53 protein-coding genes and 2 tRNA genes (1 of these 55 running past the window's edge) are annotated in these 57671 nt (G+C 61.7%); 27 read left to right on the top strand and 28 right to left on the bottom strand.

All coding sequences use genetic code 11. From position 1 onward, the window contains the following. The 5 genes from bamA to VIL88_RS08080 form a co-directional block, all read left to right on the top strand. On the top strand, positions 1-1425 hold the 3' portion of the coding sequence (bamA, locus tag VIL88_RS08100) for an outer membrane protein assembly factor BamA (protein ID WP_331987612.1). 696 nt of this gene lie to the left of the window's left edge; 1425 of the gene's 2121 nt are visible here — the last part of the coding sequence; its start codon lies beyond the left edge, outside the window; it ends in the stop codon at positions 1423-1425. A gap of 75 nt (positions 1426-1500) precedes the next feature. Further along, on the top strand, positions 1501-2529 hold the full coding sequence (lpxD, locus tag VIL88_RS08095; protein ID WP_331987610.1) for a UDP-3-O-(3-hydroxymyristoyl)glucosamine N-acyltransferase: 1029 nt from the start codon (positions 1501-1503) through the stop codon (positions 2527-2529). Continuing rightward, positions 2526-3002 (top strand): 3-hydroxyacyl-ACP dehydratase FabZ, encoded by a 477-nt coding sequence (fabZ, locus tag VIL88_RS08090; RefSeq protein ID WP_331987608.1) that lies wholly within the window; start codon positions 2526-2528, stop codon positions 3000-3002. The genes lpxD and fabZ overlap by 4 nt, the downstream gene beginning before the upstream one ends. Continuing rightward, positions 2999-3805: an acyl-ACP--UDP-N-acetylglucosamine O-acyltransferase gene (lpxA, locus tag VIL88_RS08085; protein WP_331987606.1), complete on the top strand. Its 807-nt coding sequence runs from the start codon at positions 2999-3001 to the stop codon at positions 3803-3805. Before fabZ ends, lpxA begins: the two co-directional genes overlap by 4 nt. Further along, a complete protein-coding gene (locus VIL88_RS08080; protein WP_331987605.1) occupies positions 3806-4948 on the top strand; it encodes a lipid-A-disaccharide synthase in 1143 nt (380 codons plus the stop codon). It abuts the gene before it with no gap. On the opposite strand, the gene gltA is transcribed toward VIL88_RS08080, so the two are convergent. Together gltA and gltX are read right to left on the bottom strand one after the other, a co-directional pair. Next, a complete protein-coding gene (gene gltA / locus VIL88_RS08075) occupies positions 4935-6224 on the bottom strand; it encodes a citrate synthase (RefSeq protein ID WP_331987603.1) in 1290 nt (429 codons plus the stop codon). The genes VIL88_RS08080 and gltA overlap by 14 nt on opposite strands. Before the next feature lie 145 nt (positions 6225-6369). After that, complete coding sequence (gene gltX / locus VIL88_RS08070; RefSeq protein WP_414650119.1) at positions 6370-7788, bottom strand: glutamate--tRNA ligase; 1419 nt, start codon at positions 7786-7788, stop codon at positions 6370-6372. 77 nt (positions 7789-7865) lie between these two features. Here gltX and VIL88_RS08065 point away from each other — a divergent pair, with 77 nt between their 5' ends. Next, entirely contained in the window at positions 7866-9998 is a 2133-nt protein-coding gene (locus VIL88_RS08065; protein ID WP_331987600.1) for a ComEC/Rec2 family competence protein, read from the top strand. Here VIL88_RS08065 and VIL88_RS08060 read toward each other — a convergent pair. The 4 genes from VIL88_RS08060 to VIL88_RS08045 are packed head-to-tail and all read right to left on the bottom strand — an operon-like array spanning position 9967 to position 14355. Beyond that, complete coding sequence (locus VIL88_RS08060) at positions 9967-11925, bottom strand: beta-galactosidase (protein WP_331987598.1); 1959 nt, start codon at positions 11923-11925, stop codon at positions 9967-9969. The two genes, VIL88_RS08065 and VIL88_RS08060, sit on opposite strands and share 32 nt — an antisense overlap. An 8-nt stretch (positions 11926-11933) precedes the next feature. Continuing rightward, the gene (locus VIL88_RS08055; protein WP_331987596.1) at positions 11934-12812 is read right to left on the bottom strand and encodes an SMP-30/gluconolactonase/LRE family protein; all 879 of its coding nucleotides are present in this window, start codon (positions 12810-12812) and stop codon (positions 11934-11936) included. Next, complete coding sequence (locus VIL88_RS08050) at positions 12809-13420, bottom strand: 2-dehydro-3-deoxy-6-phosphogalactonate aldolase (protein ID WP_331987595.1); 612 nt, start codon at positions 13418-13420, stop codon at positions 12809-12811. Before VIL88_RS08050 ends, VIL88_RS08055 begins: the two co-directional genes overlap by 4 nt. Positions 13421-13434: 14 nt before the next feature. Further along, positions 13435-14355 (bottom strand): 2-dehydro-3-deoxygalactonokinase, encoded by a 921-nt coding sequence (locus VIL88_RS08045; RefSeq protein ID WP_331987593.1) that lies wholly within the window; start codon positions 14353-14355, stop codon positions 13435-13437. A 262-nt stretch (positions 14356-14617) separates the two neighbouring features. On the opposite strand from VIL88_RS08045, the gene VIL88_RS08040 reads away from it, so the two are divergent. Both VIL88_RS08040 and VIL88_RS08035 read left to right on the top strand, forming a co-directional pair. Further along, positions 14618-16426 (top strand): IlvD/Edd family dehydratase, encoded by a 1809-nt coding sequence (locus VIL88_RS08040; protein WP_331987591.1) that lies wholly within the window; start codon positions 14618-14620, stop codon positions 16424-16426. A gap of 110 nt (positions 16427-16536) precedes the next feature. Further along, the gene (locus tag VIL88_RS08035) at positions 16537-16851 is read left to right on the top strand and encodes a GFA family protein (protein ID WP_331987590.1); all 315 of its coding nucleotides are present in this window, start codon (positions 16537-16539) and stop codon (positions 16849-16851) included. Between the two features lie 78 nt (positions 16852-16929). Here VIL88_RS08035 and VIL88_RS08030 read toward each other — a convergent pair whose 3' ends face one another. The 9 genes from VIL88_RS08030 to VIL88_RS07990 form a co-directional block, all read right to left on the bottom strand. Then, complete coding sequence (locus VIL88_RS08030) at positions 16930-17136, bottom strand: cold-shock protein (protein ID WP_092185213.1); 207 nt, start codon at positions 17134-17136, stop codon at positions 16930-16932. Between the two features lie 340 nt (positions 17137-17476). Beyond that, positions 17477-18190, bottom strand: coding sequence for a transcriptional repressor LexA (lexA, locus tag VIL88_RS08025; RefSeq protein WP_331987588.1), 714 nt, complete (start codon positions 18188-18190; stop codon positions 17477-17479). Between the two features lie 106 nt (positions 18191-18296). Beyond that, positions 18297-19499 (bottom strand): gephyrin-like molybdotransferase Glp, encoded by a 1203-nt coding sequence (gene glp / locus VIL88_RS08020; RefSeq protein WP_331987587.1) that lies wholly within the window; start codon positions 19497-19499, stop codon positions 18297-18299. Further along, complete coding sequence (gene moaC / locus VIL88_RS08015) at positions 19496-19972, bottom strand: cyclic pyranopterin monophosphate synthase MoaC (RefSeq protein ID WP_331987586.1); 477 nt, start codon at positions 19970-19972, stop codon at positions 19496-19498. The genes glp and moaC overlap by 4 nt, the downstream gene beginning before the upstream one ends. Continuing rightward, the gene (trpC, locus tag VIL88_RS08010) at positions 19972-20784 is read right to left on the bottom strand and encodes an indole-3-glycerol phosphate synthase TrpC (RefSeq protein ID WP_331987584.1); all 813 of its coding nucleotides are present in this window, start codon (positions 20782-20784) and stop codon (positions 19972-19974) included. The genes moaC and trpC overlap by 1 nt, the downstream gene beginning before the upstream one ends. Beyond that, the gene (trpD, locus tag VIL88_RS08005) at positions 20784-21803 is read right to left on the bottom strand and encodes an anthranilate phosphoribosyltransferase (RefSeq protein ID WP_331987583.1); all 1020 of its coding nucleotides are present in this window, start codon (positions 21801-21803) and stop codon (positions 20784-20786) included. The genes trpC and trpD overlap by 1 nt, the downstream gene beginning before the upstream one ends. Next, a complete protein-coding gene (locus VIL88_RS08000) occupies positions 21800-22399 on the bottom strand; it encodes an aminodeoxychorismate/anthranilate synthase component II (RefSeq protein WP_331987581.1) in 600 nt (199 codons plus the stop codon). Before VIL88_RS08000 ends, trpD begins: the two co-directional genes overlap by 4 nt. Positions 22400-22480: 81 nt before the next feature. Beyond that, positions 22481-23986 carry an anthranilate synthase component I gene (gene trpE / locus VIL88_RS07995; RefSeq protein WP_331987580.1) on the bottom strand — a complete coding sequence of 502 codons (1506 nt, stop codon included), beginning with the start codon at positions 23984-23986 and terminating at the stop codon, positions 22481-22483. Positions 23987-24021: 35 nt separating this feature from the next. Further along, complete coding sequence (locus tag VIL88_RS07990; RefSeq protein ID WP_331987578.1) at positions 24022-25893, bottom strand: peptidylprolyl isomerase; 1872 nt, start codon at positions 25891-25893, stop codon at positions 24022-24024. A 123-nt stretch (positions 25894-26016) separates the two neighbouring features. Between VIL88_RS07990 and tpiA the strand changes: the two genes are divergently transcribed. From tpiA to VIL88_RS07965, 5 genes are all read left to right on the top strand, one after another. Next, positions 26017-26772, top strand: coding sequence for a triose-phosphate isomerase (gene tpiA / locus VIL88_RS07985; protein WP_331987577.1), 756 nt, complete (start codon positions 26017-26019; stop codon positions 26770-26772). 110 nt (positions 26773-26882) lie between these two features. After that, positions 26883-27383: a preprotein translocase subunit SecG gene (secG, locus tag VIL88_RS07980; RefSeq protein WP_331987576.1), complete on the top strand. Its 501-nt coding sequence runs from the start codon at positions 26883-26885 to the stop codon at positions 27381-27383. Positions 27384-27494: 111 nt separating this feature from the next. Beyond that, positions 27495-29123 (top strand): CTP synthase, encoded by a 1629-nt coding sequence (locus tag VIL88_RS07975; protein WP_331987574.1) that lies wholly within the window; start codon positions 27495-27497, stop codon positions 29121-29123. A 2-nt stretch (positions 29124-29125) separates the two neighbouring features. Next, the gene (locus tag VIL88_RS07970; protein WP_331987572.1) at positions 29126-29302 is read left to right on the top strand and encodes a DUF4169 family protein; all 177 of its coding nucleotides are present in this window, start codon (positions 29126-29128) and stop codon (positions 29300-29302) included. Positions 29303-29324: 22 nt separating this feature from the next. Next, positions 29325-30395 carry a Gfo/Idh/MocA family oxidoreductase gene (locus tag VIL88_RS07965; protein ID WP_331987570.1) on the top strand — a complete coding sequence of 357 codons (1071 nt, stop codon included), beginning with the start codon at positions 29325-29327 and terminating at the stop codon, positions 30393-30395. Between the two features lie 24 nt (positions 30396-30419). Here the strand turns inward: VIL88_RS07965 and VIL88_RS07960 are convergent, their stop codons facing one another. Together VIL88_RS07960 and VIL88_RS07955 are read right to left on the bottom strand one after the other, a co-directional pair. Then, positions 30420-31424, bottom strand: coding sequence for a serine hydrolase (locus VIL88_RS07960; protein ID WP_331987568.1), 1005 nt, complete (start codon positions 31422-31424; stop codon positions 30420-30422). Positions 31425-31496: 72 nt separating this feature from the next. Continuing rightward, positions 31497-31928, bottom strand: coding sequence for a VOC family protein (locus VIL88_RS07955; RefSeq protein ID WP_331987566.1), 432 nt, complete (start codon positions 31926-31928; stop codon positions 31497-31499). A gap of 172 nt (positions 31929-32100) precedes the next feature. Between VIL88_RS07955 and eno the strand changes: the two genes are divergently transcribed. Together eno and VIL88_RS07945 are read left to right on the top strand one after the other, a co-directional pair. Next, positions 32101-33378 (top strand): phosphopyruvate hydratase, encoded by a 1278-nt coding sequence (gene eno / locus VIL88_RS07950; RefSeq protein WP_331987564.1) that lies wholly within the window; start codon positions 32101-32103, stop codon positions 33376-33378. A gap of 5 nt (positions 33379-33383) precedes the next feature. Then, complete coding sequence (locus VIL88_RS07945; RefSeq protein ID WP_331987562.1) at positions 33384-34361, top strand: NAD(P)-dependent alcohol dehydrogenase; 978 nt, start codon at positions 33384-33386, stop codon at positions 34359-34361. Here the strand turns inward: VIL88_RS07945 and VIL88_RS07940 are convergent. Next, positions 34358-35614, bottom strand: a complete 1257-nt coding sequence (locus VIL88_RS07940; RefSeq protein WP_331987560.1) for a cytochrome P450 — start codon at positions 35612-35614, stop codon at positions 34358-34360. The two genes, VIL88_RS07945 and VIL88_RS07940, sit on opposite strands and share 4 nt — an antisense overlap. A 149-nt stretch (positions 35615-35763) precedes the next feature. On the opposite strand from VIL88_RS07940, the gene VIL88_RS07935 reads away from it, so the two are divergent. From VIL88_RS07935 to clpX, 4 genes are all read left to right on the top strand, one after another. Continuing rightward, a complete protein-coding gene (locus tag VIL88_RS07935) occupies positions 35764-36165 on the top strand; it encodes a YciI family protein (RefSeq protein ID WP_331987558.1) in 402 nt (133 codons plus the stop codon). A gap of 110 nt (positions 36166-36275) precedes the next feature. Continuing rightward, a complete protein-coding gene (locus VIL88_RS07930; RefSeq protein WP_331987556.1) occupies positions 36276-36506 on the top strand; it encodes a hypothetical protein in 231 nt (76 codons plus the stop codon). 233 nt (positions 36507-36739) lie between these two features. Next, positions 36740-37369 carry an ATP-dependent Clp protease proteolytic subunit gene (locus VIL88_RS07925; RefSeq protein WP_300281960.1) on the top strand — a complete coding sequence of 210 codons (630 nt, stop codon included), beginning with the start codon at positions 36740-36742 and terminating at the stop codon, positions 37367-37369. A 171-nt stretch (positions 37370-37540) separates the two neighbouring features. Further along, positions 37541-38818 (top strand): ATP-dependent Clp protease ATP-binding subunit ClpX, encoded by a 1278-nt coding sequence (clpX, locus tag VIL88_RS07920; RefSeq protein WP_331987552.1) that lies wholly within the window; start codon positions 37541-37543, stop codon positions 38816-38818. 250 nt (positions 38819-39068) lie between these two features. On the opposite strand, the gene VIL88_RS07915 is transcribed toward clpX, so the two are convergent. Continuing rightward, on the bottom strand, positions 39069-40151 hold the full coding sequence (locus VIL88_RS07915; protein ID WP_331987550.1) for a citrate synthase/methylcitrate synthase: 1083 nt from the start codon (positions 40149-40151) through the stop codon (positions 39069-39071). Between the two features lie 78 nt (positions 40152-40229). Between VIL88_RS07915 and VIL88_RS07910 the strand changes: the two genes are divergently transcribed. The 6 genes from VIL88_RS07910 to VIL88_RS07885 all read left to right on the top strand — a co-directional run bounded on the left by VIL88_RS07910 (position 40230) and on the right by VIL88_RS07885 (position 45557). Next, positions 40230-41336: a citrate synthase gene (locus VIL88_RS07910; protein WP_331987632.1), complete on the top strand. Its 1107-nt coding sequence runs from the start codon at positions 40230-40232 to the stop codon at positions 41334-41336. A 239-nt stretch (positions 41337-41575) separates the two neighbouring features. Beyond that, positions 41576-44008 (top strand): endopeptidase La, encoded by a 2433-nt coding sequence (gene lon, locus VIL88_RS07905; protein ID WP_331987548.1) that lies wholly within the window; start codon positions 41576-41578, stop codon positions 44006-44008. 66 nt (positions 44009-44074) lie between these two features. Then, entirely contained in the window at positions 44075-44530 is a 456-nt protein-coding gene (locus VIL88_RS07900) for a hypothetical protein (protein WP_331987546.1), read from the top strand. Positions 44531-44744: 214 nt separating this feature from the next. After that, the gene (locus VIL88_RS07895) at positions 44745-45029 is read left to right on the top strand and encodes an HU family DNA-binding protein (RefSeq protein ID WP_331987544.1); all 285 of its coding nucleotides are present in this window, start codon (positions 44745-44747) and stop codon (positions 45027-45029) included. Between the two features lie 123 nt (positions 45030-45152). After that, positions 45153-45228 (top strand) — tRNA-Val (locus VIL88_RS07890). A gap of 252 nt (positions 45229-45480) precedes the next feature. Continuing rightward, positions 45481-45557 (top strand) — tRNA-Asp (locus VIL88_RS07885). 39 nt (positions 45558-45596) lie between these two features. Here the strand turns inward: VIL88_RS07885 and VIL88_RS07880 are convergent. The 4 genes from VIL88_RS07880 to VIL88_RS07865 all read right to left on the bottom strand — a co-directional run bounded on the left by VIL88_RS07880 (position 45597) and on the right by VIL88_RS07865 (position 51006). After that, a complete protein-coding gene (locus VIL88_RS07880) occupies positions 45597-46790 on the bottom strand; it encodes a hypothetical protein (protein WP_331987542.1) in 1194 nt (397 codons plus the stop codon). Between the two features lie 1022 nt (positions 46791-47812). Further along, positions 47813-49207, bottom strand: coding sequence for a DUF6035 family protein (locus VIL88_RS07875; protein ID WP_331987540.1), 1395 nt, complete (start codon positions 49205-49207; stop codon positions 47813-47815). A gap of 289 nt (positions 49208-49496) precedes the next feature. Then, entirely contained in the window at positions 49497-50762 is a 1266-nt protein-coding gene (locus VIL88_RS07870) for an AAA family ATPase (RefSeq protein WP_331987538.1), read from the bottom strand. Between the two features lie 106 nt (positions 50763-50868). Beyond that, positions 50869-51006 (bottom strand): hypothetical protein, encoded by a 138-nt coding sequence (locus VIL88_RS07865; protein WP_331987536.1) that lies wholly within the window; start codon positions 51004-51006, stop codon positions 50869-50871. Between the two features lie 201 nt (positions 51007-51207). Here VIL88_RS07865 and VIL88_RS07860 point away from each other — a divergent pair, with 201 nt between their 5' ends. Then, on the top strand, positions 51208-51522 hold the full coding sequence (locus VIL88_RS07860; protein ID WP_331987534.1) for a winged helix-turn-helix domain-containing protein: 315 nt from the start codon (positions 51208-51210) through the stop codon (positions 51520-51522). A gap of 1439 nt (positions 51523-52961) precedes the next feature. Continuing rightward, positions 52962-53696, top strand: coding sequence for a Crp/Fnr family transcriptional regulator (locus VIL88_RS07855; protein ID WP_331987532.1), 735 nt, complete (start codon positions 52962-52964; stop codon positions 53694-53696). A gap of 652 nt (positions 53697-54348) precedes the next feature. Here VIL88_RS07855 and rpoZ read toward each other — a convergent pair. The 5 genes from rpoZ to VIL88_RS07830 all read right to left on the bottom strand — a co-directional run. Continuing rightward, positions 54349-54663, bottom strand: a complete 315-nt coding sequence (rpoZ, locus tag VIL88_RS07850) for a DNA-directed RNA polymerase subunit omega (protein WP_331987530.1) — start codon at positions 54661-54663, stop codon at positions 54349-54351. Between the two features lie 4 nt (positions 54664-54667). Next, on the bottom strand, positions 54668-55399 hold the full coding sequence (locus VIL88_RS07845) for an NADH dehydrogenase ubiquinone Fe-S protein 4 (RefSeq protein WP_331987528.1): 732 nt from the start codon (positions 55397-55399) through the stop codon (positions 54668-54670). A 71-nt stretch (positions 55400-55470) separates the two neighbouring features. Next, positions 55471-55971, bottom strand: coding sequence for an Hsp20/alpha crystallin family protein (locus tag VIL88_RS07840; protein WP_331987526.1), 501 nt, complete (start codon positions 55969-55971; stop codon positions 55471-55473). A gap of 98 nt (positions 55972-56069) precedes the next feature. After that, on the bottom strand, positions 56070-56546 hold the full coding sequence (locus tag VIL88_RS07835; protein WP_331987525.1) for an Hsp20 family protein: 477 nt from the start codon (positions 56544-56546) through the stop codon (positions 56070-56072). An 844-nt stretch (positions 56547-57390) separates the two neighbouring features. Continuing rightward, positions 57391-57671: alpha/beta hydrolase (locus tag VIL88_RS07830; RefSeq protein WP_414650118.1), on the bottom strand; the 281-nt coding region annotated here is incomplete at its 5' end.

The raw sequence follows: 57671 nt of genomic DNA, 5'->3' as shown, positions 1-57671 counted from the left end.
ACCGTTCAGACCGGCAATGGCAGCAACTACTCTGCCAACGATCTGCAGCAGACCATTGAAGAGATGGCCTACGAAGCCACGGTTCAGGGTTACTCCTTTGCCGACGTTCGTGCCCGTCTTGATCGTGACGTTGCCAACGGCACTTTCAACGTGACCTACCTGGTTGACGAAGGTGCTCGCCTCTATGTCGAGCGCATCAACATCACCGGCAACACCAAGACCCGTGACTTCGTGATCCGTCGCGAACTGGAGTTCGCTGAAGGCGACCCCTTCAACCGTGCACTCGTCGTTCGTGGCCGCAAGAACATCGACGCTCTTGGCTTCTTCTCGGCAGTTAACGTCACCAGCGCTCCCGGCTCGTCCGCGGACAAGGTTGTCATCAACATCGCCGTCACGGAAACCTCGACTGGTGAATATGGTGCAACGGCTGGCTACTCGACCAAGGATGGTATCCTGGGCGAGGTGTCGCTGACGGAACGTAACTTCCTGGGTCGTGGTCAGTATCTGCGCGCCGCCATCGGTGCCTCGCAGGCTGGTCGTACCTTCGATTTCTCCTTCACCGAGCCTCGCTTCATGGGTCTCAAGGTGGCGGCCGGTGTCGACGTTTATCACCGCATCAGCGATGAGAACTCGGTCAGCATCTACGGCCAGCAGGCAACCGGTGGGCAGGTTCGCGCCAGCATCCCGTTGACCAGCGCACTGTCGACCACTGTTTTTGCCGGCCTCGAGCGCAAGGTCATCAAGGACGACAGCCCCGACGATTCGCTGCTGGTGGACAATGGCCAGGAATTCTACAAGTACTTCGGCGGCTACACGCTCACCTGGAACAGCGTTGACGACGTCAAGAACCCGACGGAAGGCCTGTTTGCCACCTTCACCCAGCAGTATATCGGTTGGGACCACAGCCTGATCAAATCGGAAGCTCGTGCCCGCTACTACATGCCCCTAATCGAAGACAGCGGCATCGTGGCTAGCGTTCGCGGCCAAGCCGGCGTGATCAACGACCTGAGCGGCAATGGTGTCAGCACTGTTGAGGCCTTCAGCCCCGGTTCGGGCCTGATCCGCGGCTTCGAAAGCGGTGGCCTTGGCCCACGCATCCAGAATGGTCAGTACCTCGGTGCCGTCGCCTATGCTGGTGCCTCTGCCGAAGTGCAGTTCCCGATCCCGGCCATTCCGGAAAGCTATGGCTTGTCGGGTGCTCTTTGGGCAGACGCTGCCTGGATCGACGGGACCAACGTGCCGCGTCTCAACGGCAACACGGTGGATCCGGGCAGCATCGACGTGCCAATCCGCACCTCGATCGGCGCCTCGATCATCTGGGACTCGCCGTTCGGCCCGTTGCGTGGGGACTTCGCCCACGTGCTGAACAAGTCGACCTCGGATCGTACGCAGGTCTTCCAGATCACCATGCAGAGCCTGTTCTAGGCACCTGACGATCGAATGACTTCTTGAGCCGCGGGGCGGTAGCGCCGCGGCTCAACTCTTTTCAAGTGGCGCCTCATGGTCGATACCCGCTTTCATCGCTTTGCCGGCACGCAGACCTTGGGCACTCTGCTGACCGAAATCGGTCAAAGCCAATTGCTCGCCGCCATCGGCAATCCAGATCTCCCCATCTCCGGCGTCGCTGAACTTCACCTGGCAAAGGCTGGCGAACTCGCCTTGGCGGCCCATTCGAGCTACGCCGATGACTTGCGCAGCACTTCTGCAGGCGCCGTGATTGTCTCTGCCGCTTTGGCTGATGCTGTGCCGGCTCACACGCTCGCCATCATCGCCGATAAGCCTCACTACCTTTTCGCCGATCTCCTCGATCGGCTCTATCCATCCGATACCCGCTCAGTCATAAGCGGTTCGCGCGATGACCTTGGAGCGCCGGTGTTTGAGCGGGACGTGGTGATCGGGTCTAATGTCGTGATCGGCGCGGGTGTGGAGATCGGCCGCGGCACGGTGATTGGCGCCAATACGGTGATCGGGCCAGGCGTCACCATCGGCCGCAACTGCATCATCGCTGCCAACTGCACCATCGATTGTGCACATATCGGCAACGAAGTGGTCATTCACTCCGGGGTGCGTATCGGCGCAGAAGGGTTCGGCTGGCTCGACTTCGCCCAATCGAACCGCAAGGTGCCGCAGCTGGGCCGCGTCCTTGTTCAGGACCGAGTCGAAATCGGCGCCAATTCCACGATCGACCGCGGTGCGCTCGGTGACACCATGATCGGTGAAGGCACCAAGATCGATAATCTGGTGCAGATCGGCCATAACTGCCGCATCGGCCGCAACTGCCTGATCGCTGCCATGAGCGGCCTGTCTGGCACCACCACCCTCGAGGACGGCGTGCTGCTGGGCGGCGGCGTCGGCACTTCCGGCCATCTTACCATCGGGGCCGGATCGGTGGTGCATGGCCGGGCCGCGGTCACCAAGGATTGGCCGGCCGGGAGCAAACTTGCCGGTGCTCCGGCGCAAGATATAAGAGATTTCTGGCGAGAGCTCGCCACTGTGCGAAAACTATCCAAAGGGGACAAGCGCGGATGACTGAGGGCGTATCAGCGAGCACCGAGCTCACGGCGATGAACATCGCTGAAATTCTCAAGAGCCTGCCGCACCGCTATCCATTCCTGATGATCGACAAGATCATCAAGATCGATGGCGACGAAACCGCAGTCGGCATCAAGAACGTCACCTTCAACGAGCCGATCTTCCAGGGCCACTTCCCGGAGAACCCGATCTTCCCCGGTGTTTTGATCATCGAAGGCATGGCGCAGACCGCCGGGGCCATCGTCATCAAGCATGATGCCGGCGGCGGCAAGAAGAACATCGTGCTGATGCTGGGCGTCGACAAGGCCAAGTTCCGCAAGCCGGCTGGCCCGGGCGACGTCATCGAGTTCCACATCGCCAAGATCCAGCGCCGGCGCAATGTCGGGCGCTACGAGGCCAAGGCGATGGTAGATGGCGCGATCATTGCGGAAGCCGAGATCACCGCGATGATCATCGAGGCCACAGCGTGAGTGCTAGTGTTCATCCGACAGCCATTGTTGCGGCTGGTGCGCGCCTCGGCGATGGCGTCAAGATCGGTCCCTACTGCATCGTCGGGGACAATGTCGTCCTCCATGGCAATGTCGAACTGATCTCGCATGTGACGGTGGACGGGCACACCGAGATCGGTGCCGGCACGCAGATCTATCCCTTCGCCTCAATTGGTCACAAGCCGCAGGACCTCAAGTACCACGGCGAGGCATCTCGTCTGGAGATCGGCGAACGTTGCACGATCCGGGAATCGGTCACGATCAACCCGGGAACCGAGAATGGCGGCATGCTGACCAGGATCGGCAATGACTGCCTGATCATGGCGAGCGCTCATGTGGCCCATGACGCCGTCATCGGCAACAATGTCATCATGGCCAACTATGTCGGGATCGCGGGGCACTGTCAGATCGGCGACAACGTGATCTTCGGTGGCACCTGTGTCATCCATCAGTTCACGCGCATTGGCGCACACGCCTTCATCGGCGCTCAGTCCATGGTCGACGGTGACGTCATTCCCTATGGCATGGCGGTCGGTAACCGCGCCACGCTAACCGGGCTGAACCTGGTGGGTCTCAAGCGGCGCGGTTTCGATCGCGAGGCCATCCACCAGCTGCGGGCTGCCTACCGACAGATCTTTGCCAGCGAAGGTACCCTGCGCGAGCGGGTCGAAGACGCAGCCGAACTCTTCAAGCAGGTGCCGCTGGTTCAGGACGTGGTGACTTTTATCTCGTCAGCCTCCGATCGTCCGATCATGCTGCCCCGCAATGGCAATCACGCCGAATAAATGAGCACGGCGCGCGCCCGGCTGAAGCTGTTCATCCTCGCCGGTGAACCGTCGGGCGATCGCATCGCTGCCGATCTCATGCGCCGGCTCAAGCAGCGAGTTGAGCTCGAGCTTTCGGGAGTCGGCGGGCACGAACTGGCAGAGCAGGGGCTCACCACGCTTTTTCCCATGACCGATCTTGCGGTCATGGGCGTCAGCGACGTGATCAAGCGCCTGCCGCTGCTGCTGTGGCGGGTTGAACAGACCGCGCGCTTCATCCGCCGGACCAACCCGGACATCGTGGTCCTCGTCGATGCCCAAGATTTTTCAAAGCTCGTCGGCAAGCGCCTGAAGCGCCTCGGCTACCGCGGACGCATCATCCTTTATGTAGCGCCCTCCGTCTGGGCGCGGGCACCGCAACGGGCCGCCAAGCTCAAGCCGATTTTCGATGAGGTCCTCTCGGTCCTTCCATTTGAGCCCGAGATATTGGCGCGCCTTAGTGGGCCGCCAACTACATATGTGGGTCATCCTGCCCTTGGCGAACGCCTGACGCGAAACCTCGTGCAGCGTGGGCCGGTGCTGCTGCTCCCGGGCAGCCGCGATGGTGAACTGCGCCGGCACCTGCCCCTGTTCCGCGCGGTCGCCGAGTCGCTCTCCAGCGATCCCTGTGTCGAGGGTTTCGTCATCCCAACGCTGCCCGCCCTGAAGCACAGGCTGGAGCGGGCAGTCGCCGATTGGAACATTCCCGTGAAGGTCGTGGCCGAACGTGCTAGCCGACCGGCCCTTTACCAGCGCGCCGTCCTGGCCTGCGTCGTTTCGGGAACAGCGACACTGGAACTGGCGCTTGCGCGGGTGCCCATGGTGGTCAGCTACGTCCTGGACGCCACCCAGGCACGGGCTTTCGAAAAGCTCGGCAGGCCAGTCGTATCCCTACCCAACATCGTGCTCGGCCGGTCCGTTGTGCCTGAGCTGGTGCAGGACAACGGCGACGATGCAGCCTTACGCCATGCAGTGGCGGCTTTGCTGGATGACGAAAAAGCCCGCCAGAAGCAAATCGATGCTTTTGGCGAGCTGTCGGACTTGATGGAGCAGGGCGCTTTGGAGCACCCCAGGCAGGACCCGGCGGACCGGGTCCTCGCGCACTGGACCCTTAGCGGGCGCTGAGCGGCTGGTAGTCGCGAGCCGGCGCTCCGTCATAGAGCTGGCGCGGACGGCCGATCTTCTTTTGCGGATCGGCAATCATTTCCTTCCACTGCGAAATCCAGCCCACGGTGCGGGCGACCGAGAACAGCACGGTGAACATGGAGGTCGGGAAGCCGATCGCCTCGAGGATAATGCCCGAGTAGAAGTCGACATTGGGATAAAGCTTGCGCTCGATGAAGTAGGGATCTTCGAGCGCGATATTTTCGAGCTCCTGCGCCACCTGCAGCGTCGGATTGTTGTGCACGCCCAGAAGGTCCAGCACTTCCTTGGCCGTTTTCTGCATCACCGTCGCGCGCGGATCGAAATTCTTGTAGACGCGGTGCCCGAAGCCCATGAGCTTGAAGCTGTCGGACTTGTCCTTCGCGCGGGCGATGAATTCAGGGATGCGGTCGACGGTGCCGATTTGCTTCAGCATGTTCAGCGCCGCTTCGTTGGCGCCGCCATGAGCCGGGCCCCAGAGGCAGGCCACGCCTGCCGCGATGCAGGCGAAGGGATTGGCGTCCGACGAGCCGGCCAGGCGAACAGTCGAGGTCGAGGCGTTCTGCTCGTGGTCGGCGTGAAGCGTAAAGATCAGGTCCATCGCCTTGGCGATGGTGGGGTTCACCACATACTGCTCGGCGGGAACCGAGAAACACATGTGGAGGAAATTGGACGCGTAATCGAGGTCGTTGCGCGGATAAACGAAAGGCTGGCCCACCGAATACTTGTAGGCCATGGCAGCGATCGTCGGCATCTTGGCGATCATGCGGATCGAGGCGATCTCGCGCTGCTGCGGATCGGTGATGTCGGTGGAGTCGTGGTAGAAGGCGGCCATGGCGCCGACCACGCCGGTCATGATGGCCATGGGATGCGCATCGCGACGGAAGCCGCGATAGAAATAATGCACCTGCTCATGCACCATGGTGTGGCGGGTCACCAGCTGCTCGAATTCGGCGAATTGGGGCTTGTTGGGCAGTTCGCCGTAAAGCAGCAAATAGCAGACTTCGAGATAGGTGCTCTTTTCCGAGAGTTGCTCAATGGGGTAGCCGCGGTAGAGCAGCTGGCCAGCGTCGCCGTCGATATAGGTGATGGCGCTGTCGCAGGCTGCCGTGGAGGTGAAACCCGGATCGTAGGTGAACATCCCGGTCTTGGCGTAGAGGGATCGAATATCGATCACATCCGGCCCCACGGAACCCGACAGCACTGGAAATTCGTGCGTCTGATCCCCGATGACGAGTTTGGCGACTTTATCGGTCATTGAGCTCTCCTCGAGGGCCCCGCGCGAGATCGCGAGCGCGGTCTGCGGGGCCAGAAACTGGGCAGTCATGGCTGCTGTGGACAGGTATCGCTTTTACCGCGCCCGTGCAACCGAAGGGTAAGCAAGGCTTACCCTCCCTTTAGCACTAGACAGCCTGGGTCTGGTCGTCCAACCGGGCCATGCTTTCCTCGCGGCCGATCAGCACCATCACCTCGAAAATGCCGGGAGAAACAGTGCGGCCGGTAAGGGCGGCGCGCAGCGGCTGCGCCAGCTTGCCGAGCTTGAGCCCCTTCTGCTCGGCCAGAGCACGCATGGCAGCGTCGATCGCGGGCACGGACCACTCGTTGAGCCCGCGGAGTGTCTCGGCCATGTCGCGCAACAGGCCGCGGGAATCGTCGGTCAGCAGCGCTGCCGCCGCGGCATCGATAGCCAGTGGACGCGAAGCATAGATAAACTGAGCCAGGTCGATCAGCTCCAGCACCGTCTTGGCGCGAGGCTGCAGCTCGGGGAGAGCGGCAAGCACCGTCTCACGATTGGATGTCAGGCCCTCGACATCGTCCTGCCGGCCGACTTCGGCAGCCGTGGCGATCATGACATCGTAAAGGTAGGCGGGCGCAGCTTCGCGAATATAGTGCCCGTTGATGTTCTCGAGCTTGACGAAGTCGAAGCGCGCAGCGCCCTTGTTGAGGCCTTCAAGGCTGAACCATTGGACCATCTGTTCGGTCGAGAAGATCTCGTCGTCGCCATGGCTCCAGCCCAGTCGCGCCAGGTAGTTGCGCACCGCTTCGGGCAGGTAGCCCATTTGGCGATAGGCTTCCACGCCGAGCGCGCCGTGACGCTTGCTGAGCTTGGCGCCGTCCGGCCCATGGATCAGCGGAATGTGGGCCATCTCGGGCACGGTCCAGCCCATGGCGTTGTAGATCACGATCTGGCGGGCGGCGTTGGTCAGGTGGTCGTCACCGCGAATGATGTGGGTCACGCCCATGTCGTGATCGTCGACCACGACGGCATGCATATAGGTCGGCGTGCCGTCCGAGCGCAGGATGATGAAGTCGTCGAGGTTCTCGGTCTTGAACACGACCTTGCCCTGCACATGATCGTCCACAACGATGTCGCCACTGAGTGGCGCCTTGATGCGAATGACCGGCGCAACACCCTCTGGTGCTTCCTCGGGGTCGCGATCGCGCCAATACCCGTTGTAGCGAGGCGGCTTGCCGGCGGCCCGAGCTTCCTCGCGCATCTGGTCGAGTTCGGCCGGCGAGCAGTAGCAGTAATAGGCGTGCCCCATCTTCACCAGTTCATGGGCCACTTCCGCATGGCGGGCAGCGCGGCCGAACTGCGAGATGGGCTCTCCGTCCCACGTCAGGCCCAGCCACTTGAGGCCGTCCACAAGTGCCGTGACAGCGGCTTCCGTCGAGCGCTCACGATCGGTGTCCTCGATGCGCAGGAGCATCTTGCCGCCCTGGTTCTGGGCATAGGCCCAACTGAACAGAGCCGTGCGAGCGCCACCGATATGAAGGTAGCCGGTGGGCGAGGGGGCGAAGCGGGTGACGACCTGGGACATGAGACCGGAATGCTTGGAGAATAAAGGCCCCGTGTGTAGCATAGGACTGCACGGACGCAAGGGCAGGGGCAAGGCGGGTGCAGGGGGCGGAGACAGCAACGCGCATTGCCGACGCCGGCTCGGTCCCGGCGCTTGCCCCACTGCGGCCGGTCTTGCCACAGGCGCTTCCCTCCAGCCGCCCAACAGTCCGCCGCCTGTCCCTGGCCGACGCGGAAACAGCGCGGCGTACCTTCGTGCTACTGCCCTTCGCGATGATTGCCGGGCTTGCGGCCTACGCCGCACTGCCTTTCGAGCCGCAGGGTTGGGCCCTTTCTGCTGTTGGTATTCTATTGGCAGTCGTGCTCGTTGCCCTGCGCCACTCCGCCATCTTGCCGCTGATCTGGCTCCCGGCGGCTGCCTGGCTGGGATTTTGCCTCTTGCCCATCCATGCCACTTGGTCGGGCACGGCAATGCTGGCGCGTTCCGCTTACGGTGAATATCAGGCGAAGGTCGTGGAAGTCATTTCAGCGACGCCGGAGAGCCGCCGCATCATCGTCTCGACGCTCACCCCGGTCGGCGACAGCCGCCCTGTCGCGATAAGGGGGGCGCGTCTGGTCGTGCCGGCGCAACCGGCGGTGGAACCCGGCGACACGATTGAAGCCAGCTTGCGACTGGCCCCGGTCCCCGGACCGATCTTGCCGGGCACTTTCGACAGCCAGTTTCACGCCTATTTCGCCGGGGTGGGGGCCTACGGCAATGTCACGGGCGCATTTGCGGTGGTTGCAGAGGGGGGCGGCTTCAATCTGGACCGCTCCATCGAAGGTATGCGTCGCATGATCGGCGGCAGGATCGCTGCCGTACTCCAAGGGCCCTCCGCCGCCATCGGCCAGGCCATGGTGGTGGGGGATCAAAGCGCCATCGACGACGCGACACGCGAGGTGATGGCCGCTTCGGGTCTGGCGCATATCTACTCAATATCCGGGCTGCATCTGTCGATTGTCGCGGGCGGCGTGTTCTTTCTGCTGCGCCTCGCCATGGCCTCCGTTCCGCTGCTGGCGCTGCGCTGGCCAGTCAAGAAAGTGGCCGCCCTCGGCGGTCTTGCTGCCGCACTAGGATATCTGCTGTTGGCGGGCGGGCTGGCTAACGTGCCGGCGCTCCGCTCCACAATCATGCTGGGCCTGATCTTTGGAGCGATACTGGCCGGCCGGCGCGCTCTGACCATTCGCAACGTTGCTCTCGCGGCCATCGTGATCATTCTGATCGATCCTGCCAGTGTGTTCCGTGCCAGTTTCCAGCTGTCGTTCGCAGCTGTCGTGGCGCTCATCGGCATATATGAGATGCCGCGTCGCGTGCCGGCTACGGATCGTAGCGGTGTCGGACGGCTCTGGAATGCACTCGTCACGACCGCCTCGACCAGCCTGATCGCCGGAACCGCTACGCTGCTATTTTCTGCCTACCACTTCCAGCAAACCGCGCCCCTGGGTGTCGTGGGCAATGTGCTCGTCTTGCCGGTCGTCAGCCTCGTCATCATGCCCTTTGCCGTTCTCTCGGTCCTCGCCATGCCCTTCGGCGCGGAAGCGCCACTTGTCCTTGCCATGGGGTGGGGCATCGACCGGATGCTGGAATGCGCCATCCTGGTCGCGAACTGGAGCGAAGGTTGGACCGGTAACCCATTGCTGACCGGTTCGGCGCTCCTTATCGGGCTTGTCGCGCTTGCCTGGTTTGCCTTTCTCAAGAGCTGGTGGCGGTTGGCCGGTCCGGCGATTGCGGTGCCCCTGATCATCCTTTTCGGCCTCGATGCCCGGCCGGATGTCCTGATTGCCGACAGCACCCAGGCTGTTGCCGTTCGCGCTGCTGGCGAATGGGGCCTGGTTACAGGCAAGCCTGGGAGCTTTGCCGTCGATGTCTGGGGTGAGCATTACCAGGAGGAGATAGCGCCACGCCTGTCGGCGGCGCGTTGCGACGAATTAGGCTGCATTGTCCGCACCGACAAATTTTCCATTGCCGTCGTCAACAATGCGGCAGCTTTCGCTGAGGACTGCGGCCAACACAATCTGATCGTAACCCGCGCCAGAGCGCCGTCAACTTGCCGCTCTGACCTGATCATCGATAGTGACGCGCTGGCCTCCGGCGGCGTGCACTGGTTGCGTTGGAATGAGAGTGCAGGACGGTTCGATATCCGCGCTGCCATTGCCCACCTCAACCGGCCGTGGCGAGTCGCACCACCGTGACGCCGGCCGCCGGCAATTCGGCTCCGCCCAGCACATATTCTTGCTCGTCCGCCGCTTGGGTCAACGCGGCCGGCACTGCCGAATAGTTCACATAGATGCGGAAACCTGCCCGCGTCCGGCAGCGCACACCTGCTGGCAGCATGAGCGTTGGTAAGTCGGACTCCGCGATCAGGTGGTCAACGACGCGCTGCGTCAGGGCCTTGCTGCCAATCGCAGCCAGGTAGAAGATCTTGCCCTGGTTGACGAGTACCGGCCAACCCTCGACATCCTCGATGACGATATTCGCCCGCGTCTCGAGCCGCTCGCGCCAGTGGTGAACCGCGCCGCTGCCCTTAACTTCGATCTCGATCGCCGGGTCTGCGCTGTCCACGCGCATGACCTTCACGTCGAGCAGGTTCTTCGGGAGATCCGGTGCAAGGGAAGCGGGGATAGCAAAATCTTGGGTCTTGGAACCGGTGCGAGGCCCGATTAGCAGATGTCCCTCATAGTCGGCGACGGCGGTGCGGAGCGTGTCGTTCCAGGCGAAGAGCGCCGGAATAGCCACAACATCGTAGCCGGTGAAGCTCGCCGTTGCGGGCGGTAGAATGTCCACGTCGATACCGTGCCTGCGGAAGGCAGCGTAGATGGCGCGTACCTGCGCACCGTGGTTGAAGCCTTTCGCTTGCGGCTGGATGTCCCAAGCCCATTCGCTTTCGTAGTCGAACACGATGGCTACCCGGCCACGTTCGGCTACTTTATCGAGGTTGATGGTTTTGAGCTCCTGTGCCACCTGCATGGCCTCATGGTAAGCGGGCGCAGGTTCGCTGTCGGGCCGCAATAGCCCGGCATGCATCTGCTCCTGCGCGAACGGCGCCTGGCGCCAGCGGAAGTAGGTCACCACTTCCGCCCCATGGGCGAAGGCCTCCCAAGCCCAGAGCCGGGCCATTCCGGGCAGGGGATCGGGGTTGAAGTCGGCCCAGTTCACCGGGCCGGGCTGCTGCTCCATGATCCACCAGCGACCATGCCCGACGGCGCGGTAGAGATCGTGGTGAAACGCGGCGTTATCCGGATCGCCCTGCCGCATGTAGAGGCGCTTGGTTTCCTCGGTTTCACTGCTGACCGCCAGATGTCCGAGCGGATAGCTGTCCCAGCTTGCGATATCGAGGGTCTTGGCCACGTCGTAATGATCGAACTCGGTATAGCGGCTCATGAAGTTGTGGATCACCGGCAGGTCGGGACGCACAGCCTTGAGGATGTCGAACTGCACCTTGTTGAAGGCTGCGACCTGGTCGGACGAATACCGACGGAAATCGAGATCGTGCGCGGGCGCTGCCTCACAGACGAGGAGGTTGGGCAGCTCGATCTGACCGAAGCTGTTGTATTCCATGGACCAGAAGACGTTGCCCCAGGCGCGGTTCAGCGCCTCGATGGACCCATACTTCTGCTCCAGCCACGCTTGGAACCCGGCCTTGGCTGCCGGCGAATAGGAATAGGTCGTGCCATGGCAGCCATATTCATTGTCTGTCTGCCAGGCTCCGAGAGCCGGATGCTGACCGACTGCGTCGGCCAGGAGCTTGGTGATGCGGCCTGCCTCATCGCGATATCCCAGGTGGCTGAAGTCGTAGTGGCGGCGGGAACCGAAACCCTTCCGCCGTCCCTCGCAGTCAACCGCCAGCATGTCGGGGTGCTTGTCCACCATCCAGCGCGGCGGCGTCGCCGTCGGTGTTCCGAACACGACCTTCAGACCATGCCGGCCGAGCACGTCCATTGCCCGGATGATCCAGTCGAAGGTCAGGTGGCCGGGTGTGGGTTCGAGCTTTGACCAGGCAAATTCCCCGATCCGGACCCAACTGATGCCAACCTCGGCCATGCGGGCCGCATCGCGCGCCCACCAGTCCTCGGGCCAATGTTCAGGATAGTAACAAACGCCGAGTTCTGGTGAGGTCATGGATGGGCTCAGATCTTGATGCGGGCTTCGGGTTGGCCGGCGATATCGAGGTCGATGGCAAAGAGGCTTCCGGCATGCTTTTCAGCCGCAAGCTGCTCTGCGCTCAGGTTCTTGGCCGCAGTGGTGATGAAGAGTGTCTTGAGGTCCGGTCCGCCGAAAGCTGGGCAGGTGACCTGGCTCACCGGGACCTCCACCACGCGGTCGATGGACCCGTCCGGCGCATGCCGCACAACGCAGGATCCGCCCCATCTGGCGTTCCAGAGGTAGCCCTCGCTGTCCACCACTGCACCGTCGGGATAACCGCGCCCCTCGGACACATCGGCGAAAAGGGTCCACTCGCCGATCGGCAGGCCGGCCTCGGGGTCGGTCTCGACCTTCATGATCTGCTTGGTGGGCGTGTCGGTCCAATAGGCGGTGCGACCATCGGGCGAAAAGCAGGTGGCATTGGAAATCTTGATGCCAGACTTCAGCACCGAGAGTTCCCCCGCCCGATAATGATAGAGCGAACCGATCGGCGCCTCTTGCTCGCTCTTGGTCATGTAGCTGAACCAGAACGCGCCGGAGGGATGCACGCGGCTGTCATTGGTGCGCGTTTCCGGCTTGTCGGCTTCCACCTCGTTGATGCGATTCATGCCGCCGGTGGCCAGGTCGAATTCCTTGAGCCCGCTCTCTGTCGCCAGCACAAGCTGGTGGTCGTCCACGATCGCGGTAGCCGCGACATATTCGTTGAACAGCCAGCTGTCCACGATCTCGCCCGCAGCGGTCACGGCAAAGAGGGTCTGCTCGTTGATGTCGAGAAAGAACAGCTGCTGCCGTCCGGGATGCCAGATCGGGCCTTCACCCAGCTGGCACTGGCAGTCGAGGAGGAGGCGTGCAGTCTGGGTCATCGCGCTTTCCCTGCGTCATAGGCGGCCACGGCGGTCTTCGCGCGCTCGGCCACATCGGCGGCCGTCATGCCGGGTTTGAAAATATAGGTGCCGAGGCCAAAGCCGGTGCAGCCGGCATCGAAATAGTCGTTGAAGTTGTCCGGGTTGGCACCACCCACCGCGTAAAGCGGCAACTCTGCAGGCAGCACGGCTTTCATCGCCTTGATGCCCTTGGGGCCGAGCACTTCGGCGGGGAAGAACTTCAATCCAGTGGCGCCGGCTTTGATGGCGCGGAAGGCATCGGTGGGGGTAAACACACCTGGATAGGACAGCATCTGCAGGCGTACCGTTTCCTCGATGACCTGCTTATTGGTGTCAGGCGAGACGATGAAGGTGCCCCCCGCATCCGAGACAGCCCAGACGTGCTTCTTGCTCAACACCGTTCCCGCGCCGATGGCGGCAGCGTCGCCGAGCGAATTGGAGGCAAGCGCGATACTGGTCAGCGCCTCCGGCGAGTTCAACGGAACCTCGATCATGGTGATGCCGGCATCGATAAGCGCCTGGCAGACATCCACCGTTTCAGCGGGCGTGATGCCGCGCAGGATGGCGATGAGGTGGCGGTGGTCCATTGGATAACTCCGGTTTAGGCAGCGTTGCTGCGCGCAGCCTTGAGGCCGGCGAGCACGATTTGGGTCGCGTCCTGCGGTGCGCCGCTGGCCCCGGCCATGGCGAGCACATCGGCATAAAGCGCGCAAAGGGCGGGGGAGCCGATCAGCGGAATCGGCTCGTTGCCCATGAGATGACGGTTGCTGCCCACTTCGGTTCCAATCAGCAGGCCCGAAAGATAGCCGGCGCACCAGTCCGGTTGACGCCCGGACAGGAGCGAACCGGCGCGCACTTCGAACAGCGTGCCGAGCAGCTGCTCTGGATGGGCAAGCCCGGCTTCCGCACCGGCGGCGAAGCCTTCCTTGCGCCCCGGCCCTTCGAGGTCGCCGCCCAGCGAGTGACGCAGCACGGAATGGGTGCGCAGCAACTCGAAAAGCTCCCCGGTCATGGCGGTGGAGAAGCGCTCGATCCGCGTGCCGGAGAGTTGCGCCCATTTCGAGTGGGTCCCGGGCATGCAGACCATGCCTGAATAGCCCGGCTGCAGCGACGCCAGGCCCAGCAGCTGGGTCTCCTCGCCACGCATGACATTGTCGCCGCCATTACGCTGGCAGACGCCGGGAAGAATAGCGGCTTTGATGTCACTGCGCCCGGCATCGGGAAACACGGCTCCGCGTCCGAGATCGCGAAGATCGGTGGGCGCTTCGAGATAGGGCGCTTCGAGCCAGCCCTGCCGGGCACCCGCCATGCCGCAGATCAGCACATCCAGCGGTGTCCCGCGGGTAGAGGAAACGTCTTCGAGCAACTCGGACAAAGCCATCGGAAACTCCTCGCGCGTGAGCTTCCCCATGCCCTTTGGCGAGGACTTCTCAAACAGCACGGCGCCGTCAGCAGCAATACCCCAGCCGCGCAGGTTGGATGTGCCCCAATCTATCGCGACCCAATCAACCGTATCCGTCACAACCACCCTCACTGCAGACAAACCGCCGCGACCCTAAAGGGTGCCTCTGGTTTCAGCCAGTCCATTTCTGCGACCGAATAGAGGGCGAATGGCACGACCCGGGTGGCCCGGTCTCCTCGTTTGGTAAGGTTGTACAGCCGAGCGCACCGGCAGCCTGTCATTTGTATGATTTTTTCTTCCGGAGGGCATTCACACCAGCATCAGCCATGTTAGAACGAGTCCAAACGCGGGCAGGCGCGCGCGGACTCAAGAGGATATTGAAATGACGGCAGACAACGCCGGATCGGCCCCAAAGAAACTGCGTTCCCGCGCTTGGTTCGACAATCCGGAGAACCCGGACATGACGGCGCTTTACCTCGAGCGCTACATGAATTTCGGCGTCTCGCGCGAAGAGCTGCAGTCGGGCAAGCCGATCATCGGCATTGCGCAGACCGGCTCCGACCTCAGCCCGTGCAACCGTCACCACATCGTGCTAGCCGAACGCGTGCGCGAAGGCATCAGGGAAGCCGGCGGTATCGCGATCGAATTCCCCGTTCATCCCATCCAGGAGACCGGCAAGCGTCCGACGGCAGGTCTTGACCGCAACCTTGCCTATCTGGGCCTGGTGGAAGTGCTCTATGGCTACCCGCTCGACGGCGTGGTCCTCACCATCGGCTGCGACAAGACCACCCCGGCCATGCTGATGGGTGCCGCCACGGTCAACATCCCGGCGATTGCCCTGTCTGTCGGCCCCATGCTGAACGGCTGGCACAAGGGTGAGCGTACCGGCTCGGGCACGATCGTGTGGAAGGCGCGCCAGATGATGGCCGCGGGCGAGATCGATTACGCCCAGTTCATTGAGCTGGTGGCCTCCTCGGCTCCCTCCACCGGCTACTGCAACACCATGGGCACCGCCACGACCATGAACTCGCTGGCCGAGTCGCTTGGCATGCAGCTGCCTGGTTCGGCTGCCATTCCGGCACCCTATCGTGACCGCCAGGAGATGGCCTATCGCACCGGCAAGCGCATCGTCGACATGGTGCACGAGGACCTCAAGCCCTCCGACATCCTCACCAAGGACAATTTCATCAACACCATCGTGGTGAACTCGGCCATCGGTGGCTCCACCAATGCGCCCATCCACATCCAGGCCATTGCCAAGCATATCGGCGTGGAGCTCGAGCTCGACGACTTCCAGACCTATGGCCACAAGGTGCCGCTGCTGGTGAACCTGCAGCCGGCCGGCGAGTATCTGGGTGAGGACTATTACCACGCAGGCGGCGTGCCGGCGGTGGTCAACGAACTCATGAGTCAGGGCCTGATCCGCGAGAACGCACCCACCGTCAATGGCAAGACCATCGGCGACAACTGCCGCAACACGCCGATCCAGGACGAAAAGGTCATTCGGCGCTTCGACAATCCGCTGAAGACCGACGCCGGCTTCCTCGTGCTGCGCGGCAACCTCTTCGACAACGCCATCATGAAGACCAGCGTGATCTCGAGCGAGTTCCGCGACCGCTATCTCAACAATCCCGAAAGCCCCGGCGCTTTTGAGGGCAAGGCGGTGGTGTTCGATGGTCCGGAAGACTACCATCACCGGATCGACGATCCGTCGCTCGAGATCGACGAAAACACCTTGCTGTTCATGCGCGGTGCCGGCCCGATCGGCTATCCCGGCGCTGCCGAAGTGGTCAACATGCGGCCGCCGGCATACCTGATCAAGAAGGGCATCCATTCCCTCGCCTGTATCGGCGACGGTCGCCAGTCCGGCACCTCGGGTTCGCCGTCGATCCTCAATGCATCGCCGGAAGCCGCGGCTGGTGGCAATCTCGCCATCCTGCGTACCGGTGACCGGGTGCGGATCGACCTCAACAAGGGCCAGGCCAATATCCTGATCTCGGACGAGGAAATCGGCCAGCGTCGTGCCGCGCTCGAAGCATCGGGCGGCTACAAGTTCCCCAAGCACCAGACCCCCTGGCAGGAAATCCAGCGTGGGATCGTGGGCCAGCTGGGCGAGGGCGCCATCCTCAAGCCGGCAGAGAAATACCAGCGCATCGCGCAGACGCATGGCGTGCCGCGCGACAACCACTAGTCGCAATCACTGAAGCCAAAGAGGCCCGCCAATGGCGGGCCTCATCGTTTGGAGGCGTTGAATGGCGGGAAACCCCATAGCCAGCTGTCACTGCGGGCGTGCAGATCACCTTGCCCACGGCGCCTGATGTCGTGGTGGAATGCAATTGCAGCCTTTGCCGCCGCTATGGGGTGCTCTGGGCCTATTACCAAGTCCGTGAGGTCAGCGGCCTGCCGGGGGCGGATGACACCGACATCTATGCCTGGAACGGCGAGCACGTGGACTTCCATCGTTGCCGCATCTGTGGCTGCGTCACCCACTGGGCGCCACGGGCGGCATCGCGGAACACGCTCGGCATCAATGCCAGGCTACTGGATCCGGACATGATTGCCGGCGCTCGAATGCGCCACAAGGACGGTGCAGGATCAGGCAAGTATCTCGACTGATACAAAGAAAAGGCCACCGCGAAGATCGCGGTGGCCTCGTCCGAGCAGCGCCGAAGCGCGCTCGCCAGATCTAGAAGACTAGAGCAGGGTCAGGTTGGTTGCCGATTCCTTGCCGTCACGGCCGGTTTCGAGCTCGTAGGTGACCTTGTCGTTCTCGTAGAGGCCCTGGAGGCCCGAACGCTGAACGGCGGAGATGTGGACGAAGGCATCCTTGCCGCCGTTTTCAGGCGAAATGAAGCCGAAGCCCTTGGTGGTGTTGAAGAATTTAACGGTGCCGGTGATCAGGGCCATGATAGTTTTCCTTTTGCTCGTAACGAGCGGCTTATCCAAAGGCAACATGCCAAAGGGACATAACGTTCGCATGGTAGAGAAGGAAGCCACGGACCGGCGAACCGGCAGCAGGCAGCCGACTTAGGCTGAAAACGTATGCGATATATGTGGCATGGAACTTTGTTGTCTGCAAGGTCTGCCGCAAACGACTTTTTAAGGAGCGTCCGGCTGCTCGGAAAAAGCACAGCGAACACTGGTGCTTGGAGCTCACTCCCCCAGCCGTTCCGCGGGCCAGCACAGCAAAACGGCCCCGCTGCTTGAAGCAACGGGCCGTCTCCAGCGATCTCTCACAGGCTCAATACTTGCGCAGCAGACCCACGAGCCGGCCCTGCACCTTCACCCGGTCGGGCGGGAAAATGCGCGTCTCATAAGCGGAGTTGGCCGCTTCCAGCGCCACGGTATTGCCCTTGCGCCGCAGCCGCTTCAACGTTGCTTCCTCGTCATCGACCAGAGCGACGATGATCTCCCCGGTGCTCGCCGCGTCCTGCTTCTTGATCAGCACGGTGTCGCCATCGAAGATGCCGGCCTCGATCATCGAGTCACCGCGCACTTCCAGCGCATAGTGTTCACCGGCGCCCAACATTTCGGGCGGCACCATGATGGTATGGGTGTGCTGCTCTATGGCCGAAATCGGCGTACCCGCCGCGATGCGGCCCATGACGGGAATGGACACCGGCCGGACCTGGTCTTCGCTGGAGGAGAGACGCGCCGGCGGCGACGCTACCTTGCCAAGATTGCCCTCGATTACTGCCGGTTCGAAGCGCGCCTTGCGGCCCCCGAGCGACGGGTTCATGGAGTCGGGGAGCTTGACGACCTCGAGCGCCCGTGCGCGGTTGGGCAGGCGACGGATAAAGCCACGCTCCTCCAGCGCCGTGATCAACCGGTGAATGCCCGATTTGGAGGCGAGATCGAGTGCGTCCTTCATCTCGTCGAAGGAGGGCGGGATGCCGCTTTCCTTCATCCGTTCGTGGATGAACATCAGCAGCTCGTGTTGTTTGCGCGTGAGCATGGGCCCCTCAGGGAGAGAATCGGAACGTAGGCAGAACAACCATACTTGTTCTAGTTATGTTCTGCAACTGCTCTGTTGGTGCAAATGTTGGGGCGTCGGCTGGCGCTCAGAACCCTGCGATGGGAAGCACTACGACAATAGAGCCGGTGGGCTGACCCGGATCGTTTTCCGGTTGTACAATCAGAAGATCCGATCCAGCCAGCGACGACGTATGCCCGCTGTCGGTCTGGGAGACCGGCATGACGCGCGGCCCGATCTTCGTCTGCACTAGTTGCCCGCGCATGAAGTGCCGGCGGGCCGTATTGGGAGGCGTGGGACCAGCGAGTGGTAACCGCCATGTTTCCTGTTCGCTGGCCCCCAGCCACTTGCGCAGCGCCGGTCGGATGAAGACAAGGGCGGTGACAATGGCCGACACAGGATTGCCAGGCAGGCCAAAGACGATCGTGCGCCCCCTGGTGCCGAACATCAGCGGCTTGCCCGGCCGCATGTTGATCCTCCAGAAATCTATCGAGACACCCAGCTGAATCAGAATGTCCTGAACAATATCATGATCACCGACGCTGGCTCCTCCGGTGGTGACCACGACATCGGGTTCTTCTGCGAACACTTCCGTTAGCTTCTGGCTCAGATCTTCCCGCGTATCGCGAGCAATGCCATGGTCGGTCACGCCTTGCGCATAGGGCGACAGCAGGGCATGGAGGCCGGCGCTGTTCGACGCCACGATCTGGTCGGGCCCGAGCGGGGAGCCGGGCGGGACGAGTTCGTCCCCGGTGGCGAGGAGCGCGATGCGTGGTCGCCGCGCCACGGTGAGCGCGGCAGCGTTGGCCGCTGCGGCAACCGCAATCTGCATGGGGGTAAGGACCGCGCCCGTCTTGACCAGTTCATCACCGGCCCGGAAGTCGTTGCCGAGGGGGCGTATGCTGTGGCCAAGCCGGGCAGGGGCGGTGAACGAGACGAGGTTCCCCGCCACCACCGCCTCTTCCTGCATGATCACCGTGTCGGCGCCTGCAGGCACCGGCGCCCCGGTAAAGATGCGCACCGCCTCACCCGGGTTGAGCGTGCCGCCAAAGCCTGCGCCAGCTTGCGAAGTGCCGACCACGTGCAGCTTTCGCCCAGGAGCGACATCTCCTGCCCGAACGGCGTATCCGTCCATGGCGCTGGCATCGAATGGGGGCTGGTTGTGGCTGGCAACGACCGGCGCCAGCAGGACGCGGCCATTCGCCTCGGCCAAGCCGACCTCCTCGGCCACCGGTTGGGGAACGCGCCGGAGGATGGCGGCGATCGCGTCTTCGACAGGGAGCAAGCTCATGGCCGGCTGAAGTTGCCGGATTTGCCGCCGGACTTTTCCAGCACGCAGATATCGGTGATGGTCATGGCTCGGTCGAGCGCCTTGGCCATGTCATAAAGCGTCAGTGCTGCCGTAGACGCGGCAACCAGTGCTTCCATCTCGACGCCGGTCTGTCCCGTCGTCTCTGCAGTCGCTTCGATACGAATGGCTGCCGCGCCATCCCCCATGATGTCGACACTCACCTTGGTCAGCGGAATGGTGTGACAGAGCGGGATCAGGTCGGCTGTCTTTTTCGCCGCCATGATGCCGGCGACGCGCGCCACCGCCAATGCATCGCCCTTCTTGAGCGCGCCACCGAGTATGGCGCTGATGGTCTCTGCCCCCGCATTGATCCGGGCCTGCGCCACTGCACGCCGGCGGGTGGATTCCTTGTCGCCGATGTCGACGATGTGCGCCTCGCCCCGCTCGTTGAGGTGGGTGAGCCCGCCGGCCATCACTGGGCCGCCTGGCTTGCACCCAGCAGCAAGGCCCGCGTTGCGGCAGTTACATCGGCCTGGCGCATCAGCGACTCGCCGACCAGGAACGTGCCGATGCCGGCCCGCTCCTCCAGCATGCGCACATGGTCATGGTTGACGATGCCGCTTTCGCTGACGAGGAGCGTGCCCTTGGGCACGCCGACGGCGAGGTTGATCGAAGTCTCGAGCGTCGTTTCGAAGGTGCGGAGATTGCGGTTGTTGATGCCGATGAACTCGGCGCCAAGCGCCAGGGCGCGGTCCAGCTCGAGCTGGTCATGCACTTCCACCAGCGCATCCATGCCCCATTCCTCGGCCGCATCGAGCAGGTAGCGCGCCACGTCATCGCCCACGGCAGCCAGGATGATCAGAATGCAGTCGGCACCCCAGGCGCGCGCCTCGGCCACCTGATAGGTTTCAAACAGGAAATCCTTGCGCAGCACCGGCAGGTTCGTTGCTGCCCTGGCCTCGATCAGGTAGCTGGGCGAGCCCTGAAAGCTCGGCCGATCAGTCAGCACCGAGAGGCAGGCAGCGCCTGCCATCTCATAGCAGCGGGCGATTTCCGCCGGATTGAAATCGGCGCGGATCAGGCCCTTGGACGGGCTGGCCTTCTTGACCTCGGCAATCAGGGCAAACTGACCCTGGCTGCGCTTGGCCTTGATGGCGCGGACAAAGCCCCGCGGCCCTGGCTGGTCATGCGCTTCGGCCACCACTTCAGCCCATGGCCGCATGGCCTTTGCTGCGGCGATTTCCTCTCGCTTGTAGGCTTCGATCTGCTGAAGAATATCGCTCATCAATCTTGTCCGTTGGAGACCGCCACGAGGCGGGCGAGAGTGTCTTTGGCCTTGCCGCCGTCGATGGTGGCACGCGCCATGGCAATGCCATCCTCGATGGTTGCGACCTTGTCGGCGACTAGGAGCGCCGCGCCGCTATTGAGGAGCACAGTCTCCCGGTAAGCGCCCGGTGCCCCATCGAACAGCGCGCGAATTGCGGCGGCATTGTCCGCCGGCTCGCCACCCAGCAGGTCTTTGGGGTCAGTCAGCTTGAGGCCCACCGCCTCGGGATGCAGTTCGAAGCTGCGCAGGTCACCACCGGCAATCTGGGCGACGAAATTGGGGCCCGAGGTCGAGAGCTCATCAAGGCCCTCGCTCGAATGCACCACCCAGGCCTTCACCGCGCGGTTGGCCAGAAGCGCCGCTGCAACCGGCTCCACCCATTGCTGGGAATAGACGCCGAGCAGGTAGCGCCGCACGCCAGCCGGATTGGACTGCGGGCCGAGGAGGTTGAACAGCGTGCGCACGCCCATCTCGGCGCGAGCCGGCCCCACATGGCGCATGGCCGGATGGTGGCTTGGCGCAAACATGAAGCCGATGCCGGCCTTGGCGATGGTGCGGCCAATCTCTTCCGGCGTCAGGTCGAGGCGAACGCCCAGCGCCTCCAGCGCCTGCGACGAGCCGGATCGCGATGACAGCGCCTTATTGCCATGCTTGGCCACCGGCACGCCGGAAGCAGCGACGACAATGGCGGTTGCCGTCGAAATGTTGAGGCTGCCCACGCCATCGCCGCCAGTGCCGACGATGTCGATGGCGTCCTCGGGTGCTGCCACCGGCACCATCTGCTCGCGCAGGATCGAAACGGCGGCGGCGATCTCGCCCACCGTTTCGCCCTTGATGCGCATGCCCATGAGAAAGGCGCCGATCTGGCTCGGCGTCGCTTCCCCGGCCATGATGATGCGCATGACCGAGCGCATTTCCTCGCCCGTCAGGTCGCGCCGATCCGCAATCTTGTTGAGTGCCTGCCGAATGTCCATCATGCGGCTCGCTTGCTGTTGAAGTCGCGGGCCAGGTTCAGGAAATTTTGCAGCAGCGCATGGCCGTTCTCGCTGGCGATGCTTTCGGGGTGAAACTGCACGCCATGAAGCGGCATGCTCTTGTGCTGCATGCCCATGATCAGGCCGTCTTCGGTGCTCGCGGTCACTTCGAGCACTTCGGGCAGGGTGTCGTCCTTGACGATCAGCGAATGGTAGCGGGTCGCTTCGAAGCCTGAATTGAGGCCCCGGAACAAGCCCTTGCCGGTGTGGTTGATCTTGCTGGTCTTGCCATGCACCAGATGGGGCGCCCGCACCACATCGCCGCCCATGGCCTGGCCGATGGCCTGGTGACCCAGGCAGACGCCGAGGATCGGGGTTGTGGAGGCAAAGCGGTCGATCAGCGCCAGGCAGATACCCGCTTCATTGGGCGTGGCTGGGCCGGGCGACAGCAGCACGGCTTCGGGGGCCATCTCGGCCACTTCATCGAGCGTGATCTTGTCGTTGCGGCGCACGGTGATGTCGGCGCCCAGCTCGCCCAGGAAATGGACGAGGTTATAGGTAAAGCTGTCGTAGTTATCGATAACGAGGGTCTTGGTCATGATGGAGGTCCGGCGCTTGCAGGGGAAGGTGCTGTCGTCAGAACCAGCCCCGCCATCGCCGCACGTTTGTACTCTCGACCATCACTGCCCGATCCTCGCTTCACCGGCATAGCGTAGCGCTTCCTCGGCGGCGCTGAAAAGAGCCCGCGCCTTGTTTTCGCATTCGAGCTGCTCGAGCGCCGGCACACTGTCGGCGACGATTCCGGCCCCCGACTGCACGAAGAGCTTCCCGTCCTTGACGATGCCGGTACGCAGCACAATGCAGGTGTCCATCGTTCCGTCGGCGCTGAAATAGCCCACGCAGCCGCCATAGATGCCGCGGCGCGACTTTTCCAGCTCGTCGATGATCTCCATGGCGCGCACCTTGGGCGCACCCGAAACCGTGCCTGCCGGGAAACCGGCCGAAAGCGCATCGACGAAGTCATATTGCGGATCGAGAACGCCCACCACATTGGAGACGATGTGCATGACGTGGGAATAGCGTTCGAGAAAGAACTTGTCGGTGACCTTGACCGTGCCGGTCTTGCTGACGCGACCGACATCGTTGCGGCCCAGGTCGAGCAGCATCAGGTGCTCGGCCAGTTCCTTGGGATCGTTGAGCAACTCGTCCGCCAGCTCCTGGTCGCGCGTTGGCGTGGAGCCGCGCTTGCGCGTGCCGGCGATCGGCCGGATGGTGACCTCCCCGTCGCGCACCCGCACCAGGATCTCGGGGCTCGATCCGGCCACTGCGAAGTCGCCGAAATCAAGAAAATACATATAGGGGCTGGGATTAGTCCGGCGCAGCGCCCGGTAGAGCGCCGTCGGCGGCAGCGAGAAGCTTGCCTCGAAGCGCTGGCTCAGCACCACCTGGAAGATGTCGCCAGCCGTGATGTAGTCCTTGGCCCTCTGGACCATGTCGAAAAACTCGTCCCTGGACGTGTTGCTCGTCACCTCGATCGACGCAAGATCAGGCAGGGCTGGTGTCGCGGGCATGGGCTGGTTGAGACGGGCGATAGCGTCGTCGATCCGCGCTTCTGCCGCTTCGAACGCCTGCTTGGCCGACACGCCGTCCCGCACATAGACCGGTGCCGTCAGGTAAAGCTCATCCTTGAGCGTGTCGAAGATCGCCAGCAAGGACGGCCGCATCAGCATGGCTTCGGGCGCCCCAAGATGGTCAGGATTGCTGTTGGGCAGCACTTCCATGTAGCGAACCATCTCATAGCCCAGAAAGCCATAGACGCCCGCCGACTGCGGCGGCAGGCCTTCGGGAACATCGATCCTGCTGCCGGCAACAAGGCTCCGCAAGGCATCGAGCGGCCGATCGGGCAGGGGCTCGAAGGTCTCGCCGATCTGAGCCGCGCGGTTCATCGACGCAGTGCCGGCTTCCACCTTGAGGATGACGTCGGGCTGCGTGCCGATGATGGAGTAACGTCCGCGAACCGCCGCATCCTGCACGGATTCGAGCAGGAACGTGTTCTTGCGCCCCTGGGCAAGCTTGAGGTAGGTGCCGATCGGCGTCTCGAGATCGGCCACGATGCGACGCCAGACGATCTGCGCTTTTCCAGCAGCATATTGCTCGGAGAAACGCTGAAAGAAGTCGTCGCCCATTGTATGTTTCCGGTCCGGGATTGGCCGGCCTGCGCTTACAGGCCGGTATTGAGTGCCAGGGTCTGTTCCAGCGCCTGCTGGTTGATGGTCATGCGGGCATCGTCGCGCAAGGCCGAGACGAAGTCGCCGTAGAGGCCGACGCGGGCTTCGTTTTCAAGGCTGTCCGCGGCCGCCTGCTCGATGGGCGCCGACGCCTCTGTCGCCTCGGTCACCGCAAAGACGATGAAGTCGCCCGACTGGCTGACCGCGGAACCCCGATGCTCGGAACCGCCCGCAAAGGCTGCCGAAGCCACTGCAGCGTCGATGGTGCCGTCTTCCGAACCGAAGCGGGTAAAGGGGGCGCTGAGCTGCGGGAAAACATTGTAGGAGGCCGCGACGTCAGCAATGGCTTCGCCGTTCTCCAGCCGCTTCACGGCATCCGCCTGCGCAGCCATGATGGCATTGTTGGTGCGTTCCGCTGAAAGCGCCGTGGCAACTTCATCACGCACTTCGTCCAGCGTCTGGTCGCGCGCCGGCGCCACCGCATTGAGGTCGAACCAGAGGTTGCCGTTGCCAGCAAGACGGATGGCAGGGGTGAGCGAACCTTCGGTGGCCTTGAAGATGGCCTGCGCGACGCGGGGGCGATCTTCCTCCGCCAGGTCGGGAAGGACGTTCAGTTCGGCGCCGCCCGAGGTGACATCGGCTTCATAGAGGTCGAGGTTGAAGCGTTCGGCGATTTCCGACAGCGGCCGGAAGGCGGCGCGCAGTTCCTCGATCTGGTCTTCGATCTCGGCCAGTTCATTGCGCGCTTCGGCCAATGCCAGGTTGTTCCGGATCTGGTCGCGGGCCTCGTCCAGCGTGGGTTCGCCACCGCCTTCGACCGCCGACACATGAACGGCGCGCTGGCCGCCGATGCCGGGGATGACAACGAAGCTGCCCGGCGCGACGCTGAAGGCCGCCTGTGCAAGGTTGGCGTCGGTAATCTCCGCCTGCGACAGCGTGCCAAGATCGGTGGGCGTCAGGCCCGCGTCGGCAACTAGCGTCGCGAAGGGCGTGCCCGCGGCAAGACCTGCCTGGAAGGCTGCAGCTTGCTCGTCGTTGAGTGCCACCTGCTGGATGGTGCGGCGCTCGGCCTGCGCCAGGTTGCCCTTGGTGCGCTCGTATTCGGCCGAAATGGCCTCTTCGCTGATCGTCTTGGTCGCTGCCAGGTCGGCGGCGCTGAGACGCAGCATCTGCACGCTGCGGGTCTCAACCGTGCGGAACTCGGCCTGGTGTTCGACCAGATATGCTGCGAGTTCTTCTTCGGTCGGCGCAGCCGGCGTCTCGATATTGGTCTCGTTGAGCGTGAAATACTCGATGGTGCGCTGGTCGGCAGAGTAGCGATTGATCAGGTTGGCAGCAGCTTCGGGCAATTGCGTGTCGCCGAAGAGGCTGAGGATCAGTTGCTGGCGCTTGGCCGCTTCGCTCTGGTCGTTGAAATACTCCGCCTCGGTCAGGCCGCTCATCTGCAGCACCTGGCTGAAGCTCGAAGGGTCGAACACACCAAGGGCATTCTGGAACGAGGGGTCCTCGCGCAGCATCTTGCTGAGCTGGTCCTCGGAGACGCCCAGGCCGAAATCGTCAGCCACCTGATCGAGCACCGCATCCTGCGCCAAGTTCTGCAGCACCATGGAGGGCACGCCCAGACTGACCGCCTCTTCCGTCGTAGGAACGGAGCCGATCTGCTGCGCAACCTGGTTGAGCTGCATCTGGTATGCGCGGAGGAACTCGCGCGAGTTGATATCTTCGTTGCCGACTCGCGCTACGGTATTGCTGCCCAGGTCGGTGATGACATTGTTGATGCCGAAACCTGCAACGCCCACCAGCAGCAGGCCGCCCATGATTTTGCCGGGCCAGGATTTTGCAAAAACACGCAAACTATCGAGCATCTGAGACGTTCCGTTGGGCAACACCAGGCTTTACCGCGCTTGCGGGAGGGCACTAGTAATCCATATTGACAGCCGGGGTTAGGGCAAACCTGCCCACGGTGCAAGAGGCAGTAGGAGCAAACAGTGACAACGACAATCACGCCGCTTATCGCAGGGAACTGGAAAATGAACGGCCTGCGCGGCTCCCTGGAGGAGCTGACCGAGCTTGCAGGCATGCTCACCACCGGCGAAGCCCCGCGTGCTGTTGTGGTCGTCTGCCCGCCTGCCACCATTCTGCACATGATTGCGTCCAATGGTGCCACGAGCGGTATCCTGGCGGGCGGGCAGGATTGCCACGCCGCCGCGTCGGGCGCCCATACCGGCGACGTCAGTGCCTCCATGCTGGCAGATGCCGGCGCGCAATATGTCATTGTCGGTCACTCGGAGCGCCGTGCCGACCATGGCGAAACCGACGAGCAGGTTCGCGCCAAGGCGGAAGCTGCCATCGGCGCTGGTCTCAAGCCGATCATCTGCGTCGGTGAGACTGAAGCCGAGCGTGACGCGGGCAGGGCAGAGGCCGTGGTCGCCGGGCAGCTTGCCGGCTCCATTCCCGATGCTGCCGAGCAGCACGAAGTGATCGTGGCCTATGAACCCATCTGGGCCATCGGCACTGGCAGGACCCCCAGCAACGAGGACATCGGGCAGATGCACAATTCCATCCGCCGCCAGCTGATCGAGCGGTTCGGCGACAAGGGCGCCACCATGCGCATCCTCTATGGCGGCTCGCTCAAGCCGCAGAATGCCCGCGAGATCTTGCAGGTCGAAAACGTCAATGGCGGTCTGGTCGGCGGCGCAAGCCTCTTGGCAAAGGACTTCTACACCATTATCTCGGCCGTCTAGAGCATTGCACATGCTGTGTGGCCGGTCGGAATCTCCGCCCGGCCTCTGGCATTTGCCTTGGGACGCGTGTAAGACGCGCCAACTTTGTTAGACCAATTGACTGAGACAGAATGGCAAACGTCCTGATTGTGGCCTATTTGCTGATCGTCCTGGCGCTGATTGCAGTGATCCTGCTGCAGCGTTCCGAGGGCGGCGCACTGGGCATTGGTGGCGGTGGCGGCGGCGGCTTCATGACCGCACGCGGTTCCGCAAACCTCCTGACCCGCACGACGGCCATCCTGGCGACCTTGTTCTTCGCGACCGCTATCGGGCTGACTATCCTGTCCGAACTCGACCGCACCACTTCAGGCATCCTGGAGCGCGCCTCGGCAACCGAAGACGGTGCTGCGCCTACCAGCGTGCTTGACGCGCTCAATTCGCTGCAGGGCGGCACGACGACCGACCTTCCGGTTCCCGCTTCCGATCCGGCGGCTCCCGCCGGCACCGATCCGGTGACCGAAGACGTTGCGCCTGCACCGGCAGAGCCTGCGGCTGCGGCGCCCGAAGCCGCCAGCGAGCTGCCTGTGCCGGCCGCTCCGGCTGAAACGCCCGCCGCTCCGGCGACCAACTAAGCGCCGCAAGGCGAACCGAAGAGGGGGATGGAAACATCCCCTTCTTTTCTTTTGTGTAGAGCGTCTTGCCCGCTCTACGAATCGACGCTGATGTGATTAAGGTGAACGCCCATGGCTCGGTACGTATTCATCACCGGAGGCGTGGTCTCCTCATTGGGTAAAGGTCTTGCATCGGCGGCGCTCGGCGCCGTGCTGCAAGCGCGCGGCTACAAGGTGCGCCTGCGCAAGCTCGACCCCTATCTCAACATCGATCCGGGCACGATGTCGCCCACCCAGCACGGCGAAGTGTTTGTCACCGACGACGGGGCGGAAACCGACCTCGATCTGGGTCACTACGAGCGCTTCACCGGCCGTGCCGCGACCAAGCGCGACAACATCACCACCGGCCGGATCTATTCCGACATTCTCGCCAAGGAACGCCGCGGCGAATATCTGGGCGCCACCGTCCAGGTCATCCCCCACGTCACCGACGCGATCAAGAACTTCGTGGTCGAGGGCAACGAGGAGTTCGACTTCGTCCTGGTCGAAATCGGCGGCACCGTCGGCGACATCGAGGGCCTGCCCTTCTTCGAGGCCATCCGCCAGCTGGGTAACGACCTGCCGCGCGGCGACACCTGCTACCTGCATCTAACGCTGATGCCCTATATTCCGTCTGCCGGTGAGCTCAAGACCAAGCCCACCCAGCACTCGGTCAAGGAACTGCGCTCGATCGGCATCGCGCCAGACGTGCTGCTCGTCCGTTGCGACCGCCCAATTCCGGAAGGCGAGAAGAAAAAGCTCTCGCTGTTCTGCAACGTGCGTGAAAGCGCCGTCATCCAGGGCCTCGACGTCGGCTCGATCTATGACGTGCCGCTCGCCTATCACAAGGAAGGGCTGGATCGCGAAATCCTCGCGGCCTTCGGCATCAAGGACGCGCCCGAGCCCGATCTCTCGGCTTGGGAAGACGTGTCCACCCGCCTCCACAATCCGGAGGGCGAGGTCAACATCGCCATCGTGGGCAAGTATACCGGCCTCAAGGATGCCTACAAGTCGCTCTCGGAAGCCCTGACCCATGGCGGCATTGCCAACAAGGTCAAGGTCAACCTCCAGTGGATCGACTCGGAAGTGTTCGAGCGCGACGATCCGGCGCCGTACCTGGAACACGTGCACGGCATTCTGGTGCCCGGCGGCTTCGGCGAACGCGGGGCGCAGGGCAAGATCGAGGCGGCGCGCTTTGCCCGCGTCAAGGACGTGCCCTATTTCGGCATCTGCTTTGGCATGCAGATGGCCTGCGTTGAGGCGGCCCGCAACACCGCCGGCATCAAGAATGCCTCGTCCACCGAATTCGGCCCGACCAAGGACCCGATCGTGGGCATGATGACCGAGTGGGTCAAGGGCAACGAGACCGAGACCCGCGCTAAGGAAGGCGACCTGGGCGGCACGCTCCGGCTTGGCGCCTATCCGGCCCAGCTGACCCGCGGCTCGCGCGTGGCCGACATTTACGGCTCGACCCGCATCAGCGAGCGCCATCGTCACCGCTACGAAGTGAACATGGATTACCGCAAGCTCCTCGAAAAGAACGGCCTCCTGTTCTCGGGCGTCTCGCCCGACGGCAAGCTGCCCGAAATCGTCGAGCGCACCGACCATCCGTGGTTCATCGGCGTCCAGTTCCATCCCGAACTCAAGAGCAAGCCGTTCGAACCGCATCCGCTGTTCACCAGCTTCATCGCCGCCGCGATGGAGCAGAGCCGGCTGGTCTAGCCGTGGCGGAGGTCGTCAATCTCCGCACTGCCCGCAAGCAGAAGGCCCGCGCCGCCAGGGAGGCGCAGGCCGAGCAAAACCGCACGCTGTTCGGCCGGACCAAGGCCGAAAAGCAGCAGAGCCGCGCCGAGACCGAACTGGCCGCCCGTCGGCTCGAAAGCCACAAGCGCGAAGACTAACCTCCCAATCAAGGATGCGATGATGCGACTTCTTCTTCTGGGCACCGGCGGAATGGCCAGGTTGCACGTCAAGGGATTCCGCGAGGTCGAGGGCGTCGAGATCGTTGCGGCCGTCGATACCGATCCCAACCGGCTGAACGAGTTCTTGCAGACGCATGACATTCCACGGGGCTTCGCCTCGCTCGATGCAGCGCTGGCTTGGGGCGAGTTCGACGCCGTATCCAATATCACACCCGACAGCGTGCACTATCCCACCACCATGGCGATCCTGAAGGCCGGCAAGCCGGTCTTTTGCGAAAAGCCGCTGGCCACCGACTATGCCAAGGCCAACGAAATGGCCGAGACGGCCGAGGCCGCGGGCCTCGCCAACATGGTCAATCTCACCTATCGCAACGTAGCGGCTCTGCAGGCCGCCCACCGCTTGGTGGCCGAAGGGCAGATCGGCGCTGTAAGGCATTTCGAAGCCAGCTACCTCCAGAGCTGGCTGGTGTCGGACGCGTGGGGCGATTGGCGCACCACGCCAACCTGGCTGTGGCGCCTCTCGCGCAAGCACGGCTCCAACGGCGTGCTGGGCGATATCGGCATCCACATTCTCGACTTCGCCAACTATGTGGTGGGAAGCGAATATACCGACGTGTTCTTCCGCCTGCAGACCTTCCCGAAGGCCGAGAACAACCGGATCGGCGAATACGAGCTCGATGCCAATGACAGCTTCGTCATGACGGCCGAGATGGCCAATGGCGTCATCGGCGTGGTTCATGCCAGCCGCTGGGCAACCGGGCACTTCAACGACCTACGCCTGCGCATCTATGGTGACAAGGGCGCGCTGGAAGTGACCGACCTTAACCACACGCCCAGGCTCATGGCCTGTCTGGGCGAGGATACGCGGAACGCGACCTGGCGCGAGATGGAGGTCGATCCGGTGCCGACCAACTACCGGCGCTTCGTGGAATCGGTGCGCGACAGCGAACATCGGGAGCCATCCTTCCGCCACGCCGCAAATCTCCAGAAGATCCTCGATCTCGCCACCATCACGGACCGAGACCGCACCGAACACGTGGCCGGCCTGAAGCCGGAAATTCCGGAAGACTGAGAAAGAGGGAGCCGGCAGGCCCCCTTAGCTTTTCCCGTCGCGCACCTCGGCAATGATCTCGCCCAGGAGGTCGTGCAGGGCCTCGCGATGGCCGGTGCTGGCCGAAGGGGAACTTGCGTCCGAGGTCATCACCACGGTCAGGTCTAGCTCGGGCACGATATAGAGCATCTGCCCGCCATAGCCCCAGGCATAGCGCACGTCTTCGCCTTCGACGTTGCGCAGGAACCAGCCATAGCCATAGCCGTCATTGTTGAAGCGCGAGTTGGTGCGCCGGGTCCAGGATTGCTCGATCCAGCTTTCGGGCAGCAGCCGTGCGCCGTCGGCAGTCAACCCGCCGCTGCGGTAGACTTCCCCAAAGGCGAGCAGGGACCGCGGGCTCATCGCCATCTCGTTGCCGCCCAGATAGATGCCTTGCGGATCCCGTTCCCATCCGGCGATGGAAAAGCCTTCGATCGGCTCCAGCCAGTCGCGCGCCAGTGCCAGCGTGCTTTCCCCCGTCGCTTCCGTGAGAATGGCCGACAGCAGATGCGTCGATCCTGTCGAATAAAGCATGCTCCCGCCGGGATTGTTCTGGAAGGGCTGGCTGAGCGCACTCCGAACCCAGTTGTCGCTGGCCACCCAGCGGCCGTAGTTCGGCCCCGAGGTCGGCTCCAGGCCCGCCTGCATGGAAAGCAGATTGCCGATGGTGACTTCGCCGAGGCGCGGGTCCGGATCCGCTGGGAAATCGTCCGCCAGGAAATCGGCAATCGGCTGGTCGACCCCCTCCAGCACACCCTTTTCTATTGCCAAGCCCGCGAGAGCCGAAATCACGGTCTTGGACGCCGACTTGATATTGGTAGGCTCGTCCGGCGAGTGACCGCGATAGCCTTGCTCGGCCACCGTCTCGCCGTCCACTGACACGATCACGGTCTCCAGCGGCTCCAGGGCGCTGGCCCGCTCCAGCAGATCGGGCAGAGCAGAAGGTGCTTGCGCGAACGCGGGGTGGACAAGAATGACGAAGGTGGTGGCGAGGGGCAGGAAGCATTTCATGCCTTAGCCGTCCTTGGCAGTTGCGGCCAAATCAAGGACATGGCCGCAACTCCAGGCTCGGTAACGCAGAGCTTACCAGTCGATCTGGCAGACGGCACCCGGTGCGGCAAATTGCAGGCTGTCGCCGGTATACTGGAAGATCTCGAGCTTGACGCCATTGGGGTCCGTTACCCAGGCCTGCCACGTGCCGTCCACGCCTAGCTTCTTGTCGGTGATCGCCACGCCCTGCTGCTTTATGTGTGCCACAAGTCCGTCGAGGTCCTCCGTCTCAAGGCAGATGTGGTTGATCTGGTTGCTCTCGCTGAAGCTCGTCTCCGCCTTGCGGAACACTTCGATAAAGGTCCGGCCTCCGAGATCCAGGTAGAAACCGACCCAGTCTTCACCCCGCTGGAAGTCGAAGGCTTTGCCGATGCCGAGGACGTCGCGATAGAAGCGCTCGGTGGTGTCCAGATCATGCGCGAAGATGCAGGCATGCGCGACTTGCTTGATGAATGGGCTCGGCATTGGGTCCTCCAGAATCCTTGTTGGTCTTGCTTTCAAGCTAGGCGCCAAAGCTCTTCAATCCAACAGCATTGCTGCGCTCGGCCTTTTTTTGCCGTTCCCCCTTCCGCTTGTCACAAGGCGCGTCTAGGAGTGTCCGCAGCATCGACAGAACTTTGTTGGGAAGGGCGCTCTTATGTCTTCAATCATCCACGTTTCCGGCCGTCAGATCTATGACAGCCGCGGCAATCCCACTGTGGAAGTTGATGTCGTCCTGGATGACGGGAGCTTCGGGCGCGCCGCCGTGCCCTCCGGTGCCTCCACCGGTGCGCACGAGGCAGTCGAGCTGCGCGACGGCGGCAAGAAGTACAATGGCAAGGGCGTGACCCAGGCGGTCGAAAACGTCAACTCGGCCATCGCCGACGAGATCCAGGGTATGGATGCCCTCGACCAGCTAGCCGTCGACCAGGCCATGATCGCGCTGGACGGCACACCCAACAAGTCGCGCCTGGGCGCCAATGCCATCCTCGGCGTTTCGCTTGCCGTGGCCAAGGCCGCCGCCGAGTCGAGCCAGCTGCCCTTCTACCGCTATATCGGCGGCCCGAACGCCCATGTGCTGCCCGTGCCGATGATGAACATCATCAATGGTGGCGAACATGCCGATAATCCGATCGACATGCAGGAATTCATGATCCTGCCCGCTGGCGCCGAAAACCTCGCTGACGCCGTCCGCATCGGTTCGGAAATTTTCCATACGCTCAAGAAGGGCCTCTCGGCCGACGGCCACAACACCAATGTTGGCGACGAGGGCGGTTTTGCCCCCAACCTGGCATCGGCCGACGAAGCGCTGGGCTTCATCATGCGCTCGATCGAGAAGGCCGGTTACCGCCCGGGCGAGGACATCTTCCTCGGCCTCGATTGCGCCGCCACCGAATACTACAAGGGCGGCAAGTACGAGATGAAGGGCGAGGGCAAGTCGCTCTCCTCCGAAGAAAACGTCCGCTTCCTCGCCGATCTCGCCGCCCGCTACCCGATCATCACGATCGAAGACGGCATGGGCGAAGACGACTGGGAGGGCTGGAAGGCCCTGACCGACGCCATCGGCGACAAGGTGCAGCTGGTGGGCGATGACCTCTTCGTCACCAACACGGCGCGCCTCGTTTCGGGCATCAAGATGGGCGTTGCCAATTCCATCCTGGTCAAGGTCAACCAGATCGGCTCGCTGAGCGAAACGCTGAACGCCGTCGATACTGCGCACCGCGCCGGCTACACCTCCGTGATGTCGCACCGTTCGGGCGAGACAGAGGACTCGACCATTGCCGACCTCGCCGTCGCGCTCAACTGCGGCCAGATCAAAACTGGTTCGCTCAGCCGCTCCGATCGCCTCGCCAAATACAACCAGCTGATCCGCATCGAGGAACAGCTCGGCTCCTCGGCCAAGTATGCCGGCTACTCGGTGGTCAAGGGCCGCTAAGTGCCATGACCACCATGCGGGCTCTCGTCATCGAACGATACGGCCCGCCTGAAGACGTTTTGCGGCTGGGGCAGGTGCCCCGGCCGCAGCCAAAATCGGGCGAAGTCCTGGTTCGCATGCACGCCGCAGCAGTCAATTCCTGGGACTGGGACTCGGTTACCGGTACGCCGATGGGCCGCATCACTGGTCCTTTCAAGCCACCCTTCAACATTCTTGGTGCCGACATCGCCGGCACTGTAGAAGCCCTGGGGCAGGGCGTGACGACGCTTAAACCAGGCGACAGCGTGTTCGGGGACCTCTCCGGCGGCAAATGGGGCGGGTTTGCCGATTACGTTTGCGCTCCGGCAAGCGTCCTCGCCCCTATCCCGCCTGGCCTGCCCTTCATCGACGCCTCAGCCATCCCGCAAGCCGGCAGCCTCGTCCTTCAGGCGCTGCGCAAGTTTCCACATTTGGGATCCGGCCATACCGTCGTCTTCAACGGTGCTGGCGGCGGCGTGGGCACCTTCGGCATCCAGCTTGCCAAAGCCAGAGGAGCGACGGTCATTGCCGTCGATCGCGAGGAAAAGCGCGACGCTCTCCTGGCTCTCGGCGCAGATGGTTTCATCGACTACCGGTCGGAAGATTTCAGCATTGCGTGCGAGCGCTACGACCTGATCATCGACGTCGTCGCCAATCGTCCGCCAAAGCACTACCGACGCTGCCTCAAACCCGGCGGCCGCCTTGTTGTCATCGGCGGTACGATACCGGGTATCATCGGCATTCTTCTGGCGTCGCCCTTCAGTCGCAGCAGGACCCTGAGCATTCTGCCTTATCGAGTGTCAGCGGAAGACAACCTGATGCTCGCATCCATGGTCCGCCCCGTCATCGACAGCACTTTTCCTCTGGAAGAGGGCGCCAGGGCTCTCCGCCGTCTCGGTGACGGTCGTGCAATCGGCAAGGTGGTGGTTACGATGACGGAGAGTTCAAAGGCGCCTCACCGTTAGCGCCACTCGACCATCAGCTTCTTGAGCCCATGAAAGTGGTAGACGTTGTTGTACTGCGGCGGTTCGGCCAGCCGCAGCCGGGGCAGGCGCCGGAACAGCTCTCCCATCGCCACCTGCAGTTCGATCCGCGCCAGTGGCGCCCCGATGCAGAAGTGGATGCCGGCACCAAAGCTCACATTGGCGCCGTCCGTCCGGAATGGATCGAAGCTGTGAGCCTGGGTGAAGCGCTTCGGATCGCGATTGGCAGCGCCGAGCATCAGGCCGATGACGTCGCCCTTGCGCAGCGCGATGCCGTCATAGTCGAGGTCACTCAGCGCATAGCGGGTGAACATGTGCAGCGGCGCATCGAAGCGCAGGCACTCTTCCACCGTTGCTTCCGTCTGCTCGGGCGTGGAGAAAAGCGTAACCGGATCGATATCGCTTTCGAGGATCGACTTGACGCCATTGCCGGTGGTGTGGACCGTCGCCTCGTGGCCCGCATTGAGCAGAAGGATCGCGGTCGACATCACCTCCTCGTCGCTCAGCACGTCACCGTCGCGGTCCGAGGTCAGCATATGGCTGAGCAGGTCCTCGGTCGGCTTGCGCCGCCGCTCGCGAATAGCGTCACCGACAAAGTCCATGAACTCCTGCGATGCAGCGTTGGCGTCCAGTTCGGTTTCGTGGCTGAGCCCGAACATGTACATTGCCACCATCCGGTTGGACCATGCCAGCAGCTGCGGAGCGCTCTCCGCCGGCAGGCCGATCATTTCGGCGATGATGATCGCCGGAATGGGCGCGGCAAAGGCCTTGATCAGGTCGACACTGGCTTCGCCCTCGAAGCTGTCGATCATCTCGTTGGCCAGCTTGATGATCCGGGGGCGCAACTGCTCGACATGCCGCGACACGAAGGCGCGGTTCACCAGCGTGCGCAAACGGGTATGCGCCGGCGGCTCAAGATTGAGCAGCGAGTGCTTTTCCGTCAGGTCGAAGGCGGCTGTATGCGCCTTCGGCTCTTCCATGCCCAGTTCCTCGCGCGTGGCCACATGAAGGATTTCACGGCCAAAGCGCTTGTCGCGGAGCAGGGCGCTCACATCCTTGAAACCGGCAAAGCACCAGTGGCCATACTGCTCCCAGAAGAAGGTGGGATTGTCGGAATGGAGGTGGTCATAAAAGGCGTAAGGGTTCTGGTAGAATGCCGGATCTCGCGGTTCCGCGCTGGCGCGGCGGTGCTGGGGAACGTCCGTGATCGGCTTGATCTGCGTGATGGCGGCCATGGTTTCTCGGTTGCTGGGTTTGAGGCCAGCATAGGCACTGGAGGAGGCGCTGCAATCCTTCTGGCGGGATGGGAAGAAAAAGCTGCACAAGTTAGTCGAGCCTGATGACAGGTGCTCGTCGCAACCTTGTCCAACCAGGGAGTTCGACCATGAAGTTTCTTTGCCTTTTCCATTTCACCCCCGATGCCTTCGACGGCGTGACGCCCGAAGAGATGCGCCGGATCGACGACGCCACGATCGAGCATGACCATAAGCTCAGGACCAGCGGTCACCTCCTGCTGGCCTCGCCGCTGGAGGATGTTTCGACCGAGGTCACCATCGACCGCCGCCCTGTCAGGCTATCGACGGTCGACGGACCCTTTGCAGAGACGAAGGAGGTGGTCGGCGGCGTGGTGCTGGTCGAGGCTCGGGACGCCCACGAGGCGAGGGCGCTCTTTGACGATGATCCCATCGCTCCCTTTTGCCGCATCCAGATCCGGCCGCTGCGCGAGACGCACCGGCACAGTGTCACGGGCGAGGCTCGTCCGGACTTCGTGCCGCCAAACACCTGAGTGTGCCGGGGCGGCTCTGGCCGCCCCATTGGTTTTTTGGCGTGAAAAGCCTTGGCAAGCTCGCTGCAATGATGTCTTGAAGGCAAAAACGCGACGAAGGAACAGCGCACGTGAGCGACATCACCGTTTCTGCAGCGATCGACGCCATCTACGCCTCGATCAAGAACAACAATGAAGACCTCGACCTCCACATTGCCGCGCTCAAGGCTGCCATGGCGCGCGAGGGGATCAAGGAAGCCATTTTCGAGCCGGCAAAGCTTGCGCAATCCAACCGTCAGGGCCGCAAGATCATGCAGTCCTACTTCAAGAAGAAGGGCGTGACGGTGGGCTTCTCGGCCTGAGGCCCGTAGGCTGTCATTCACCCTTTCGTCACAAGGCGCGACACCGCTATTGAAGCCTGCCGCAATGCCGCCTATCTGTCGGTTTACCCGCTCTTAAGGCGGCATGGCTGCAATCAACAGCGGTCGATTCGATATTTGCACGATCCCCGGACCACCGGCATCCAGCCCGGCAAGGATCGTGTTCCACACATGCCGGCCAGGTCCCATTCACAGGCACGGTAAAGGGGCTCTACATGCGGGATCCGCACGATATCTACATGAACACGCTCGTTCCGATGGTGGTCGAGCAGTCCAACCGTGGCGAGCGCGCCTTCGACATCTATTCGCGCCTCCTGCGCGAGCGCATCATCTTCGTGACCGGCGTGGTCGAGGACAACATGGCCTCGCTGATCGTGGCGCAGCTTTTGTTCCTCGAATCGGAAAATCCGAAAAAGGAAATCGCGCTCTACATCAACTCGCCCGGTGGCGTCGTGACCGCTGGCCTTTCCATCTACGACACCATGCAGTTCATCCGTCCGGCCGTCGCCACCATGGTGATGGGGCAGGCGGCCTCCATGGGTTCGCTGCTGCTCGCGGCCGGTGAAGCGGGCATGCGCACTTCGCTGCCCAACTCGCGCATCATGGTCCACCAGCCTTCCGGCGGCTACCAGGGTCAGGTCACCGACATCCTGATTCACGCCAAGGAAGTCGAGGGCTTGAAGCGCCGGCTTAATCAGATCTATGAGAAGCACACCGGCCGCACCTACGAGGAAATCGAGCGTGCTCTCGAGCGCGACAACTTCCTCTCGCCCGAGGAGGCCAAGACCTTCGGCATCATCGACAGCGTCATGGAAAAGCGCGCCGTGCCGGACGTCCAGGCCTGATTGACCGACGTTAACGACATTGCCGATGCGCCGTGGACTGTGATCCAGACGCAATTGCACACAGCCGGATCGGTCTTTAGGATCGGTTCGGCTTAGACTTTCTTTAGGCTCGAGCGTTACCGTTCCGATAACGCTTGGTTTTGGGGGCGCTCTGCCCCCGGGAGTGACTGGATGTCCAAAGAGACAACAAACGGCGAAACCTCGAAGAACACGCTTTACTGCTCGTTCTGCGGGAAATCCCAGCATGAGGTTCGCAAGCTGATCGCCGGTCCGACCGTGTTCATCTGCGATGAATGCGTCGAGCTGTGCATGGACATCATCCGCGAAGAGAACAAGACCTCCATGGTCAAGTCCTCCGATGGCGTGCCGACCCCTGCCGAGATCTGCAAGGTGCTCGACGACTACGTCATCGGCCAGTTCCGCGCCAAGCGCGTGCTGTCCGTGGCTGTCCACAACCACTACAAGCGCCTGCACCACTCGACCAAGAACCAGGATATCGAACTTTCCAAGTCCAACATCCTGCTGATCGGTCCCACCGGTTCGGGCAAGACCCTGCTGGCCCAGACCCTGGCCCGCATTCTTGACGTGCCCTTCACCATGGCCGACGCCACCACGCTGACCGAGGCCGGCTATGTCGGCGAGGACGTGGAAAACATCATCCTCAAGCTGCTGCAGGCCGCCGACTACAATGTCGAAAAGGCCCAGCGCGGCATCGTCTATATCGACGAAGTCGACAAGATCTCCCGCAAGTCCGACAATCCCTCCATCACCCGCGACGTGTCGGGCGAGGGCGTGCAGCAGGCTCTGCTCAAGATCATGGAAGGCACGGTGGCCTCGGTTCCGCCCCAGGGTGGCCGCAAGCATCCCCAGCAGGAATTCCTGCAGGTGGATACGACCAATATCCTCTTCATCTGCGGCGGCGCTTTCGCGGGCCTGGAAAAGATCATCTCGGCGCGCGGCGAAGGCTCTGGCATCGGCTTCTCGGCCACGGTCAAGGACCCGCAGGACCGTCGCGTCGGCGACCTGCTCAAGGACGTGGCCCCCGAAGACCTGGTCAAGTTCGGCCTCATCCCCGAATTCATCGGCCGCCTGCCGGTTCTCGCCACGCTGGAAGATCTCGACATTCCGGCGCTGATCGAGATCCTGACCGCGCCCAAGAACGCTCTCGTCCGCCAGTACCAGCGCCTGTTCCAGATGGAAGAGGTTGAACTGACCTTCCACGAAGACGCCCTCAAGGCGATTGCGGAGAAGGCGATCGAGCGCAAGACCGGCGCTCGCGGCCTCCGCTCCATCATGGAAGCCATCCTCCTTGACACCATGTACGATCTCCCGTCGCTCGAAGGCGTCGAGGAAGTGGTGATCTCGGAAGAAGTGGTGAAGGGCAAGGACGTCCGTCCGCTCTACATCTACTCCGAACGCAAAAAGGACGAAGCGCCCGCAACGGCGTAGGACGATCTGGATAGAACTGAAAACGCCGGGCCATGTGCCCGGCGTTTTTACTTGTGGCCTGTGCCGCTCGCCTCTACCTTCCCTCTCGCTTCCACCAGGCGTCTCGCTTCCACCAGCCCTCTCACCTCCACCGGGCGTCACCCTCGGGCCTGACCCGAGGGCTCTTCACTTATAGACCTTAGGAAAAGTACAGCCCCCTCGGGTCAAGCCCGAGGGTGACGATCCCGCACGAAACCGAGCCTCTTAATATTTACGCCGCCACCCGCGGCACCGGCCCCACATAGACCGACTTCGGCCGGATCAGCCGCCCACCCAGCGCCTGCTCGCGTGCATGCGCCACCCAACCAGTGACCCGTCCCATGGCAAAGACGCAGGTGAAGGCGTCGCGCGGGAAACCAAGCGCCTCCAGCAGAAGCGCCGTATAGAACTCGACGTTGGTTTCCAGCGCCCGGTCGGGCTTGCGGCGCTTTAGGAGGTCGAGCGCTGCGTGTTCCACCGCCTCGGCCAGCGCCAGGCGCTCGGGCGCAATCGCTCCGCCGCCAGCCAGGAGGCGCACCGCGCCCTTGAGCGCGTCGGCGCGTGGGTCGCGAACCCGGTAGACCCGGTGCCCGAAGCCCATCAGCCGTGCACCGTCGCCCACTGCCTGTTCCAGCCACGCAGGCGCCGCCTCCGGCCTTCCCACGGCGTCCAGCATGTCCAGCACCGGTCCCGGTGCACCGCCATGCAGGGGCCCCTTGAGCGCAGAAAACGCGGCGAGCACGGAAGAGCTCAGCCCCGCCTGCGTCGAGGCCACTACCCGTGCGGCAAAGGTGGAGGCGTTGAGCCCATGATCGACAACTGTCACCAGGTAGCGGTTGAGTGCGCTGGTCCGTTCCTTGCCGGGGCAGGCGCCATGCAGCATGCGCAGCGCGTCCTCGGCATGGCCAAGCGCGGCGTCGGGCTCCACCGGTGCCAGGCCCTGCCGCAGCCGCAGCAAGGCGGCGGTGAACACTGCGGGCGCGGCAATCAAATGCAAAGCCGTCGCAGTGTCGCTGCCATCCTGGAGCCGCGCCAGCAACGCGCCCAGCGCATCGACGGGCAACAATGCCAACACGTCCCGGTCGGCAGCGGCGACATGCCGGAACACTTCTGCCCGCGCCTTGCCGAGGGCCGCCGGGAGATCGGCGGGCAGGGGCAGGAAGCCTTCCAGCAACAGCGCCACGACGTCTTCGTAACTCTGCGTTGCCACCAGATCGTCCAGTGAAGTGCCGCGGATGATCAGGCGGCCACGGGCGCCGTCGACATCCGACAGCACCGTTTCGGCAGCAACAACGTCGTCAAGACCAGAACTCATGCGGTCCTCCTGTGAATGGTCTCGGGGAGGGTAGGCGTGCTAGCGTTGACGTCAATCTTGACCGATTGGATCAATGTCATGGACTGGCTGACGGCATCGGAGGCGCTGGCCTTGTTGGGAACACAGCCGCAGACCCTCTATGCCAATGTCAGCCGCGGCCGCATCAAGGCCAGGCCCGATCCACTGGATAGTCGCCGCAGCCTCTATCGCGGCGATGACGTGCGGCGCCTGGCGCAACGCACCGCCGGTCGGCGCAAGCAGGAAACCGTCGCCGTCCAGGCCATGCAGTGGGGCGAACCCGTTCTGCCTACCAGCATCTCCACCGTCCGGGATGGGCGGCTGCTGTATCGCGGTGAAGATGCCTGCTGCCTGGCTGACCAGGCAAAGCTGGAGGAGGTGGCAGAGCTGCTCTGGCAAGCCCCCATCCAGTTCTCCGCTCTGGAGGGGCCGGCCCAGGGCTTGCCAGGCGCCTTCTTGGCGCTGGCGGAGCAGGCAGGGCACGACGTCGCCTCGGCGCGATCAGGCTCCGCAGCCGAGGCAAGCCTCGTTCTCTCGATCATAGCCCATCATCTCGCCGGCGGAAGCGTCAGCTTTCCGTTACACATCCGGTTGAGCCGCCACTGGCAAGCGCCTGCCGCGGCTGACATTATTCGTCGTGCCTTGGTCCTCCTGGCCGACCATGAGCTCAACAGTTCCACCTTCGCCGCACGCGTTGCCGTCTCCACCGGCGCCTCGCTTTGGGCAGGCACGCTGGCGGCCCTGGCAACGCTGCGCAGCCCCCGCCACGGCCTGGCATCGCGCCACGTGGCAGCCCTGGCCGAAGACGTCGGAAGTGCCGCCGATCCTGAAGCCGCACTGCGGGAGTGGCTGGGCGAAGGGCGCGCTGTCCCTGGGGTCGGGCACCCGCTTTACCCCGACGGCGACGTCCGCTGTCAGGCGCTCCTGCAAAGCTTCGAGGCGCCGTTTGACTATTTGCGCTTTGCCGACGCGGCAACGGAAGTGACTGGCGATGCCCCGAATATCGACTTCGCCCTCGCCGCCATGCGCGCGCGGTTTTCCCTCCCGGCCGATGCCGGCATTATTCTCTTTGCGCTCGCCCGCTCCGTTGGCTGGCAGGCCCATATGCTGGAGCAGGTGGCCAGCGGTAAGCAGATCCGCCCCCGCGCCCGCTACACCGGCCCGTGATACGCTAGGTCGTCGCCGCGCAACCGTCTTGCAGCAAAGGCACATCGCTGTTCCCCGGCGCGCGAACATATCTCCTGTGCGTAGGTGTATTAACCGTCACAAATCCGCGAAGGTTGACTTGTGCAGCCGGTAGGCGGACCTATTTATTAACCGGAATCAGCGCAGCCTGCATGGCTGTAGCTGTCTAGACGGGCGCGCTACCATCTCCTTCCCTTCGCGCGCCCCGGAAAGGATACGAGATGACGGACGTCACCCCCGCCACTGGCGATGCAAGCCGGGACCGGGTTTACCCAGTTCTACCCCTGCGTGATATCGTCGTTTTCCCCGGCATGATCGTGCCGCTGTTCGTCGGCCGCGAGAAGTCGGTCAAGGCGCTTGAAGAAGTCATGCGCGACGACAAGCATATTCTGGTCGTGACGCAGAAGAACGCGCAGGACGATGATCCGGCCCCGGACCAGATTTACGACACCGGCACCATCGCCACCGTTTTGCAGCTGCTCAAGCTTCCCGATGGCACCGTAAAGGTGCTGGTCGAGGGTCTTAGCCGCGCAACCATCGATCGCTATCTGCAGACGGTCGACTATTTCGAGGCCGAAGCCTCCATCCTGCCCGAGCCTGTCGAGGATGCGACCGAGCTCGAGGCTCTGGCACGTTCGGCCCAGACCGAGTTCGAGAGCTATGTGAAGCTCAACAAGAAGATCTCGGCCGAGGTCGTGGCTGCCGTGGGGCAGATCGAGAACCACTCCAAGCTCGCCGACACCATTGCCAGCCATCTCGTCATCAAGATCAACGAGAAGGAAGACCTCCTGTCGACCCTTTCTGTCGCCGAGCGCTTCCAGAAGATCCTTGGCCTGATGGAAGGCGAGATCGGCGTTCTGCAGGTGGAAAAGCGCATCCGCTCGCGCGTCAAGCGCCAGATGGAAAAGACCCAGCGCGAATACTACCTCAACGAACAGATGAAGGCGATCCAGAAGGAACTGGGCGACGGCGAAGAGGGCTCCAACGAGGTCGCAGAGATCGAGGAGCGCATCGCCAAGACCAAGCTCAGCAAGGAAGCCAAGCAGAAGGCCGAGTCCGAGCTCAAGAAGCTCAAGTCCATGAGCCCGATGTCGGCCGAAGCCACAGTCGTGCGTAACTACCTCGATACGCTTCTGGGCCTGCCCTGGGGCAAGAAGAGCAAGGTTAAGCGCGACCTGGTCCTGGCCGAAAAGGTGCTGGACGAGGATCACTACGGCCTTGAGAAGGTCAAGGAGCGCATCCTCGAATATCTGGCTGTCCAGAGCCGTACCGGTACGCTCCGCGGCCCGATCCTCTGCCTCGTTGGCCCTCCGGGCGTCGGCAAGACCTCGCTGGGCAAGTCAATCGCCAAGGCGACTGGCCGCGAGTTCGTGCGCATGGCGCTTGGTGGCGTCCGTGACGAAGCCGAGATTCGCGGTCACCGCCGCACCTATATCGGCTCCATGCCCGGCAAGGTCATCCAGTCGCTCAAGAAGGTGGGCAAGTCCAACCCGCTCTTCCTGCTCGACGAGATCGACAAGATGGGCCAGGACTTCCGCGGCGATCCGTCTTCGGCTCTCCTCGAAGTGCTCGATCCGGAACAGAACAACACCTTCGCCGATCACTACCTCGAGGTCGACTATGACCTCTCGGACGTGATGTTCGTCACCACTTCGAACACGCTCAACATTCCCGGCCCGCTGATGGACCGCATGGAGATCATTCGCCTCTCGGGCTATACCGAGCAGGAGAAGCACGCGATCGCCAAGCAGCACCTGATCCCGGAGACGCTGAAGGAAAACGGTCTCGCCCACGGCGAATTCGTTCTCTCCGACGAGATGCTGACGCTTCTGATCCAGCGCTATACGCGTGAGGCAGGCGTGCGCAATCTCAAGCGCGAGATCGGCAAGCTGATGCGCAAGGCCGTGACCGAGATCGTCAAGACCAAGGTCAAGTCGATCGTGATCGACGAGGAAAAGCTGACCGCCTATCTGGGCGCCGACATCTACAAGCATGGCGTGATCGAGGCCGAGGCACAGGTTGGTCTGGTGACCGGTCTTGCCTGGACTTCGGTCGGCGGCGAACTGCTGACCATCGAAGGCGTGATGACGCCGGGCAAGGGCCGCATGTCGGTCACCGGCAACATCAAGGAAGTAATGAAGGAGTCGCTGACTGCGGCCACTGCCTATGTGCGATCCCGCTCGATCGACTTCGGCATCAAGCCGCCGATGTTCGACACGCGCGACATCCATGTCCACCTGCCTGAAGGTGCAACGCCCAAGGACGGTCCATCTGCCGGTATCGGTCTGGCTACGGCCATCGTCTCGGTGATGACCGGCATTCCGGTCCGCAACGACGTCGCCATGACCGGCGAGATCACGCTGCGGGGCAGGGTGCTGCCCATTGGCGGCCTCAAGGAGAAGCTCCTGGCGGCCCTTCGCGGCGGCATCAAGACGGTGCTTATCCCCGAGGAGAATGTTCGCGATCTCGCCGAGATCCCGGACATCGTTAAGGAAGGCATGGAGATCGTGCCGGTCAGCCGCATGGATCAGGTGATCGAGCGTGCCCTGGTGCGCAAGCCTGAGCCGATCGAGTGGAACTTCGACGAGGTTACCCCCGCCGTCTCGACCACGGTAGATGCGGGCGACGACGCCACGACCGGCCTGCCGCACTAAGGCAGGCGCATAAACCGATGAAGCCCGGCAGCAATGCCGGGCTTTTTCTTTAGGGCTGGAGCCACTTTGAGAATCGGCCGCGACAAGCAGGCAGGCAACATCTACAAACATCGGGCCGACGTGTTGGAAAGCATGCGCTCTCCGCGGCCCGAGATGACCGAGATGATCAAGAAATTTGCCGCCGTGCTGTCCCTGCTCGCCGTGACCAGCCTTTCCGCCGCTGCCTTCGCCCAGGAGGAGGAAGTCAGCGATGCCGTTGACCAGACCCTCTGGTGCGGCGGCCTCTTTGCCGCCGTGACGCAGATCGAAGGCGTCAGTGCTGAAGACAAGGCGATTGCCGAGGAAAAGGCCACTGCCATCTACACTCAGGCCGTGATCGCCATGGAAGAAGACGGCATCGCCGAAACCGAGCATGACCGCCTGCTCGAGTACTATACGGGCATGGCCGTGGACGAACTCACCACCGAAGGCGCCGAAATGCGCTATACCGCCGAGGAATGTGACGCGCTGATCGCCGAGTAGCACCGAGGGGCCGGCAGGCGGGAAAGCCCCGGAAAACGGCGGAAAGCATCAATCCGGACTTGCAGGCCCAAATTTTCCGGTTCATTAACATGGTTGTACCGCCCGGCCTCGTGAAAACCCCGGAAATCCTTGCCTTTCGGCCAGAATCGACCAAGGGTTGCCGCGTTTTACGGCTTCGCCAGCGAAGGCGGGCAATTCACTGTGAGGAAACGCTATGAACAAGAACGATCTGGTTGGCCTCGTTGCCGACAAGGCTACGATCACCAAGGCACAGGCTGCTGAAGCGGTGGACGCAGTGTTCGAGGCCATCACCGGCGCCCTGAAGGCTGGCGAAGAAGTTCGCCTCGTCGGTTTCGGCACCTTTGCCGTGTCGGCTCGCAAGGCCTCGACCGGCCGCAACCCGGCCACCGGCGCCGAGATCCAGATCCCGGCCTCCAACCAAGCCAAGTTCAAGCCCGGCAAGGGCCTGAAGGACGCCATCAACGACGCAGCGAAGTAAGATCGTCGTTTCAGACGCTTCCGATTGGCCCCGAGTGCTTGCGCCGGGGCCTTTCATTTGCCGGTTGACGCGCGGCGTCCGGCACCCTAATCAGGGCCCACTGCTTCGGGCCCCCGGCCCTGCGGGCGATTAGCTCAGTTGGTAGAGCGCCTCGTTTACACCGAGGATGTCGGCGGTTCGAGTCCGTCATCGCCCACCAGTTTTCCCGTGACATCGTTGTGCTAGCATATGACCAGCACATTGCTGACGTATGCAGGCGCGAAGTGAGCACTCGGGTGCTCATCTTTCCCATCAAGACATCGCTGTACGACATTGGCCAGCCGACGCTTTTCCACAGCCCATTTCGGCATTCATGAAAATGTCGTCCCGATCCCACTTTGCTCCCTTGACTTGCCAATGAGGGGCCAGTAAACGGACCACACGTTGCGCGAACGACTTGTTCGCAAGCGCTGCGGGAGTAGCTCAGTTGGTTAGAGCGCCGGCCTGTCACGCCGGAGGTCGCGGGTTCGAGCCCCGTCTCTCGCGCCACCCTTTCCTAGGGTTTGCGCGTTTTATTCTCCCTGAGTTTCAACTTTTGGCCGCACCGAGTTTCAACTTTTTGAACTCGTTGTGTTCTTCGCTCAAAAGTTTTCGCCCCTTCTTCCTTGCCTCATCGGCTGCTCGAACTGCTGCTGCGTTAACAGGCATGTAAATTTTCTGCAGTTTCCGGTTCTGATCGATGGAGTTGCCCATCTTTGCAGCCAAGAACTCTACAGATGCGCCCCCCGCATTGGCTTCAACCGCACCAGTGCGACGCATGTCCATCAGCCTCCTGGTCTCCTCTTCGCCAAAAAGTTCAAGGCGGACTTCTGCGAAATCGCTGCTCAGTTTATCCTTAGTGTAAGGTACTGGCAGGCGCGGTCGCCCACCTTTGCCACTTGGGACAAAGCCCTTAGTGCGGAACAGGGGCGCCTCACCGTGCAGAACAAAGCTCTGCGCGTTGAGATAGGCTTCCACAAGGCGTTGAGCCCGAGGGGAAAGGATGCCCAACGCCGGCTCTTCGGTTTTTCCCCGAGTGATCATAAACGCCATATCGCTGCCACTGGTGACGGCCTGAGCTGGCACAAGTTCCCGGCAATCCACAGGTGAGAACTGGGTGTCCCAAGCAACCGCGATTATGCAGGCAAGCCCAGTCCTACCCGTGCGGATGGCATGCTTTACCAAACGGACCACTTCTCCTTCGCGCCACGTTTGAGTGCGCCCGGCGACGCCGGTTTTTCGTATAGCTTTCGAGGGGTCTCCTGGAGGAGCGAGTTTGAGGCTGACCAGAACGGTATACAGAGCGCGCCAATACTTCAGCGCGCGACCGGCTTCGCCGATGCCCTTCTTTGCGATCAGATGATTATACCAGCGATCCAGGAGTTCCAGGGTGACCGTGGTGGGGGCCGCGGTGCCAAAAGCAGGCTCTATGTATACCCAGCTCCTTTCCCAATCCTCCCGCGTCCTAGGCTCCTTTTTTGCCCACTCTTGAGTGCGACGGAATCGGGCGAAACCATCACCCACGCTTCCGGGTGGATAAAACTTCCCTTTGGGAGCGGCTTCTAGGCCACGGCGGGCCCTCTGGTATCGCTCTTCCCATTCCCTGGCGATCTTCCACGCATCGGGGCCGTCTAGACCGCATCTGACATTTTGAAACCCAAGCTTTTTCATCGCCGGCGTAGGAAGCCAGTACCCATACTTTCCTTTCCTGATAACGTAATGCTTGAGCTTGATGTCAGCCAATTTGCGCGAGCCTTTGCTCGAAGCCGTCGGCTGCATCTATTGCGCGCGATGCCTGCTGGGACAGCCCAGACCTGCGGTCAAGCCAAGCTTCGATTGCCCTCAGGTCGTAATTGCCGGTTACTGGGTCAGGCAGAGGAAAGCCGCTTTGGCGCAACTCGGGCTCAAGCTGAAGAAAAGCACTTACCGTCAGGCCAATGCGCCGTGCGGCAACATGTGCAGGCACGCAGCGTGGAATAACGTGGAAGCGCATTTCAGTTTTGATGGCGAAAAGCCATCCCTCCCCGACGAAAGGGATGTTCGAGAAGGATGCGAGCTCCGTAGACGCAGGAAAAGCTTCCTGGACTCGCGGTTCCGGTCGTTTTTCGGAAATAAGATGTTGTAGTCGTGAGCATCCTGCGCAGCCATTCTTTTGCGTTCTGCAAGAACCCTTGTGCATAAAAGGTTGTAGAAACATCGGGAAATTGGCTTCCTGACATATTTTTAGGCTTGCGATTCTCGCCCTTGTGGATTTTTCACAAATTGAGCCAAGCCGTTGTTATAACATGCGCTTCTTCTGCTCTAGGGATTGGAAAAAGTATTTCCTTACCTTCCTTCGCTCAGAAGTCCGGCCAGTTCCTCCAATTTCAAATGCCGCGGGGGTCGACCCGACCAGCTAATGCTTGGTTGGGATCGTGGTGATGCGACTGCTATGCTTCGCATGCATTGGAAACTGGAGCCTTGAACTGGCCTTGACCCCAGCTCAGGCCGCTGGTCGCCTACGGCGTGTACCAGCTCCCATGGAGCTGGTTTGGGGAAAGGGTAGGCGGCCTGCTCTGACGTCAACCTCTGTGCTCGAATGCCTTTTTTTCACGGACGCGCGCGGGCGCCCCCCTGTTCTTTCTTCTCTTTTCTTTCTTATTGTCCCGGAGAAGGCCGCCCTTGGCGGCCTCTTTGGCGTCTGGTTACCCCGACCAGAGGGAGTGGAGTAACCTTACGCCAGCAGCCCGCGACATCGGAATGTCCCGGGCTGCTTCTCTTCTCTTTTAGTGAGAGCTGCGGCGGTGGACGTGGGGAGCAAACCTTGGCGACTTAACCAGCAGCTTGAAGCCGATCCAGGGGAACAGCACCGACAGCATTTGGGCGTGATTGCGGATGATGGGCGTAACCCCCTCAGTAGTCGCGAGCAACGCGTTGAGCTGGTTGCGGTGATCAGCGGTAAGTGCGGCACGAACCTGAGGCGACATCTTACAAACCGTCTCCATCAGCGGCGCCCAATCCTTTGCGTTGCGAATGGTCAGCACGGTTGCGGTCGCCTGATGCATGGCCTCGAGGGCGACAGGGCGTGCCGTTGGTTCGGTGCAGGACGCATAAGCTTCCGCCGCAAGCAACCAAGCGAGAACCGCGCCCACCCCCTGAGCGATCGCGGTGTCGATATCGCAGCCTCTGAGCTGACGCGCGATCGTCGTCCATTCGAACCGCATCCATTCAAGCGGCTTGCCCTCCGCAAGAGCCGAGCGCATGGACGCCCGCTGTGGGCCGAAGTGCTGGGAAACCTGGGTGGCCAGAGACTGACGATAGCGCTTTTCGCCTTCCGCCTTGCGCACTGCCGGATCCATGAGGATGGTCTCTTGGTCGACCACGTCGCCCTCCCAGACGTTGTGAACGGGAAGGGTTGGGGCGAGCCTGGGCATGATGCTCAGTTCCCAGAGCTGGATCCTGCTCTGCTCGACGCAGGCGGCGACGACATCAGCGTCGAGTGCAAAGATGCGGCCCCCCATGCCGAGGTAAATGTCGCGAAAGGCCAACTGGCTCAGGCGGTCGAGATCGGCAGTATCCGTAACCCAGATGTGACGAATTTTGTTTGCCGCGTAAAAGGCCCCCCGCTCTAGGATGGTTGCGAGGGATGCGGCTGCCAGCTGCACGTCAACCGCCACTGCTTGGCCGTCGAGCACGAAGCTCACGTCAGGCTGGCGCCGGGAGCCATCTAGTGCCCGGATCTGGCGCTCGATCTGGATGTCCGTGACGTTGGGATCCTGCGACAAACAGAACGCCAGCATGTGCTTGAGGTTGGAATGGTCAGTGCCTTCGGCTAACCCGGCGAACTTGACTGCACCGATGTCGTGCAGATTCGCGGCGGTGCGCCTCCGGCAGGGCGGGGCGCCCGCGTTGGCATGATGCTTGAAGTGCGCGCCGCGGCCGTCACGCGGGGTGTCCGCGGATGCCGGGTTCTGAGCAACAAACAAAGGCTCGTTGCAGTCCGGGCACCGAAAGCGCGGATAACCGGCCACATAAGCCGTGCGCACATCTGCACGGAGTTCACTCAGACCAACTTCCGTCAGAGGATCAAGGATGTTTCGGGCCAGACGGACTTGCTGGCCCGAGGGCATCGTGGTGTCGGTGACGTTTTCGATGGCGCGAAGTTGGATGGTCTTGTTCATGGTCTGCGTCCTATTTTTGCGTTTTTTCAAGTAATCAGTTGAGAAGAGGGCGGGCGGCTGCCGCATCGGCGCGGTCCAGGGGTTTTGTGGAGTTTGTGCAGCGAGGTGAGGCGACCCGTGCGAACGGCACGGACCAGCGGAGCTATAAGCTCGTCGCGCAGACCGCGGCGCTGCACCTCACTCCGGGCGTTGGCGTGTTGATACGAATGACGGTGCAACGATCGCGCAGGGGTCCAGTGATGTGATTAAAGGTCATTGCAGGTTTGCGTTTTTTGGAGAAATGGTGGGTTCAGTGATGGCGTGCGCGGCGCAGCGTGGCTTCGGCTGCATCGAGCACCCGGTTGAGCCGGCGCAGGCTCTTGATCTCGCCGCGGGTACAGGCGCGGGTGAGCATGTGGACAAGTTCAGGTTCGAGGTGCCGCCGCTTGACCTCAGCCTTCGCCATCGCTGCCAGGTCCCTGGAGGTCATCGGCGGGATCTGGATGATCTTGCAGCGGTCGCGAACAGTCCGGGGGATCTTCTCAAGATCGTTGGCGAGCAGCACCCAGTTGAGGAAGCGCAGATCCAGATCGATCTGGAGGTACTGCTCGTGAACGCGCCCCGCCGTGGTCCTTTCCAGAAACGGCAGCAGCGACTCCGCTGCGTTCGGCCGGGCGCCGGTGGAGTGGTCGGTCACCTTGTCCACCTCGTCAAAGACCACGAGCGGGTTGCCGACGCCGTGCTTGATCAGGCCCAGGTAAATCGCGCTGGGCCGCGACGCTCGGTAAATGGCGTCACCCCCAGTCAAATCCACGGTGGTCATCATGGTGGAGCCGTCGAGATAGATCAGCGGCAGCGCTGAGGCCTGGGCCAACATGTGGACCAGCGTCGTCTTGCCCAAACCTGGCGGCGAGACGATGATTGTTGGGTCAAAGTGGAAGAAGTTGGCGCCGTGCACGAGGCTCAGATGCGCGCTCTGGCGCATCGCGTTGAGAAAGGGTGCAAAGATTGGCGCCTGCGCGAAGACGTTGCTCGCCACTTCGTCGACCGCGTGCTCGGTGTGAGGTCCAATGAGCTTGAGAGGCTTGTCGGCCTTCATCTTCCAGCGCAGCTGTTCCCGCTGTTCAGGGATTTCGCTGCGGGATTCTTCCCTCAAGCTGTCCATCGACATGATGTCGGTGAGACGCATGTAGGTCTTGGGACCTGTGGTCAGGTGCACCGTGCGCGGCTTGCCCATCTGGACTGAGCCCAAAGCACGGTCCTGCCGGTCCACATCATCAGGGGTGAGCCCATCGGGATGGTGCCACTCTTGGCTGTGACGAGCAGCAGCCTCTTCCTCCGCCTGCTCGGCATCGTACTGCGCCATCTGTTCGGGGGTGTTGCCCAGATCGAGCGGGTCGAAGTTGGGGTCGTCGGACAGGCGCTTGGCCGAGCCTTGGTTCTTGGGCGGACCCTTGCCATCATCATCCGAAGGCGGTTCAGCGTCATCACCATAATCGGGGACGTACATTTTGTAGTTTTTGAAGTTCTTACTCATTGTAGCGGCTTTCAGAGCGAGCGAAGCCGTGGCGTGCACAGCACGCGGGAGCCAAGCTCGAAGGTGATTGGATGCGCGGCGTTGCTGCCTCTGGCGGTCAGTCAGAGATCAGTTCAGCGAGGGTATGCGCAGGGAAGGGGAGCGGCTAAGCGCGCGCCGATACCAGGCAGGCGCCGTGCACAGCACAAGCGCCAGGCCATCCAATCGACCAGAAGCGGTCGCAATGATCGGGAAGAGAAGGGTTGCTGCGAATCTTGTCGCAGCCATAGATATGGTCAGCCATGTGGCGTCTCCTGTTACAGCAGGGATGGTCACCTGGTCAGGCCGTCAGTGTTGTTAGCGCAACGCTGGCGGCCGCCTCATTTGGCGACCATGAGTCCTGGCGGACTCGTTGTATAGCTTGACAGCGCAGCTACGATTGTCACGCGAGTTCACGCGGATTGGTTAACAAGGCGGTCGCTGTTTCACTTCGAAGGATATCGAAATGACTGACGATGAAGCCTTCGAGATGCTGTCCGCCCTAGGCGATCACATTCGTTTCGATTATTTTCGAAGGGTGTGTGACGAGGCCGGCGTCACTGCAACAGAACTGTCGTCCGGCAAGGCGGCTTCCACAACTTCTCACCACCTCGCTAAGTTGGAAAAGGCTGGTCTGATCACGGCTGATCGGGTGGGCAAGACGAAGAAGTACACGGCAGACTGGACGAAGTTGCATGCACTTGCGCAATGGGTGAATGGGCGTGCCGAAGACGCTCAGTCCAGCGCGGTCCGCCAGTTCATGCTTGGCATGGGCGATTAGCCAAACATCTAGTGCCGTCAATCGGGAGCAATGCGTCGGGCACACCTTGACCGTAGCCTTCAACTATCAGCAGTTCTCCGAAAATTTCTTCGGCCCGTCATCAAACCACCCCCTGAACGGCCTGGCAGCATCCGACCCCCAAAGAAACGTTTGACCTCAGCCGTTCATTGCCAGGAAGCCGCCCCTGTAGGGCCTTAACGTCACCAAGCATCGCGTGTCACGCTATCAGATTTTAGGGACGAGATCTCACCTACAAACCAAATACGTTCTCAATTTTGGCTTCACAGTATTGATCCTTGTCACTTACAGAAATCAGCAGGTGCTGACTGTAAAGAAACTGTGAATCTCTGCTGAACTCCGCTCTCAGTGAGCCTGAAGGGGTCTTGGGATACCCCACGCCCGCCTTCCACATCTCGGGGCTAAACGTCCCCAGTTCTCCGAATGCCTCCCTCAAAGAGGTCTCTGACACCAAATCACAGATATCCTCCGTGATGATGGTGAGGCCCAACTTTGGCAGGTGCTCGTCCATCAACTGAACAATCTTACGTGCCAAAGCACTGCGTGGATCCGACGCGGTTCCACAGCCTGCGAGAAGCAGTAACGCCAGACAGCTTACCATTATAAGTCGCAAGACACGTGCCCTCCGATCCAGCGGAATCTCAATACCGGTGTTTCAGCATGAGGCTTATGTCTGCTCAATCCGCAGCTACCAATTAAAGCCGCCAGTCCGCATGCCACCCCGCCCCAGCCTGTCGTCAGGCGAACCCGCACGCACTCAACGCAACTGCTTTAGCGCCTCTAAAGAGGCTGCGGGTCCCGTGCAAGTGGAAGACTGGAGCGTGATGCTTGAGGCGCGGGCTCTCTACCAGCAGGAAAACGCAACCACCGATCTGGGTGCCCCTGCCGCGGTTTCCTACGATATCAGTGACGAGTGTTACACTTGGTGTCGGCTACAATTTCGGACGTTTCACCGATGACCTCAGTGACCAGACGTTCGATGATTAGGGAGTATTCCTGAACATGACCGCTAAATTATAGGGTAAAGTGGTCAGCAATGCTGCATCTTCTCAGGTGTCCCTTTGTGTTACCCCAAAGTCTACCACTAAGCCTCACGTCTCGACCAGCTCATCAGAGTTCTGATTGGGCTGACCATCCTGATCTCATGGATTGATCCGCGGGTTCACCATCGGGAGCCTCAGGATTCCAAAGGCGGTCCTACAGAGTGTCACAAGTCCTTGGGTAAACACCCAAGTGTCCTCCCTATTTGATTCGAAATGCCTTTGGTGACCTAAAGTTCCGCTTCGTTGCCATAGTCCGATCTCAGGTTTCACCCCGACCGCCTTGGCTGTGTTTTAGGGGCAGCCCTGTGAGCTTCATAGCTGAAGCCGATACACTCGACTATTCTGCAGCTCGCTTAGCGCAGACGAGCCATAAGACACATGACCAGTGAACCTTTGAAGTATCTATTCCGACGCTTGGGAGCGTGGGACGACCTGAGTGAGGAGGAGCGGGCGGCTCTGGTCGAGGCCGCTGGCGAGACTAAGGTCATGCCAAGGGGATCTGAGATCGTCCGCGAGGGGCAGAGCCCAAGCTTCTGCACCCTTCTCGTTGGGGGAATGGTAGCCCGGGAAAAATCCCTAGAAGAGGGTGGCAAACAGATAACCGCAATTCATATTGCGGGTGATTTGATCGACCTGCACACATTCCTTCTTTCCAAGCTCGACCATGATCTTGTCGCGCTAACCGAGGTCAAACTGATCAGCTTCCCGCACCGGAAGTTGAAGGCGATCACCGAACAACTTCCTCATTTGACGCGTCTCCTTTGGCTGTCTACTCTCATCGACAGCGCGATCCACCGGCAGTGGCTTGTGGCAATGGGCAGGACGTCGGCACTCGCACATGCTGCTCACTTCTTCTGTGAAATCTACGTACGATCAGACTTGGTGGGGCTCGCTGACGAGCATAGGTCCATTCCGTTCGCTATAACCCAACAGCAGTTGGCTGACACATTGGGATTGTCGGCGGTGCATGTGAGCCGCGTTGTGCAGGAACTACGACGCCAGAACTTGATCACGTGGGATGGTAAGCGTCTGTCGGTTTTGGACTGGGATGGCTTGCAATCACTAGGTCAATTCGATCCGTCCTTCTTGGACGTGGTCGTTCGACGGCGATAGCGACCTTGAAGTACCCTCTGAGCTCAGCCGAGGGGCCTATGGGTTCACCCCAGATTGCTGATGGTGCCCACCAGGATAGCCAAGGTGACAGTGACAGCCACTAAGGCGATCTCGAAACGACCGAAGTACATCATGTACCTGAGGGGCTCCTGAGGGAGATCGACCACGCTCCCAAACAGCAACAAGACCAACGTGTCCTTGAAGGGTCCCAGGGGACATCGAGGGATCGGGCGTAGTGATCGCTCGGAAGAGGGGGGCACCAATGCGTCCCCTGGGTTTCACGAGAATACCTTAGGCTTCCGGAGGTTCCTAGACCCCAAGCAAGTTTACTCCAGCCTCCAGGTGCCACCCAGGATAGCCATGGCTGCTTTCAAGGCACTATCGCCCCTTTGATGGCTTGTGGGGAGCCACTGGGGTTCCTCGGGCTTCAACCGGCGCTGTCTTGGAAGTATGCGCCGGACTTCCCGGGTCCAGTTGTCGAAATCGTCCGCGTCCATAGGTGGTCCTATCGGACATTTTTGCGAAAAATTTGTGAAGCCATATATACATACGAGTCGAGCACCGTTCCCCCCGGTGGATGTGGGGTCTCCCGGCCTTTTGGGCGTCCTACTCCGCGACCGAGCCAGGGCTCCATGTTCTTGAGATTGGTAGATCAATGAACCGTGTTCCCCCTAGGGAACCCGGCCGCGGCAACCTCCTTGTGCGGAGGGGTGCTGCCGCAAAGCTCGTCAGGCGCCGCAAGCAGATGCGGTGTAGAACTGCCAGGGAGGAAGACGCCAAGTTCCCGCGGCGTAAACACACCAGCAGCGATCTCGCGAAGTGCCAGTTCGGTGCTATCCAGTTCGGGAGCTTGGATCTGAACTGGAGCGCCGTTCCGGAGGGCTCGAGCCCGCGCGGCAGCGGCAAGAGCAAGGCCAAACCGATTTGGCACCTGTTTCTGGCAATCAAAGACAACTAACGAGTCCATGAGTCTAGGCCCTCCTGCGCACGGAAGGTTGCCGCTCGCCGGCAACATCGTGCTCGAGCCAGACAAGGGCTTCTTCCACGGCATCAAGGCGTGACGGCAAGCTGTTATCCGGCATGCCTTCACCGGTAGCTTGGTCCATCAGATATTCAGTGTAGGCCCAGTTCATCAGGATGGACCGCTTGGCTTCACGGGACAGCGACGGATCCAAAGTGACATCCATTGGTGAAGCCCATCCGCGAGGGCCCGACCGGTCTTCGCGGGCCGCGGCACCGGCCATAGCCTCCCCATAGGTCTCTTGAAGATTCTCAAGTCCCAGCCTTGCAAGGGTGGCGTCGGAAAAGGCGCCGGCGCCTGTCTTCGCACGCTCTTCGTCCTGGTCCTTACCGTCCGGAGCAACCTGATAGGTTAAGCCATCCCGCTCAGCATAGCGGATCGCAGCGTGGAGCGACGGAAAGCTCAGCTCGATTTGCGTAAGCGTGTCATCCCCTCCTGTGTAGCCCATCAACGGCTCGATAAAGGGTGGTGTGCGCCGCTCGAAACGCAGCCGCCAAGTCTTGGACGCTACCTTTGCCGAAGTGATCGGCGAGGGTGCGGGCTTATAGATGTACGCAACAGCTTCGGCCGGGAACGTGGAGTGACGCTCCGGTGAGCTGCGCGAGGTATTGTCGTTTGCAGCCGAAGCTGCTGTTAAGGGGTACGCTGAACGGTTCAGTACGTTTTCGAAATTTTCCAACATCACATCCTCCTGGGTCAGCGAAGGATGCGAGCTGACAGCAAGGCTGTTGGCTCGCCGCCAGCTCGGCAGGATTAGTGTTTGATGGGAATGCGCTTCACCTGCGACTGCGCCCTCGCACTCTTGGGGAGCACAATAGTAAGCACGCCATTCTTGAAGCGGGCATCAATCCCGTCCTCCTCAACCTCTACCCCGAGCGGAATACGCCGCTCAAACCGGCCGTAGAAATGTTCCGAAAACTGCTTGTTCTTGTCTTCGCTTTCTGAGCGTTTTTCGCCCTTGAGCGTCAGTACATCTTCGTCGAGCAGAATCTCGACATCCTTCTCCTCAAGCCCGGCGATCTCAGCGGTCACTTTGATCTCCTTGTCTGTTTCGGAGATCTCGACACTAGGCCAAGAGCAAAAAGCCCCCAGTGAGCTTAAGGCCGGTAGCGGGGTGTCAAAGCTTCTGAAAGCATCGTCAAACAACCGGTTCATCTCGCGGTGCAGCGAGAGGAAGGAATTGGGCTGCTGATCCTGGTAGGCCGGAACCTGGTTGCTGGAGCGGTTCCACGGAATAAGATCACGCACATTCATGGTACTTCTCCTTTCTGTTTCGACAGGGCACAAACCAACAGGGTGGCGCCGGACATTGCGCCCGACGTCACGTCGTTGCTCCACGGAAAACTAAGCTGTTAGGCGGCTTTGCTTTGCCCTTCGATCTGCTTGGGTTCAGCCGAGGGCGTAGCTTGGCTTGTGGCAATCGCGATCTGCCGCGGTTTCATTGCTTCAGGCAGCTCCCGCTTCAGCTCAACGGTTAGAACACCATTGGCTAGGCCAGCGCCGGTGACCATCACATAGTCAGCAAGTCGGAAGCGGCTCTGGAAAGACCCATCGCCAATGCCGCGATGCAGATACTGGGCGTTCTGCTCAGCAGATTTCTTCCCGCTCACCACCAGCGTGTTCTGCTCTTGGGTGATTGTCAGCTCATCTTGATTGAAGCCGGGAACAGCTACACTGATGCGGTAACTGTCGTCACCAATCTTGGCAATGTCGTAGCTTGGCGAAGTTCCTGCTGCTGTTAAAGCGCTCTCAGACTGAAGCGCGTTCAGCAGCCAATCGAACCCCACAGTCGACCGGAATAGAGGAGAGAAATCAAAAGTTGTGCTCATAGCCACATCCTCCTTTGAGCAACATGGATACAAGGATTTGGGGACCAGCTAGCACGCTGGCTCCACCCTGCCGGCCTTAGAGCCCGGCGTCTTTGATCTTGGAATTGCCCTCGGAAGCGTCAAGGGCTCTGGGCCCCGCCGGCACAAAATTTTTCAGGAGTCCCGGTCCGACAGGAGCGAGGCGGAAGAACCTTCGTCACCTGGCGATGAGCGAGCCAATCGCACCTACGAAGTTGGCACGGCAACTCAGACCGGTTCAGGAAAAGCTCAGCTAATCGAGAACGGTGAAGTACGGCTGGGCCAACTGGGGGCACTATCCAGAACGTAACTCCAGAGCTGTCCGAGGCAGTTGGTCTGCAGGGTACGACTGGTGCGTTGGTGGCGAGCGTAGCTCAAGGTTCGGCCGCGGAAGAGGCCTGAATAGCATCTGGTGACGTGTTTATTGCTGTTGATGGTGATCCCATGGATGGAACGACGGACCTCCGCAACCGCGTTGGGTTGACCTTGCTGGGCGAGGTGCTCGATGTCGCGCTTATTAGCACGGGCGAGGAGCGAACTGTACAAGTGACAATCAAAGAAGCTTCCGCAGAATCAATGGGGAGTCCGCCTATCGCATGGTGTATACTTTTGGGAAATTACCTAAGTGGGTAGTAACGGTCGTTATTGATGGTGGTAGACAAGTTGTGGGGCTTAACTTAGCGGCACGATCGTGAAAACCTGGAACATCTCGATGTTGCGCTCCTCACCAGTGCAGGGCTCTATTGCTTTTTTCCAGCCCGTGAATCTCGTTTGTGCTACCGCCGCTTTGGCCAGACACGAGCCGCGGTGAGAACGTGGAGTATAGTCACTGCGCTGCGTTCGATGAGCCAAGCTCGTGTGTCGGCCGCAGGTGCTCGTCAAGAAAGAGGACGGCTTGCTTCAGTGCCTGCTGGCCCTGAGGAGTATCAAGGTTGAACTGATACTCATGGTTCAATTGTTGTCCTGGTGAAAAGAACAGAGCCGAGGTGGGGACTTTGAGCTCACTAAGTCGATCAGCGAGCGTTCGAGCTTGAGGCTCCAGGGGATCAGCGTCTCCACTTGTGATAAAAGTGGGTGGAAAGGCTGAGTCAACGTTGGGGGTGATGG

Origin of the sequence: Devosia sp. (genome assembly GCF_036563435.1) — a bacterium.
GTDB lineage: Bacteria > Pseudomonadota > Alphaproteobacteria > Rhizobiales > Devosiaceae > Devosia.
This window is presented reverse-complemented; position numbering and strand designations above follow the sequence as displayed.

Excerpts from the sequence above, each read along its gene's own strand:
- VIL88_RS07845 (WP_331987528.1), bottom strand. The coding sequence starts at position 55,399 with ATGTTGGAAAATTTCGAAAACGTACTGAACCGTTCAGCGTACCCCTTA.
- VIL88_RS07935 (WP_331987558.1), top strand. The coding sequence starts at position 35,764 with ATGAAGTTTCTTTGCCTTTTCCATTTCACCCCCGATGCCTTCGACGGC.
- VIL88_RS07915 (WP_331987550.1), bottom strand. The coding sequence starts at position 40,151 with ATGAGTTCTGGTCTTGACGACGTTGTTGCTGCCGAAACGGTGCTGTCG.
- trpC (WP_331987584.1), bottom strand. The coding sequence starts at position 20,784 with ATGAGCGATATTCTTCAGCAGATCGAAGCCTACAAGCGAGAGGAAATC.
- moaC (WP_331987586.1), bottom strand. The coding sequence starts at position 19,972 with ATGGCCGGCGGGCTCACCCACCTCAACGAGCGGGGCGAGGCGCACATC.
- lexA (WP_331987588.1), bottom strand. The coding sequence starts at position 18,190 with ATGCTCACGCGCAAACAACACGAGCTGCTGATGTTCATCCACGAACGG.
- VIL88_RS07965 (WP_331987570.1), top strand. The coding sequence starts at position 29,325 with ATGCGACTTCTTCTTCTGGGCACCGGCGGAATGGCCAGGTTGCACGTC.
- lpxD (WP_331987610.1), top strand. The coding sequence starts at position 1,501 with ATGGTCGATACCCGCTTTCATCGCTTTGCCGGCACGCAGACCTTGGGC.
- VIL88_RS08060 (WP_331987598.1), bottom strand. The coding sequence starts at position 11,925 with ATGACCTCACCAGAACTCGGCGTTTGTTACTATCCTGAACATTGGCCC.
- VIL88_RS07865 (WP_331987536.1), bottom strand. The coding sequence starts at position 51,006 with ATGGCTGACCATATCTATGGCTGCGACAAGATTCGCAGCAACCCTTCT.
- VIL88_RS07945 (WP_331987562.1), top strand. The coding sequence starts at position 33,384 with ATGACCACCATGCGGGCTCTCGTCATCGAACGATACGGCCCGCCTGAA.
- eno (WP_331987564.1), top strand. The coding sequence starts at position 32,101 with ATGTCTTCAATCATCCACGTTTCCGGCCGTCAGATCTATGACAGCCGC.
- VIL88_RS07895 (WP_331987544.1), top strand. The coding sequence starts at position 44,745 with ATGAACAAGAACGATCTGGTTGGCCTCGTTGCCGACAAGGCTACGATC.
- clpX (WP_331987552.1), top strand. The coding sequence starts at position 37,541 with ATGTCCAAAGAGACAACAAACGGCGAAACCTCGAAGAACACGCTTTAC.
- VIL88_RS08050 (WP_331987595.1), bottom strand. The coding sequence starts at position 13,420 with ATGGACCACCGCCACCTCATCGCCATCCTGCGCGGCATCACGCCCGCT.
- VIL88_RS07835 (WP_331987525.1), bottom strand. The coding sequence starts at position 56,546 with ATGAGCACAACTTTTGATTTCTCTCCTCTATTCCGGTCGACTGTGGGG.
- VIL88_RS08040 (WP_331987591.1), top strand. The coding sequence starts at position 14,618 with ATGACGGCAGACAACGCCGGATCGGCCCCAAAGAAACTGCGTTCCCGC.
- secG (WP_331987576.1), top strand. The coding sequence starts at position 26,883 with ATGGCAAACGTCCTGATTGTGGCCTATTTGCTGATCGTCCTGGCGCTG.
- VIL88_RS07975 (WP_331987574.1), top strand. The coding sequence starts at position 27,495 with ATGGCTCGGTACGTATTCATCACCGGAGGCGTGGTCTCCTCATTGGGT.
- fabZ (WP_331987608.1), top strand. The coding sequence starts at position 2,526 with ATGACTGAGGGCGTATCAGCGAGCACCGAGCTCACGGCGATGAACATC.
- VIL88_RS07960 (WP_331987568.1), bottom strand. The coding sequence starts at position 31,424 with ATGAAATGCTTCCTGCCCCTCGCCACCACCTTCGTCATTCTTGTCCAC.
- VIL88_RS07875 (WP_331987540.1), bottom strand. The coding sequence starts at position 49,207 with ATGAACAAGACCATCCAACTTCGCGCCATCGAAAACGTCACCGACACC.
- gltA (WP_331987603.1), bottom strand. The coding sequence starts at position 6,224 with ATGACCGATAAAGTCGCCAAACTCGTCATCGGGGATCAGACGCACGAA.
- VIL88_RS07840 (WP_331987526.1), bottom strand. The coding sequence starts at position 55,971 with ATGAATGTGCGTGATCTTATTCCGTGGAACCGCTCCAGCAACCAGGTT.
- VIL88_RS07855 (WP_331987532.1), top strand. The coding sequence starts at position 52,962 with ATGACCAGTGAACCTTTGAAGTATCTATTCCGACGCTTGGGAGCGTGG.
- VIL88_RS08080 (WP_331987605.1), top strand. The coding sequence starts at position 3,806 with ATGAGCACGGCGCGCGCCCGGCTGAAGCTGTTCATCCTCGCCGGTGAA.
- trpE (WP_331987580.1), bottom strand. The coding sequence starts at position 23,986 with ATGGGCGACGACTTCTTTCAGCGTTTCTCCGAGCAATATGCTGCTGGA.
- lon (WP_331987548.1), top strand. The coding sequence starts at position 41,576 with ATGACGGACGTCACCCCCGCCACTGGCGATGCAAGCCGGGACCGGGTT.
- VIL88_RS07940 (WP_331987560.1), bottom strand. The coding sequence starts at position 35,614 with ATGGCCGCCATCACGCAGATCAAGCCGATCACGGACGTTCCCCAGCAC.
- VIL88_RS07990 (WP_331987578.1), bottom strand. The coding sequence starts at position 25,893 with ATGCTCGATAGTTTGCGTGTTTTTGCAAAATCCTGGCCCGGCAAAATC.
- VIL88_RS07955 (WP_331987566.1), bottom strand. The coding sequence starts at position 31,928 with ATGCCGAGCCCATTCATCAAGCAAGTCGCGCATGCCTGCATCTTCGCG.
- VIL88_RS08055 (WP_331987596.1), bottom strand. The coding sequence starts at position 12,812 with ATGACCCAGACTGCACGCCTCCTCCTCGACTGCCAGTGCCAGCTGGGT.
- VIL88_RS07860 (WP_331987534.1), top strand. The coding sequence starts at position 51,208 with ATGACTGACGATGAAGCCTTCGAGATGCTGTCCGCCCTAGGCGATCAC.
- glp (WP_331987587.1), bottom strand. The coding sequence starts at position 19,499 with ATGAGCTTGCTCCCTGTCGAAGACGCGATCGCCGCCATCCTCCGGCGC.
- gltX (WP_414650119.1), bottom strand. The coding sequence starts at position 7,788 with ATGTCCCAGGTCGTCACCCGCTTCGCCCCCTCGCCCACCGGCTACCTT.
- VIL88_RS08000 (WP_331987581.1), bottom strand. The coding sequence starts at position 22,399 with ATGACCAAGACCCTCGTTATCGATAACTACGACAGCTTTACCTATAAC.
- VIL88_RS07910 (WP_331987632.1), top strand. The coding sequence starts at position 40,230 with ATGGACTGGCTGACGGCATCGGAGGCGCTGGCCTTGTTGGGAACACAG.
- VIL88_RS07925 (WP_300281960.1), top strand. The coding sequence starts at position 36,740 with ATGCGGGATCCGCACGATATCTACATGAACACGCTCGTTCCGATGGTG.
- rpoZ (WP_331987530.1), bottom strand. The coding sequence starts at position 54,663 with ATGGACTCGTTAGTTGTCTTTGATTGCCAGAAACAGGTGCCAAATCGG.
- trpD (WP_331987583.1), bottom strand. The coding sequence starts at position 21,803 with ATGATGGACATTCGGCAGGCACTCAACAAGATTGCGGATCGGCGCGAC.